General features: G+C 43.7%; 45 protein-coding genes and 1 pseudogene (1 of these 46 only partly in view). 25 read left to right on the top strand and 21 right to left on the bottom strand.

Annotated features, from left to right (window positions below; translation table 11 throughout):
* Positions 1–1,209, top strand: partial view of a TonB family protein gene (locus tag AC1DU2_RS17030; protein ID WP_477385425.1) — the 3' portion only. 801 nt of this gene lie to the left of the window's left edge; only the last 1,209 of its 2,010 coding nucleotides appear in the window; the start codon falls outside the window, past its left edge; the stop codon is at positions 1,207–1,209.
* Between the two features lie 148 nt (positions 1,210–1,357).
* Here the strand turns inward: AC1DU2_RS17030 and AC1DU2_RS17035 are convergent, their stop codons facing one another.
* A complete protein-coding gene (locus AC1DU2_RS17035) occupies positions 1,358–2,761 on the bottom strand; it encodes a tetratricopeptide repeat protein (protein ID WP_090638257.1) in 1,404 nt (467 codons plus the stop codon).
* Positions 2,762–2,995: 234 nt separating this feature from the next.
* Here AC1DU2_RS17035 and amaB point away from each other — a divergent pair, with 234 nt between their 5' ends.
* From amaB to AC1DU2_RS17050, 3 genes are read left to right on the top strand one after another with little or no spacing between them, the layout of a single operon-like run.
* Positions 2,996–4,537 (top strand): L-piperidine-6-carboxylate dehydrogenase, encoded by a 1,542-nt coding sequence (amaB, locus tag AC1DU2_RS17040; RefSeq protein ID WP_477385477.1) that lies wholly within the window; start codon positions 2,996–2,998, stop codon positions 4,535–4,537.
* 25 nt (positions 4,538–4,562) lie between these two features.
* The gene (locus AC1DU2_RS17045) at positions 4,563–6,203 is read left to right on the top strand and encodes a S8 family serine peptidase (protein ID WP_477385426.1); all 1,641 of its coding nucleotides are present in this window, start codon (positions 4,563–4,565) and stop codon (positions 6,201–6,203) included.
* A gap of 18 nt (positions 6,204–6,221) precedes the next feature.
* Entirely contained in the window at positions 6,222–6,740 is a 519-nt protein-coding gene (locus AC1DU2_RS17050) for an Imm42 family immunity protein (protein ID WP_477385427.1), read from the top strand.
* Positions 6,741–7,015: 275 nt separating this feature from the next.
* Here the strand turns inward: AC1DU2_RS17050 and AC1DU2_RS17055 are convergent, their stop codons facing one another.
* The gene (locus AC1DU2_RS17055; RefSeq protein WP_262713510.1) at positions 7,016–7,147 is read right to left on the bottom strand and encodes a hypothetical protein; all 132 of its coding nucleotides are present in this window, start codon (positions 7,145–7,147) and stop codon (positions 7,016–7,018) included.
* Between the two features lie 313 nt (positions 7,148–7,460).
* On the opposite strand from AC1DU2_RS17055, the gene AC1DU2_RS17060 reads away from it, so the two are divergent.
* Positions 7,461–7,868 carry an SPW repeat domain-containing protein gene (locus AC1DU2_RS17060; RefSeq protein ID WP_477385428.1) on the top strand — a complete coding sequence of 136 codons (408 nt, stop codon included), beginning with the start codon at positions 7,461–7,463 and terminating at the stop codon, positions 7,866–7,868.
* A 57-nt stretch (positions 7,869–7,925) separates the two neighbouring features.
* Here AC1DU2_RS17060 and AC1DU2_RS17065 read toward each other — a convergent pair whose 3' ends face one another.
* Positions 7,926–8,504 (bottom strand): PAS domain-containing protein, encoded by a 579-nt coding sequence (locus AC1DU2_RS17065; protein ID WP_477385429.1) that lies wholly within the window; start codon positions 8,502–8,504, stop codon positions 7,926–7,928.
* Positions 8,505–8,709: 205 nt separating this feature from the next.
* Positions 8,710–9,918, bottom strand: coding sequence for a BamA/TamA family outer membrane protein (locus tag AC1DU2_RS17070; protein WP_477385430.1), 1,209 nt, complete (start codon positions 9,916–9,918; stop codon positions 8,710–8,712).
* A gap of 340 nt (positions 9,919–10,258) precedes the next feature.
* On the opposite strand from AC1DU2_RS17070, the gene AC1DU2_RS17075 reads away from it, so the two are divergent.
* From AC1DU2_RS17075 to AC1DU2_RS17095, 5 genes are all read left to right on the top strand, one after another.
* Positions 10,259–11,293: an SAM-dependent methyltransferase gene (locus tag AC1DU2_RS17075; RefSeq protein ID WP_477385431.1), complete on the top strand. Its 1,035-nt coding sequence runs from the start codon at positions 10,259–10,261 to the stop codon at positions 11,291–11,293.
* Positions 11,290–12,423 carry an alpha/beta hydrolase fold domain-containing protein gene (locus tag AC1DU2_RS17080; RefSeq protein ID WP_477385432.1) on the top strand — a complete coding sequence of 378 codons (1,134 nt, stop codon included), beginning with the start codon at positions 11,290–11,292 and terminating at the stop codon, positions 12,421–12,423. Before AC1DU2_RS17075 ends, AC1DU2_RS17080 begins: the two co-directional genes overlap by 4 nt.
* A 1-nt stretch (position 12,424) precedes the next feature.
* Positions 12,425–13,717, top strand: a complete 1,293-nt coding sequence (locus AC1DU2_RS17085) for an NAD(P)/FAD-dependent oxidoreductase (protein ID WP_477385434.1) — start codon at positions 12,425–12,427, stop codon at positions 13,715–13,717.
* Between the two features lie 281 nt (positions 13,718–13,998).
* A complete protein-coding gene (locus AC1DU2_RS17090) occupies positions 13,999–14,844 on the top strand; it encodes a DUF1365 domain-containing protein (RefSeq protein ID WP_477385436.1) in 846 nt (281 codons plus the stop codon).
* Positions 14,845–15,064: 220 nt separating this feature from the next.
* Positions 15,065–16,303 carry a class I SAM-dependent methyltransferase gene (locus AC1DU2_RS17095; RefSeq protein WP_477385438.1) on the top strand — a complete coding sequence of 413 codons (1,239 nt, stop codon included), beginning with the start codon at positions 15,065–15,067 and terminating at the stop codon, positions 16,301–16,303.
* Between the two features lie 165 nt (positions 16,304–16,468).
* Here the strand turns inward: AC1DU2_RS17095 and AC1DU2_RS17100 are convergent, their stop codons facing one another.
* The 4 genes from AC1DU2_RS17100 to AC1DU2_RS17115 form a co-directional block, all read right to left on the bottom strand.
* A complete protein-coding gene (locus tag AC1DU2_RS17100; RefSeq protein ID WP_477355077.1) occupies positions 16,469–17,815 on the bottom strand; it encodes an MFS transporter in 1,347 nt (448 codons plus the stop codon).
* A 247-nt stretch (positions 17,816–18,062) separates the two neighbouring features.
* On the bottom strand, positions 18,063–18,857 hold the full coding sequence (locus AC1DU2_RS17105; protein ID WP_477385439.1) for a molybdopterin-dependent oxidoreductase: 795 nt from the start codon (positions 18,855–18,857) through the stop codon (positions 18,063–18,065).
* Complete coding sequence (locus tag AC1DU2_RS17110) at positions 18,838–19,551, bottom strand: cytochrome b/b6 domain-containing protein (RefSeq protein WP_477385441.1); 714 nt, start codon at positions 19,549–19,551, stop codon at positions 18,838–18,840. The genes AC1DU2_RS17105 and AC1DU2_RS17110 overlap by 20 nt, the downstream gene beginning before the upstream one ends.
* A 271-nt stretch (positions 19,552–19,822) precedes the next feature.
* Positions 19,823–20,617, bottom strand: a complete 795-nt coding sequence (locus AC1DU2_RS17115) for a DUF1223 domain-containing protein (protein WP_477385443.1) — start codon at positions 20,615–20,617, stop codon at positions 19,823–19,825.
* Positions 20,618–20,871: 254 nt separating this feature from the next.
* On the opposite strand from AC1DU2_RS17115, the gene AC1DU2_RS17120 reads away from it, so the two are divergent.
* From AC1DU2_RS17120 to AC1DU2_RS17145, 6 genes are all read left to right on the top strand, one after another.
* Complete coding sequence (locus AC1DU2_RS17120) at positions 20,872–21,444, top strand: sigma-70 family RNA polymerase sigma factor (RefSeq protein WP_477385445.1); 573 nt, start codon at positions 20,872–20,874, stop codon at positions 21,442–21,444.
* Between the two features lie 11 nt (positions 21,445–21,455).
* The gene (locus AC1DU2_RS17125) at positions 21,456–21,734 is read left to right on the top strand and encodes a hypothetical protein (RefSeq protein WP_477355060.1); all 279 of its coding nucleotides are present in this window, start codon (positions 21,456–21,458) and stop codon (positions 21,732–21,734) included.
* 82 nt (positions 21,735–21,816) lie between these two features.
* The gene (locus AC1DU2_RS17130) at positions 21,817–22,056 is read left to right on the top strand and encodes a hypothetical protein (RefSeq protein ID WP_147054586.1); all 240 of its coding nucleotides are present in this window, start codon (positions 21,817–21,819) and stop codon (positions 22,054–22,056) included.
* Between the two features lie 117 nt (positions 22,057–22,173).
* Entirely contained in the window at positions 22,174–22,722 is a 549-nt protein-coding gene (locus AC1DU2_RS17135) for a peroxiredoxin-like family protein (protein WP_477385447.1), read from the top strand.
* Positions 22,723–23,045: 323 nt separating this feature from the next.
* On the top strand, positions 23,046–23,555 hold the full coding sequence (locus AC1DU2_RS17140; protein ID WP_477385449.1) for a molybdopterin-binding protein: 510 nt from the start codon (positions 23,046–23,048) through the stop codon (positions 23,553–23,555).
* 5 nt (positions 23,556–23,560) lie between these two features.
* Positions 23,561–24,208, top strand: coding sequence for a DNA-3-methyladenine glycosylase family protein (locus AC1DU2_RS17145; RefSeq protein WP_477385451.1), 648 nt, complete (start codon positions 23,561–23,563; stop codon positions 24,206–24,208).
* A 52-nt stretch (positions 24,209–24,260) separates the two neighbouring features.
* Here AC1DU2_RS17145 and AC1DU2_RS17150 read toward each other — a convergent pair whose 3' ends face one another.
* The 3 genes from AC1DU2_RS17150 to AC1DU2_RS17160 form a co-directional block, all read right to left on the bottom strand.
* Positions 24,261–25,028 (bottom strand): exodeoxyribonuclease III, encoded by a 768-nt coding sequence (locus AC1DU2_RS17150; RefSeq protein WP_477385453.1) that lies wholly within the window; start codon positions 25,026–25,028, stop codon positions 24,261–24,263.
* Positions 25,029–25,160: 132 nt separating this feature from the next.
* A complete protein-coding gene (locus tag AC1DU2_RS17155; RefSeq protein ID WP_477355048.1) occupies positions 25,161–25,871 on the bottom strand; it encodes a peptidylprolyl isomerase in 711 nt (236 codons plus the stop codon).
* A gap of 217 nt (positions 25,872–26,088) precedes the next feature.
* Entirely contained in the window at positions 26,089–26,436 is a 348-nt protein-coding gene (locus tag AC1DU2_RS17160) for a hypothetical protein (RefSeq protein WP_477355045.1), read from the bottom strand.
* A gap of 207 nt (positions 26,437–26,643) precedes the next feature.
* Between AC1DU2_RS17160 and AC1DU2_RS17165 the strand changes: the two genes are divergently transcribed.
* On the top strand, positions 26,644–27,009 hold the full coding sequence (locus AC1DU2_RS17165) for a hypothetical protein (protein WP_477385455.1): 366 nt from the start codon (positions 26,644–26,646) through the stop codon (positions 27,007–27,009).
* 79 nt (positions 27,010–27,088) lie between these two features.
* Positions 27,089–29,602 (top strand): TonB-dependent receptor, encoded by a 2,514-nt coding sequence (locus AC1DU2_RS17170; protein ID WP_477385457.1) that lies wholly within the window; start codon positions 27,089–27,091, stop codon positions 29,600–29,602.
* Between the two features lie 233 nt (positions 29,603–29,835).
* On the opposite strand, the pseudogene AC1DU2_RS17175 reads toward AC1DU2_RS17170, so the two are convergent.
* From AC1DU2_RS17175 to AC1DU2_RS17210, 8 genes and pseudogenes are all read right to left on the bottom strand, one after another.
* Positions 29,836–30,060, bottom strand: a pseudogene (locus AC1DU2_RS17175) (four-helix bundle copper-binding protein); the annotation flags it as partial.
* 166 nt (positions 30,061–30,226) lie between these two features.
* The gene (locus AC1DU2_RS17180) at positions 30,227–31,348 is read right to left on the bottom strand and encodes a DUF6515 family protein (RefSeq protein ID WP_477355033.1); all 1,122 of its coding nucleotides are present in this window, start codon (positions 31,346–31,348) and stop codon (positions 30,227–30,229) included.
* A 182-nt stretch (positions 31,349–31,530) separates the two neighbouring features.
* Complete coding sequence (locus tag AC1DU2_RS17185; RefSeq protein ID WP_477355030.1) at positions 31,531–32,106, bottom strand: thiamine diphosphokinase; 576 nt, start codon at positions 32,104–32,106, stop codon at positions 31,531–31,533.
* Positions 32,107–32,203: 97 nt separating this feature from the next.
* Entirely contained in the window at positions 32,204–32,725 is a 522-nt protein-coding gene (gene msrB / locus AC1DU2_RS17190) for a peptide-methionine (R)-S-oxide reductase MsrB (protein WP_477385459.1), read from the bottom strand.
* A complete protein-coding gene (msrA, locus tag AC1DU2_RS17195) occupies positions 32,722–33,351 on the bottom strand; it encodes a peptide-methionine (S)-S-oxide reductase MsrA (RefSeq protein ID WP_477355023.1) in 630 nt (209 codons plus the stop codon). The genes msrB and msrA overlap by 4 nt, the downstream gene beginning before the upstream one ends.
* Positions 33,352–33,670: 319 nt before the next feature.
* Complete coding sequence (locus tag AC1DU2_RS17200; RefSeq protein WP_477355020.1) at positions 33,671–34,987, bottom strand: leucine-rich repeat-containing protein kinase family protein; 1,317 nt, start codon at positions 34,985–34,987, stop codon at positions 33,671–33,673.
* Positions 34,988–34,999: 12 nt separating this feature from the next.
* On the bottom strand, positions 35,000–35,962 hold the full coding sequence (locus AC1DU2_RS17205; RefSeq protein WP_274211130.1) for an AAA family ATPase: 963 nt from the start codon (positions 35,960–35,962) through the stop codon (positions 35,000–35,002).
* A gap of 10 nt (positions 35,963–35,972) precedes the next feature.
* Complete coding sequence (locus AC1DU2_RS17210) at positions 35,973–37,409, bottom strand: peptidylprolyl isomerase (RefSeq protein WP_477355014.1); 1,437 nt, start codon at positions 37,407–37,409, stop codon at positions 35,973–35,975.
* Between the two features lie 273 nt (positions 37,410–37,682).
* Here AC1DU2_RS17210 and AC1DU2_RS17215 point away from each other — a divergent pair, with 273 nt between their 5' ends.
* The 4 genes from AC1DU2_RS17215 to AC1DU2_RS17230 all read left to right on the top strand — a co-directional run bounded on the left by AC1DU2_RS17215 (position 37,683) and on the right by AC1DU2_RS17230 (position 39,713).
* Positions 37,683–38,279 (top strand): hypothetical protein, encoded by a 597-nt coding sequence (locus AC1DU2_RS17215; RefSeq protein ID WP_477385462.1) that lies wholly within the window; start codon positions 37,683–37,685, stop codon positions 38,277–38,279.
* A gap of 83 nt (positions 38,280–38,362) precedes the next feature.
* Positions 38,363–38,941, top strand: a complete 579-nt coding sequence (locus tag AC1DU2_RS17220; protein ID WP_477385464.1) for a non-canonical purine NTP diphosphatase — start codon at positions 38,363–38,365, stop codon at positions 38,939–38,941.
* 75 nt (positions 38,942–39,016) lie between these two features.
* Positions 39,017–39,187, top strand: coding sequence for a hypothetical protein (locus AC1DU2_RS17225; protein WP_477385466.1), 171 nt, complete (start codon positions 39,017–39,019; stop codon positions 39,185–39,187).
* A gap of 46 nt (positions 39,188–39,233) precedes the next feature.
* Positions 39,234–39,713, top strand: a complete 480-nt coding sequence (locus tag AC1DU2_RS17230; protein ID WP_477385468.1) for a hypothetical protein — start codon at positions 39,234–39,236, stop codon at positions 39,711–39,713.
* A 150-nt stretch (positions 39,714–39,863) separates the two neighbouring features.
* On the opposite strand, the gene AC1DU2_RS17235 is transcribed toward AC1DU2_RS17230, so the two are convergent.
* Positions 39,864–40,994, bottom strand: a complete 1,131-nt coding sequence (locus AC1DU2_RS17235) for a lactonase family protein (protein WP_477355003.1) — start codon at positions 40,992–40,994, stop codon at positions 39,864–39,866.
* An 81-nt stretch (positions 40,995–41,075) separates the two neighbouring features.
* Positions 41,076–42,605: a pseudouridine synthase gene (locus AC1DU2_RS17240; protein ID WP_477385470.1), complete on the bottom strand. Its 1,530-nt coding sequence runs from the start codon at positions 42,603–42,605 to the stop codon at positions 41,076–41,078.
* Positions 42,606–42,835: 230 nt separating this feature from the next.
* On the opposite strand from AC1DU2_RS17240, the gene AC1DU2_RS17245 reads away from it, so the two are divergent.
* The 3 genes from AC1DU2_RS17245 (at position 42,836) to AC1DU2_RS17255 (ending at position 47,668) form a co-directional block, all read left to right on the top strand.
* On the top strand, positions 42,836–43,618 hold the full coding sequence (locus AC1DU2_RS17245; RefSeq protein ID WP_477385472.1) for a lytic transglycosylase domain-containing protein: 783 nt from the start codon (positions 42,836–42,838) through the stop codon (positions 43,616–43,618).
* A gap of 431 nt (positions 43,619–44,049) precedes the next feature.
* Positions 44,050–46,896 (top strand): excinuclease ABC subunit UvrA, encoded by a 2,847-nt coding sequence (gene uvrA / locus AC1DU2_RS17250; RefSeq protein ID WP_477385473.1) that lies wholly within the window; start codon positions 44,050–44,052, stop codon positions 46,894–46,896.
* Positions 46,897–46,936: 40 nt separating this feature from the next.
* Positions 46,937–47,668: a phosphodiester glycosidase family protein gene (locus AC1DU2_RS17255; protein WP_477385475.1), complete on the top strand. Its 732-nt coding sequence runs from the start codon at positions 46,937–46,939 to the stop codon at positions 47,666–47,668.
* Positions 47,669–47,972 lie beyond the last annotated feature (304 nt).

The following is a 47,972-nucleotide window of genomic DNA, read 5'->3' on the forward strand; positions in this document are numbered from 1 at the left end:
TCTGCTACCATCAATAATAGCCAGGCCGTTACGGCTATTAACAGTAAAGCACAGGAAATTTTTATTACCCCGGCCGCACAGGTTGATCTATCAACCGTGATTAGCGAAAGCGAACCGATAAAAGGCGCAGAAATCAAAAACCTGGCCGATACTACAGGTGATGCTGTGTTTTCATCGGTAGAAACATTACCCGAGTTTCCGGGAGGTATTGGGGCTTTTGGTAAATTTATAGCATCAACTATCCGGTATCCTGCAACAGCCAGGGAGCAGCACATCCAGGGAAGAGCAATTTGTACCTTTATTGTCGAAAAAGACGGTAGTCTGTCAAACATCAGGGTGCAGCGCAACGTAAGCCCCGAAATTGATGAGGAGGCGATAAGGGTTTTAAAGCTTTCGCCAACCTGGAAAGCGGGAATTCAAAATCACCATAAAGTACGTACACGATTTTCTGTACCTATAGCTTTTACGTTAGATAAGGGCGATAAAACAGCAGACGCAGGCCAGCAAGGCGATCCGCCACCTGTAGTTGAGCAATTACCGCCAAATTCAACCAATAGCGTGTTTGCTTCTGTTGAGCACTTGCCCGAATTTCCTGGTGGGGTTGAGGCATTTGTCAAATTCCTGGGATCAAATATACGTTACCCTAAAGATGCCCGCGAAAAAGGAATACAAGGCCGGGTGATAATTACATTTGTGGTTGAAAAAGACGGCTCGCTGTCGGGCAACAAAATTGTCAGGGGAGTAAGCCGAGATATTGATGCTGAAGCACTCAGAGTGCTGGCAATGTCGCCCAATTGGTCGCCTGGTACGCAAAAGGGTAAAGCTGTGCGCGTGCAATACTCCGTCCCTATTAGCTTTAAACTGGCTGATGATAGCAAGCCTGCCAAAGCCACAGAAAACAAAACAGGGAAAGTAACACCATCAAAAGATAATACCCCATCCTACACAGGGGTTGTAACCCAACAAGATACATTTAAAGGACGTGTTGCAGGCAATGCTGACCAAAAGGGTTATTTCACGATGAGAAGAGATAGCAAGACCAACGAGCCGCTTTATTTGCTTGATGGTAAAGAGATAGCCGCTGCCGGTGTAAAAAACATCGCTGTAAACTGCATTCAAAGTATTGATGTACTAAAAGACCGATCCGCCATCGACATATATGGCGAGAAAGGCATCAATGGCGTTGTAAAAATTACTACGAAGAAGTAGATGTTTTTCGATGTGCAGATGTGCAGATGATAAAAGGGGATGATGATTTGATCAGCAAATCATCATCCCTTTTTCTTATTTATAGTAACATACCCCGTTCAATCAATCATCTGCACATCTGAAATTTGCATATCTGCACATTTGAGATCTACTTCGTATACCTGTTAATAATATCCACAATCACTTTATTTTTTTGTAATTGAGGCAGGTAATCAAATAAAATATAGTGCTTTTCCGGATCGCTTGTGAGGGCCATTTCCAGGTGGTTTAGTGCTTCGTTGTATTCGCCTTTGGCAAACAGATAGGCAACCATCCTGTAGTACAGCTCTGCTGCTTCGGGGTTGTTTTTTATGGCTTGTGATATAATTTCAATAGCGCCAACCAAACGTTGCTGCTCATACAATATAGACGAGTAATCCAGCCAGGCATCAATATCCAGCGGGTTTAGCTCAACCACCTTTTCATAAGCCTGTTCGGCCTCGGTCATGTGGCCCAGTTTGTACTCGGCATCGGCAATAGCAAACCAGTAGTCGGCATTGGCAATATCCAAATCAAGGGCTTTTTTGTAAAAATGAAGCGCCTCAAAATAGCGTTCCTCAAAATCAAGTGTAACCCCGATACCAAACCAGGCATCTGCCAGTTTTGGATCCATTTTTACCGATTTTTTATAGAATGCACGGGCGTCATCCATCTGCTCCAGCTTTTCGTAGCATTCGCCTATGGCGCAATAAGTATCGGCATTGGGCTGCTCGTACTCAAAGGTGTGGCGGTACACTTCAATAGCTTCGGCATATTTTTCCAGGTTAACCAGGGCATTACCCTTGTTAAAGTAGGCCGATGCAAAGCTATCCTTAATCAGGATGGCATAGTCATACGCATCAATAGCTTTTTCAAACAAGCTCAATTTGGTATAGGCATTGCCCAGGTTGTACCATGCGGCGTAGCTATAAGGCTCGTTATCGATGTATTGCTGGTAAAACTGTACGCTTTCCTGCTGGTTGTCCATTACATCGTAGCAAAAAGCCAGTTCGTAAAGGGCATCCTGATTTTCCATATTTTGCTTAAGGCACAGCTTAAGATAACTTATGGCGGTATCATAATCGCCCATGTTTTGGTAAACGTAAGCTATATGCAGCAGTATTTCGTCGGTTTCCTCGGCCAGGCCAAGTGCTTTTTCGTAATTTTCCAGGGCCTCGCTAAAACGCTCCATACTCTCGTACAGGTTGCCGCGAATGATGTAAATATCGGCATCTGAGGCCTCCAGCATGGCTGCTTTTTCAAGCGCTGCAAAAGCTTCGGGTACCTTATTGCCTACTACCAGTAACTGGGCCTGTTTAATTAAAAATACCGCTGCAAATGGGTGCTGATTGCGCGCATACTCTGCTACCTGTAGCGCCCTGGCCGGATCATTCTTTTCGATGTAATAGTCGATAATGTTCTCAAACGCCTGGGCATCAAAAAAGTACTGGTCTTGATTTCGAATCATTTCCTCGTACCGCTCTACCGAAAATTTGGGATCTTCAGTAAAACCAAATTCAAATTCTTCTTCCATTCAATTTTGTTTGCAGAACATCCGCTTTAGGTTAACAATTGTAATTGTCTTGTAAAGACTTATTGAAAGTCAAAATACAAATAAGTAAGCAACCAATTTGCAAATAAGTTTTCAACATTCAAACATTGTTAACAACCGTTAATTACAAAGTATTGATAATTAACAGTAATCATTAAAAACCCGCAATTCAAAAAATTGCTTCAAAGATTTCTACCTTTGGCAAAAGTAACAATTATGGGCCTTGATATAACAGACATTCTAAAACGTTTACATATAAACGATGTAAATGATGCTTTTAGTACAGGCAGCAACTGGGGCAGCAGCGCCGGTGCAGCAATAAAAAATATTACATCGCCGGTTGACGGCCAAAAAATAGCGTCGGTTAAATTTGCTACCGAAGCCGATTATAATCAGGTAGTTGAGCAGGCCGCTGCGGCGTTTAAAACCTGGCGTACAACGCCGGCCCCTAAACGAGGCGAGATTGTACGCCAGATAGGTGAGGCCCTGCGTGCCAATAAACAAGACCTTGGTGCCCTGGTATCCTATGAGATGGGTAAAAGCCTGCAGGAGGGCCTGGGCGAAGTGCAGGAAATGATTGACATTGCCGATTTTGCAGTTGGCCTGAGCCGCCAGCTGTACGGACTAACCATGCACAGCGAAAGGCCAGAACACCGCATGTATGAGCAATACCACCCGCTGGGTATTGTAGGTATTATATCGGCCTTTAATTTCCCGGTAGCCGTTTGGAGCTGGAACTCGTTGTTGGCCATGGTTTGTGGCGATGTAAGCATTTGGAAACCATCCGAAAAAACACCTTTAACGGCCATTGCCTGCCAGCACATAGCGCAGGAGGTTTTAAAGAGGAATAACATAGCCGACGGTGTATTGAATTTAATTAACGGCGACCGTAACATTGGCGAACTGATGGCCAATGATACCCGGATACCGCTGGTATCGGCCACGGGATCAACCCGTATGGGTAAGGCTGTTGGCGCGGCTGTTGGCGCACGACTGGGCAAAAGCCTGCTGGAACTTGGCGGTAACAACTCCATCATTATCTCCGAAAATGCCGACCTGGATATGTCGTTAATTGGCGCCGTATTTGGCGCGGTGGGCACAGCCGGGCAGCGTTGTACCAGTACACGCCGACTCATTATTCACGAAAGTGTTTACGATACCTTTAAACAAAAACTGGTAAGCGCCTATGGCCAGATACGTATAGGCAACCCGTTAGATGAGCATAACCACATGGGGCCGCTTATTGATACCGACGCTGTTACCCTTTATCTTAATTCGATTGAGAAATGCAAAGCCGAAGGCGGAAACTTTGTGGTAGAAGGCGGCAAGCTGGAGGGCGATGCCTATGCTTCGGGCTGTTACGTAAAACCTTGTATTGCCGAGGTAGAAAATCACTACAAAATTGTACAGCACGAAACCTTCGCCCCAATACTATACCTGATTAAATATTCAACCATCGAAGAGGCTGTTGAGCTGCAAAATGGGGTGCCACAGGGCTTATCATCGGCCATTATGACCAATAATTTACGCGAGGCAGAACAATTTTTATCCTATGCTGGTTCTGACTGTGGAATTGCCAACGTAAACATTGGTACATCGGGGGCCGAAATAGGCGGTGCCTTTGGCGGCGAAAAAGAAACCGGCGGCGGCCGCGAATCGGGATCTGATGCATGGAAAGTTTACATGAGGAGGCAAACCAATACTATTAATTATTCAAAAACGTTGCCTTTAGCCCAGGGGATCAAATTCGACCTCTAATTTTTTTATTTTCTAATACTTGTACATGTTCAATTTTCGTCCATTTATTTTAAGCAGCCTTTTATTTTCGTCACTAACAATAACCGTATCGGCCCAGGAGGCCGTGAAAAAGCCCGAGCCCGAACCACCAAAGTTCTGGCACCTGATGGATCTTAAAACTGAGGGTTACTTTGGCATCAGCTTAAAACAAGCTTACCTTTTTGTAAAAGGCAAGCAAAGTAAAACAGTAGTGGTAGCCACATTGGATAGTGGTATTGACACCTTGCAGAAAGACCTGAAAAGTATTTTATGGGTAAATAAAAAGGAAATTCCGGGCAATGGCATTGATGACGACCATAATGGTTATGTGGATGATATACATGGCTGGAATTTTTTGGGCGGCGCCGGAGGCAAAGCCGATTTTAACGAAACTACCGAGGAGGTGCGCGAGTATAATAAGCTGAAAGGAAAGTACGCAAATGTTACCGATAGCACCGCTACCAACAAAAAAGAATTTGCTTATTGGCAGCGCGTTAAAACTATTTATGATACAACACTGAACAAGGCAACTACCGAAACCACGCAACTGCAGCCTATCATGAACGCGCTGATGGCAACCAGCGGGTATATTAAACAAGCGCTTAAAATAGGGGCAAGCGGCACTTTTAGGGAAACGGATTTAGTGAACCTGAAAACCGCCAACGATACGTTGAGCCAGAGTAAATATGTTTGGACAACCATATTTTCACAGGAAGGCGGCAATAAAACCAATGCCGAAATTATTAAAGATTTGAGCGAATACCTTGCCAAACTGAACAATGACCTAGCGCCCGATCTGGAAGCCCGTAAAAGAATTATTGGCGACAATGTAGATACCATGGACCATAAGCCTTACGGTAATAACCTGTTAAAATTTGCCGATGCATCGCACGGTACGGGCGTGGCCGGGCTTATTGGCGCGGTACGTAATAACGGTTACGGAATTAATGGCGTAGCCGACAATGTGCGCATTATGGCCGTTAAAACCGTGCCTAATGGCGACGAGTATGATAAAGATGTTGCCAACGCCATCCGCTACGCGGTTGATAATGGGGCCAAAATCATTAACATGAGCTTTGGAAAGAAATTATCACCTCATAAGCAATGGGTTGATGACGCGTTTAAGTATGCCGCTTCAAAAGAAGTGCTGTTGGTACTGGCTGCCGGAAATGATAACGACGATATGGATAAGAATCCCGATTATCCGAATGATTTATTTGCCGATGGATCATCAACAGATGCAGATAACCTGATCAACGTAGGCGCTTCATCAGCAAAATTGGGCGATCACCTGGCCGGCGACTTTAGCAACTACGGCAAAAAGATGGTGGATGTTTTTGCCCCGGGGGTAAAGGTTACCACTGTTGATACCGATGCGGAGTTTAACACCGAGGATGGCACCAGCTTTTCGGCACCTATAACATCAGGTATAGCGGCTCTTTTATTAGAGTATTATCCCAATCTGAGCGCCAAACAGCTAAAACAGGTGATCCTGGCATCGGCCACGCCGCTTACCGGTACTATGGTTTATAAGCCCGGTAGCAAAACAGATAAGGTTGATTTTACAACTCTAAGCAAAACCGGCGGCATTGTAAACGCCTATAAAGCATTGCAAATAGCAGCAACTTTGCAGGGCGAGAGGAAATAGTGATTTGTTAAAGGTGCAATGAAAATTATAGGCGATAAAAGTTTATTTGCATACCAATGGGAACTTGTAGATCATGGCAAAAACGATTATTGGGGAAATTTTTGTTTTTGGATAGGGGACGTTCAAGTTGGTATTTATGAAGAATTTACGACACTGTCTATTTCTTTATCCTATCTGAAAGATTTTCTAAAGGAATCGGGAAACCGTATCTATTTCAGATCTGAAATAATACCAAAGGATGAGCTATTTTATGACGTATATGAAAAGTATTTCGACGATGATTATAAAGGAAATACGAGTGCGTCTTACGGTTATTTTAGAGATGTATTTTGGTTGGATAAAGTCGGGGAAGACAGCATAAGGGATAAGATAGGACTCATACTACTCAATGAACCTATTGAAAACCGCCAACGATTTATATGGAAAAGTTATAAAACAAATCAAATTGAAGAGGCTTTTATACCTACGAATTATTTTGAATTCGTTTCCCGGCAATTTATAGAGGCACTGTCTGTTGAAATTGATTCTATGGAGTAATCTACCTATCGAATATGTCTCCACAGGCGATGAGTCGATAGAAAAGTTGGCTATGGTGCCGACACATCCAATGAATACAGAAATGACAAAATAAACTATGTCATCGCGAGGTACGAAGCAATCGCGAACTATGTAAATCCGCTATGCATACGACGAGATTGCCACGCTATCGCTCGCAATGACATAATATTCTTGTCGCGGCTGGTTTCTACCGAGACACTCCACGCTATTTACTTTCGGAGATCCCTCGTCCGAAAATCTTCGCCCGCTAAAAACTACTTTTTCTTATCGGCATTAATGGGTTTTACCACATTGGCTTTGCCCGATTGATAATCAGATGGCGCTTTTTTACCGCCCTCGGCGGCAGGTTTCTTTTTTTCTTTTACGGCTTGTCTGTCCTTGCTCATGATGATTCTGTTTTATAGATGTTAATATTAGGCCAGCAAACTTGGCAGCCTGGTTTAATTTGTATTGGAAATGGTACTTAGCCGGGAGTTTCTTTTGCCCCGCCATTAAAGGAAGAAAAGGAATTGCTTTATTTTTTAAAACGCTTATCTTTGAATCGAATTACTAAAGCAATTAATTAAAGGTACTTGTTTTAAGTAATATAAAACGTTACAGCAGATTTTAAATATCAAAAAACTGTATAAATGTTTAACTTTGAAACGGTTTTTAACATACGTACGATAATATAATTATAACACAACAATAGCTACAACAATGAAAAGCTTCATTCCTACAACTACTTATGCAGTTTTAAATTATGTAATTGCCCTTTTACTAATTTCGACACTGTGGACATTTGATACCTTGCACATTGGTGGCGCGGCTTTATTTTTACCATTAATTATAGGATGGTTGCAATTGATCATGGCTATTTTTGCCAATAACAAACTGGGCTTTTTAAAAGTATTCCCGATGAGCATGCATAATGTAAACGATGTAATTATGGGTTCGTTTTTAATGTGCTCGCCTTGGGTGTATGATTTTCATTCAACTATCTGGATTCCGCAGGTACTTTTTGGTGGCGCGTTATTTATCATGGGCATCTTTACCCAAGGTTCGCCATTGATTAATAAAGAACATACATTGCAACAAGGAGGTATCACTTCAACCGATTCATTGTAATTTCGGGCTGCATAGATTATGAAATAATAAAAAAGGGGCGCAATTTGCGCCCCTTTTTTATTCAGGAGCTTTTTGTTCCTGTGCTTGTTCCCTTTCGCGCAGGTTGCGCATAATCTTGGTATATCCGCGATGCCGGTTCTGATCGTCATGCAGCGGAAATACCAGCCCGCTGCCCCAAAAACGGGTGCCATCTTTACGCATATGATAGCGTTCGTCGATAGCGCGGCCTTCTTTCAGGGCAGTTTTTAACTCCTGCTCCGGCACACCGGCTGCAACATCTTCAGGCGTAAAAAACACATCGGCACATTTGCCTAAAATCTCATGCTCTTTATAACCCAACACCTTTTCGGCGCCGGTATTCCAGCTGTTGATGTCGCCATTGGTATCGGTAGTAATTACCGCGTAATCTTCCAGGCTTTCCAATACCTGCCTGAAAAAATCTTCGCTCATCCTGAAATAGCGGTCGTCAAATAATTCGTCCTGGGTGATGGTATCATCAATAGTATGATATTCAATAAAAATATTGCTGCTATCTACACCGCAGGCCAATTGCATCGGTTCGCGTGTAATTTTATAAAAGGTTTCGTAACCATCTGGCAGGTTGCTTAACGCCGGTTTTTGTTTTACCGGCATCATGGTAATGGTAACGGCTTCGTCGGTAGCTGGCTGTTAATATTTACTAAAAGATAACTGTATCCTTTTTCTATCAGGTTGCCAAGCAGCTCAGGGGTTAATGGAACGCGCATTTTTGTTAAGGTTAAAACTGTTCGCTTTCCCTCGCAAAAATGAAACCATTTGTGATTTATAGGCGACAGAAGTGTTTTATATGTAAATAAAGTATTTAAAACACTTCGTTAAGCCCTAAAAAAAAGCCATTGGAACCATAGCTGCCGCGGGCGTAATCAAAACACATGTTTGATCGGGTGTATTTATTAAACAGCAACCTTAATCCAAAACCTGCGCCGGGCTCCCAATACCTGAATAATTTGATATCCCGCTGGTTATTGGCCGATTCGATATTTACAAAAGTAACACCGCTTAAAAGCTTATTTTTAGTTAGCGGGAACCGGTATTCGGCTTCGTTATAAACAAAGGAGGGCCCCTTAAACCGCCCTATTATGAAAGCCCGGCCAATGCGGCCATAAGCATCGCTTGCGGTGCCGGGTAATTCAAGGTAAGGTAGCGATCCGCTCAGGAGGTAGTTGGCCCAGTGCCAAAAGGCCAGCACGTTTTCGGGGTCGGTATCGCTCAGGCTCCAGTATTTCCTGAATTCGGCTTTTAGCTGCACTGCGTTATGGTTGCTGCCCAGCCAGCCCTGGTTTGTACGCAAAATCACATCGGCGTAAATACCTTTAAATGCCCGGTTGGGCTGGTCGCGGCTGTTGTACTGAAAATTTAGCAGGATGCCGTTTGCATTGTATCTAAAAGGATAATAGCCCTTGCGGATACTATACCTGTAGTTGTGTGTTTCTTCAACCGGGATGTTTTTGCGGTTGTCGTCAATGTTGTTATAAAAATTAAAGCTAAGGCCGGCACCCACATAAATATGGTCGGTTATTTTCCGGTAAATACGTTCGTTTATTTTTAAGTAAGTATACCTGATAGGAAACTCGTCGGGGTTATCGTCAAAGTGCTGATCGCCCATATGAAAGGGTCCGTCGCCAACACTACGCCGCCCGGTGCCCAGGCCATTATCTTTGGCTATGGTTTTGCCTACCTGTAGGATGCCCTGCAGGTTCCAGATATTTTTTGAAGTAAAAGCGTTGTGTTTAAATTCAAGTGTGGATAGGCCGTTTGTGGATATGTAAGCCCCGGCGTTCATAACCGATAATATGGTATTGCGCCTGTCTCCAAAGTATTTGCCCGCGGCCGATGTTGCGCCTACGGCAAAGCCCACACTTGGATTGTAGGCTGCGGAAGGTAATACCGCCCAAAAAAAGTTTTTTTCCTGGCGGCTGGTATCTGCGGTTGCCGGTTTTTTACTGCTGAAAAAGGAATTTAAAAGACCATTGGCGTCACTCTGGGTTTTTAGCGAATCCTCTAAACTCATCCTGGTTTGCGCACGAATGGCAGTTGCGGTTGAGATAAGAAAAAGTAGCGCAAGAGCAAACCTGCAAATTAGTGAAATCAATTTAGGGCATTAATTAGTGATTGCTAATATAAACTTATCATTTTGAAAGTGCGCATGTTAAGCGGGATTTTGTTTGATTTTTAGAGAGGTATTTGTGCCGTTAAAAATTAAACAACACTTCCGCGGTAAGGTGAAAAGTCGAGATAAATAATAAAAATAGCTGCGGCGAAATCCAAGTTATAACGTACAACGTATACCTCTAAAAATCAACTCAACAAAAAAACGTATAACTTAACACGTTAAACGTACAACCTAAAATATGTGGTACGATAAACTAATTGAACAAAACAAAGTTCCGGACCTGCTTTTAAGGCAGGGGATTCGTAAATTATTAAAGCAACGCCTTGCCGATGAAAATAAAGGGGATGTAGAGGCTCAGCAGGAACATTTAATGTCGTTGATTGCCCAGCTAAAGTCATCGCCTATAGCTGTTAATACCGCTGATGCCAATGAACAGCATTACGAAGTACCAACCCAATTTTACCAGTACTGCCTGGGCAAAAATTTAAAATACTCAAGCGGTTACTGGAAGCGTGGGGTTACCGATATTGATACATCTGAAGATGATATGCTGGAACTTACCTGCCAGCGTGCCGAACTAGCCGACGGCATGAATGTTTTGGAACTGGGTTGTGGCTGGGGTTCATTATCCTTGTACATGGCAGCTAAATTTCCGCAAAGCAATTTCACGGTGGTGTCCAATTCCCGTACCCAAAAAGCCCATATTGATGAGCAGGCCGATAGGCGGGGAATAAGCAACCTTACTGTGCTTACCGCCGATATGAACACTTTTACGATAGCCGATAAATTCGACAGAGTGGTATCGGTGGAGATGTTTGAGCATATGCGTAATTACCAGTTGCTGATGGCCAAAGTAGCGTCGTTTTTAAAGCTGGATGGCAAGCTGTTCATTCATATATTTACCCACAAGGAATACGCTTACCTGTTTGAGGTAATTGACCAAACCGACTGGATGAGCAAATACTTTTTTACCGGCGGCATTATGCCCAGCGACGACCTGATGTTTTATTTTAACGACGACCTGTTGGTTGAAAAGCACTGGCACGTAAGCGGCAGCCATTACGGCAAAACATCCGAGGCCTGGCTAAGCAATATGGATAAACACAAAGCCGAAATTATGCCATTGTTTGAGCAAACCTACGGGAAAGACCAGGCCGTGAAATGGTGGGTGTACTGGCGTATATTTTACATGGCCTGCGCCGAGCTTTGGAGCTATAATAACGGTAACGAATGGATTGTAAGTCACTATTTATTTCATAAAAAAGCAGCATGATCCGTTTTATAATCTGCATTATATTATTGCTGATATCCTTACTCTCAATTTTTAAAGCCTTTGAATACACCATGTGGATGGTATCCATCATCGCCACAGAGTTTTGCTGGGTGTTTATGCTGTTTAGTTTAGCCGCGCTTTTGTCGGGATTTTTTTCGGCAAAATACCAGCTGGCCGGAACTATTACGGGTGTTTTGGCCCTTATTTTATTTACCACACCAATAATTAGGGCCTATAATGTAGCCGCAAATCTTAAGCAGAATTTTACCGCAGCGTTTGGCCCGGGCAGCACTATTATTGATGGTGCCAATACACAGCCACCGTATAGTTTTTTTAATATGTTCAGGGGAAACAAGGAGGTTGCATTTAAAACCTATATCTACAATAAGTACTCGGATTTAAACCTTACGATGGATTATTTCCCATCGCAAAAAGTGGGTAACCGGCCCTGCGTAGTAGTTGTACATGGCGGTTCATGGAATAAGGGCGATAATAAACAACTGCCCGAATTAAACAGCTACCTGGCAAGCAGGGGTTATAATGTGGCTGCCATAACTTATCACCTGGCGCCCAAATACCAAACGCCTGCGCCGGTGGAGGATGTGCATTCCGCTTTTGCTTACCTGCGTAAACATGCGGACGAGCTAAATATCGATACCAACAATTTTATTTTGCTGGGCCGGTCGGCCGGGGCGCAGATAGCTTTGCTGGCTGCTTACACCTTGCATGAGCCTGGTTTAAAAGCAGTAATTGATTATTATGGCCCGGCAGATATGGTTTGGGGATATTCCATACCATCAAGCCGGTTGATCATGGATTCGCGTAAAGTGATGCGCGATTACATCGGGGGCACCTATCAGCAGGTACCGCAAAAGTTTGCGGCTTGCTCGCCACTGGAGTTTGTGGGTAAGCAAGCCTTGCCTACATTGATCATCCACGGCGAAAACGATGTATTGGTATCGCCCGAGCACAGCCGCAGGTTAAACCTGAAGCTAAAACAAAACGGCATCAAGCATTTTTACTTAAAACTGCCCTGGGCCACCCACGGCTTTGATTTTAATTTAAACGGGCCTGGCGGGCAGCTGGCTACCTATACTGTTGAACGCTTTTTAAATACGGTAACAAAATAACATGTTAAAAACGGCTATTATAGGCACCGGTATTGCCGGTATGGGCTGCGGCCATTTCCTGCACCCCAACAGCGACCTTACTTTTTACGAGCAAAATAACTATGTTGGCGGCCATACCAATACTGTAACGGTAGACGAAGAGGGTAAGCCCGTATATGTAGATACCGGCTTTATGGTTTTTAACTATCATACTTACCCCAACTTGTGCCGACTGTTTGCCGAGATTGGCGCGCCGGTTAAAAAAACCGATATGTCGTTTAGTGTGCAACATGTGCCTACCGGGCTGGAGTATTCGGGTTCGAGTGTAAACCACTTGTTTGCACAGCGCAAGAACATTTTCAATATTAAATACATTAAGATGCTGATGCAGATTGGCAGGTTTAATAAAGAGAGCGTTAAAATTGTTGACGACCCGAAGTATGCCAGTTATTCGATAGGCCGGTATGTAAAAGAGTTTGGTTTTGGAGAAGAAATGCTGTGGAAATACCTGGTGCCCATGAGCTCGGCCGTATGGTCAACCCCGATGGAGCAAATGCTGGATTTTCCGGCGGTAACGCTTATCCGATTTTTTCAGAACCATGGCTTTTTAGGGCTGGATACCCAGCACCAGTGGTATACGTTGGAGAAAGGCAGTCAATCATACCGGGAAATCCTGATCAAGCCGTTTAAAGACCGTATTCATATAAACCGCAAAGCCACCAAGGTTGTGCGTACCCCTGATGGAAAAGTAACGGTATATGCAGCCGATGGCTCGCAGGAAACATTCGACAGGGTGATTATAGCCACACACGGCGACCAGGCCCTTGCCTTGCTGGATACGCCTACGCCGCGCGAGCACAGCCTGCTATCCTGCTTTAAATACCAGTACAACAAAGCCACCCTGCATACTGATGAAAGCATTATGCCCAAAACCAAACTGGCCTGGGCCAGCTGGAATTACCGCATCCAAAATGAAAAGGGCAAACTTAACCCCAGCACCATTTACTGGATGAACATGCTGCAGGGCGTATCAGATAAAAAGAACTATTTTGTATCTATCAACCCGCACGATAACATCGACCCTAAAAAGATCATCCGCGAGATTGATTATCACCACCCTTTGTTTGATGTGCCCGCCATAAACGCGCAGGAGCAGTTGTATAAGCTAAACCTTGATGGGCCGGTTTATTTCTGTGGCAGTTATTTTAAATACGGCTTCCACGAGGATGCTTTTACCAGCGCCGTTAAACTTTGCTCGCAATTGCTGGGTAGGCCGGTGTATGATGAAAGTGTGGCGATCCAGCCGGCGGTGTAGGCATCTTAAGCACTTTCCCGGAAAATAGGTAGCCCCGAGGGGGCAAAAAGATCTTTGTTTTTTGTGCTACAAACGGGTAGCCTCTACGAGGCATACCAGCATTGCACTTTTGCCTCGTAGAGGCTACCCGTTTGTAGAAGATATTGTCTCTCCCTTTTTTGCCTCGTAGAGGCTGCCTGATCCTTTTGACGCTCGTAATTTCCGGAATTTAAAACACCTAATTTTTCGGTAAGCTACCGGCCTTGCTAAACCAGTTGGCCATTTATTCCGTATATTCATACATGGCAATCACCGCTATCAATTCCTGCTTATACAAGGCAAAAGTGATGCACCACCGGCTTGCGCCAAAGGTGCATAGCTTTCACTACGAGGTGTTTATGTTTTACCTCGACCTGGACGAGATTGATAGCCTGAGCAAAAGCCTGAAGCTGATGAGCCGTAACCGGTTCAACCTGTTCAATTTCAGGGATAAAGACCATTTGCAACTGCCGCGCGAAAATCCGGATGCCTCCAAAAACATCCGCGAGCATATCACCGCTTATCTGCAACAAAACGGCGTGGATATTGGTGCCGGCCGTATCATGGTGCTTACCAACCTGTGCACCATGGGCTACCAGTTTAACCCGGTATCGTTTTATTTTTGCTATCACGAAAACGGGCAAATTGCCTGTTCAATAGTGGAGGTTTGCAATACCTTTCTGGAGATGAAGCCGTACTTTTTAAGCGCTGCTACTATGCAAGGCGATCAGTTTAAACTGAACACCAAAAAATACTTTTATGTATCGCCGTTCATCGATATGGATACCAATTTTGATTTCGACCTGCACATCCCCGGCGAAAAACTGGAAGTGAGAATTGATGATTATGATAAACAAGGCAACCGTTTTTTTATCAGTACGTTAAAAGGAGTAAGAAAACCCCTTACCGATGCCAACCTGCTGCTTTATTTTATCAGCTTCCCGCTCATCACCCTAAAAGTAATTACGCTTATACATTGGCAGGCTTTGAAGCTTTGGCTAAAAAAAATCCCCTTTCATAAAAAAGAAGATCAAAAAGAACTGCAAAAAGAAGTGTTCAGACCTTTTGGAAGAGAACCAAGAGGCAAGAATCAAGAGTTAAGACAATAAAAAGTGCTCGAATATAAAAGCTATCAGTTTAGTGGCTTTTTCCTGATCGAAATTAAATATAAAAATTGATCATTGTTTTTGTCTTTCTTGATTCTTGAATCTAATTTCTTGACTCTTTCATTTGCCTTATTGCAATTTTTTGTAATTGTATAAAACCTTGCACCAATTAAATTACGTAACTATTACAAATAACCATACCAGCATAATAGTTTTCTGAACCATGGCCAGCACGCTTACAATCACAAAAAACAATAGCTTTTACCAGGATATCGTTTTGAATATCCTATCAAAAATGGATAAGGGAACCCTTTACCTTACTTTGCCCGATGGCGGGCAAATGGTTCTGGGCAATAGCACGGGTAATGTTACTGCAAGCGTTACCATAAACCACAGCGAATTTTATAAACGCCTTATTTTATTCGGCGATATTGGCTTTGGCGAGGCTTATGTTGATGGGCTTTGGGATACCGATAACATTACTAATGTAATTAAATGGTTCCTGCTGAATATTGAAAATACACCGGGCCTTTCGGGCAGCAAAGTTCAAACGTTGTCGCTTAACATCATGAAGTGGTTTAATAAAATATATCATTTTAAAAGGGCCAATACGGTTGAAGGCTCGCGAAGGAACATCTCGGAGCACTACGATCTGAATAACGATTTCTTTGCCAGTTTTCTTGATCCTACCATGACTTACTCGGCTGCTTACTTTTATAAAGATGGCTTAAGCCTGGAAGAAGCACAGATAGCCAAATATGACAGGCTGTGCCGCCAGCTACATTTAAAACCAACCGATCATGTGCTTGAAATTGGCAGCGGCTGGGGCGGCAATGCCATTTACATGGCCCAAAAATATGGCTGTAAAGTAACTTCATTAACGATATCTGAAGAGCAGCACAAATTGGCCGTTGAGCGTGTTGAGGCAGCCGGTTTAAGCGATAGGGTAAGCATACTGGTAAAAGATTACCGCCAGATGCATGGTACTTTTGATAAGATAGTATCTGTTGAAATGCTGGAAGCCGTAGGCTTTAACTATATGGATGTTTACTTCCAAAAATGCCATGAGCTGTTAAAGAGAGATGGCATCCTGGCTATCCAGGTAATAACTTCGCCCGATTCACGCTACAAAGCCCTGCGTAAGGGGGTTGATTGGATTCAGAAGCATATTTTTCCCGGTTCGCTGCTGCCATCGGTAGGCGCCATCAACCAATCTATTAACCGCACCGGCGATATGACGATGGTTGATTTGAAAGATATCGGGCTGGATTATGCCCAAACATTAAAATTATGGCACGATGCCTTTAACGCCCACCTGCCTAAAGTAAGATCATTGGGCTTCGACGATAAATTTATCCGCAAATGGAATTATTACCTGTGCTATTGCGAAGCCGCCTTTGAAATGCGCAACATCAACGTGATGCATTTGGTTTATACACGGCCTAATAATATTGGGAGGTAGTGTTTGGGTGAATGTTGATTGAGTTGATTGGGTGAGTGGTTTTTCAAATCTCCTCAAGAGCGCATGCGCCGCAACAGTGACGCGGCGCGAGGGCGTTATTCCGGCGATAAGAAATCAATGCCTACGCTTCATTACATTTTCAAATCCTCAAATTTTCAAATTCCCTCATCCACTCACCTTCTGCTCCCTGAACCGGCTAAAAAATACAATAGCCAGCAGGCAAAGCACCGCACCGCAAATACCGTTAAGGCGCAGGCCGTAATCATGGCCCGGATCTTTACCATATACGGTTAAAAAAGCAAACAGGGCTATACCCAGTGTTTGGCCTAATTTTACAAACAGGTATTTAACAGCAAAAAACATCCCTTCGCGGTTTTCGCCCGTACGCAGGGCCTCGCTTTGGGCAATCTCGGCAAGTATTGCATTCGGGAGGATGCCTAATGATGCCAGCGGAAAAGACGCGCTTAAAACCAGGATATAAATTTGTACCTGCGGCGCAAACGGGAATTTACCCAGGAAAAATATCGCTACAAAAATGAGGCTCAACAGGCCAAAAGAAAAAAGCACGATTATTTTTTTACCGATTTTTTTAGACAGGAAATTAACAATGGGATAAAACACCAGCGAAAACAACACCATCGATCCCATTAAAACCCCGCCCATTGATTCGGGCAGGTTAAGCAGTACGGTTAAAAAATATAACAAGCCGCTTGATATGATACTGAGCGACATGTAGTACGAAAAATCGGATATGAGGTAGTACTTGAAATTTCGGTTTTCAAATGTTTTTCTGATGGCCGGAATCAGCCGTAAATGGGTTGGCTTGCTGCTGGAGTATTTTTTTTCATCGATACTTAAAACGGGCACCAGCATGATTAACCCGGCAAAGCCGCACAAGCCCCAGATGGTATACTGTACAGCCGAATTGCGGTCGAAAATGTGGAAGCTATGCTGCACCAGGTCGGCAAAATTATTTACCATGGCCGATATGATAATGCCGATAACAAAACCCACCTGTTGAAACGAGGAGAGCTTTACTTTTTCGGCTGCGGTATCGGCCATCTCTGGCAATAGCGCGTTATAAGGGATAATGTAGCTGGTGGCAGCCATAAAAAAGCAAACAAGGGTAAACGTGATCCAGGCCGCATTTTTCATGCTTTCCAATCGGGTTACCGGGTGAAAAGTAAGCGCGCAAAAAACAACCGCCGGCAAAATAGCCCATTTCATGAAAGGGATACGCCGCCCTCGCGGGTTTTCGCTTTTGTCGCTCAATGAACCTATAAAGGGATCAAAAACAGCATCAACAAACCTGCCTGAGGCTACGATGATTGACATGATATTGAGCACGCCAAACACCAGCAGCTGCGGCACCAGCGGAATTAAGCCCGAGTTGGATGGCGGCAGGTAAAAGTAGGGCAGCATCACGATAATGATATTAGTCATCACGCTCCAGCCTATCATCCCGCAGGCATAAGCAAGTTGTTTTGAAAGTGGAAGTTTAGCTGCCGGCATGTATTGCAATATGCAAATATTAACTCAATGCCGCAAAGGTGAGAGGCGAAAGGTAAAAGGCGAAAGGTAGCTTCGGCGGCGGCGGGGCAGGTAAAAGGTAAAAGGCGAGAGGTAAAAGGTAGCTGCGGCTGACGGGGATAAGCTACCGGAGAAAGGTTATTTGAGGGGTAAAGGCGAATCATTCACCCTTTCTCCTTTTACCTTTCCCCTTTCCCCTTTTACCTTTCTCCTTTTACCTTTCCCCTTTTTAAAGTCCCGAGTAATAATCATAGCCTTGCTCGGCCCAGTAATCGGGCGGGCGGTTATCGCTAAAAGTCATGGTGCCTATGCGTTTCAGGTTTTTGATGCCGTATTTAACCGGGATAATGAGCCTTAAGGGCGCGCCGTGTTTTGGCGGCAGCGGCTGTTCATTTACCTCGTAAGCCAGCAAGGTTTGCGGGTGCATGGCGCTTGGCATATCAATACCTACATAATACACTTTATCGGGCGTTGCCAGGCCTACGTATTGTAATTTTACCTGGTCGTCTAATTTAAAATGGCTTATAAAATCGCTGAATTTTACGCCGCCCCAATGCGATATCTGGTCCCAGCCTTCCACGCATTTAAAATCATAAACAATATCTGTTTTTGGAAGGGCTTTAATGTCATCAATAGAGATGCTCAGCACCTCGCCCGAGTGTTTTTTTACCTGCAACCGCCAGGCAGCCGCCTCTATTTTTCCTTCGTTGCCAATGTCTTCATTATGGCGTACATTTTTTGCAGCCATTTCTTTAGGGTAAGTTTTAACCAGGTTATTATTGCTGAATACCCTGCGGAAGGCAAGCTCGGTTTTGTTTAAAGCCCGGCGCAAAGGGGCCCGTGCCCCGGCGGTTACGGTTGCCGTTTCCTCGGGCGAATTATAAAGCCATTTCCAGCCACCATAGGCAGCCCCGGCAGCTATAAAAAAGGTGCCAAATGATATAAAATTGCGGCGGCTGATCTTTTGCTCAACCGTAAGGGTTTTTTTAGGGCCTTTATTTTTTTTATTGAACGGGGTTTTCATCGGTAGTGGGGGTTGGGGTTTCGGTAATAGGTTCAGGATCTTTTACGGTGATAACTTCAAATCCGGATATCACCGAACGGAAATTATTCCAGCCGGCAAGTATCACCTGTACAATATGGATCAGGAAGAAAAACACATAGCCAATGGTTAAAGCAAAGTGAAGGATGCGCGCAAAATGATATCCGCCACAAAACCAGGTTAAATAATAAAACTGCACCGGTTTGTAAATAGCCAGCCCGGTTATCAGCGAGCCAAAACCCATTACAATAATTGCGGTGTAGGCAATGCGCTGGGCCGCGTTGTATTTATTTTGAGGCGGAGCCATTTTGCGGATGTGCAAATCATGCAGCAACACCAGCCAGGCTTCTTTAAACGATTTTTTTTGCGGTACCAGTTCGCGCCATTCGCCCGATATGATGGTGTACAATACGTAAACCAGGCCGTTAATTGCAAAAGCCCACATAAACAGGAAATGGAAAGCCATCCCCTCAGATAGCCGGTGGGTTATGTTAAAGGCATGGTAAAACCCCTGGGGAAAAAAACTAAAAAAGGTATGCCCAAACAGCGTGATGCTGTACTCATCATTGGCCCAGTAAATAAGCATCCCGCTCCAGATCATAATTGTAAGGATGGGGAAATTCACCCAATGCGTCCACCGCATGGCCAGCGGGTGTTTTTCTTTTATTATTTTCATTTAGTGTTGGTTTGGTGTTTGACTTGGAAAATTAAAGCGTTGAATGTTCAAAAGAGCGCCGGCTTGTGCGATTCCTTCCTTGGGGAAGGAGGAGGTAGGGGTTAAATCAGGCATTCAAGCACCATTCAGCTTGTCGCTCGTATAACCCCTCCCTGCCTTTGCGCTCTTTGTCAGCCGCACCCCTCCCATTGGGAGGGAATTAAAAAAACTTTCTGAAATTCCTTGTTTGTAATCCACAACCCGTTTGTGAACAACAAAGCTTTCTCTTTTATTATTTACTTACACCGGTATCAAAGCCCGATTTTGCCGCGGCCAATATGGCGCCAGTGCCGTTGTTTTGTACAAAGCCAATAACCTCATAACCCGCGGCGTTAAAACCATTGGGCAAAGCAATATTTGCTGCGCCGGTGCCAGCTGTGTTTAATGCCACGCTTTGTAGGTTACGTACTATTTGCACATGCGATAGTGTGCGGCCGCCGTTTTCGCCGCGCTGCACTTTGGTTTGCCCGTTTTTTTGCACCAGGGTCAATAGTAATGTGGTGTTCTTGCCTGCACCTTCGGCCTTGTACTGCACGGCAATATGGCCTGCGGTATTCTGCGCGTTAAGAGTTAGCCCACCCGCCGGGGCGGCGCGTAAGCCGGCGGTAATAGCATTACGCAAAGTACCCTCTTCTGATCCTACAAATTCCTTATGCCCGTTAACTACTACCTGTGGCGTATAAACCGATTGCAGGTTTAGCCAGTTAGCATATTGGTTTTGGCGTTTCGAATAATCAGCACTGCTAAAAGGGTCTTTCCAGCCCAGGCGGTTCCAGTAATCAACATGGAAAGCCAGAATGTAAACCGGTTTGTCAACGTCTTCTTTCTGTACCCGAGCCACCAGCTCATCGGCCGGCGGGCAGCTGGAGCAACCCTCGGATGTAAAAAGCTCAATTACCGCAAATCCGTTGCCTGTAATTTTGGGATAACTTTTTTTTGCCCCGCTACTATGGATAGTAAATGCTGTTGTTGCCAAAACTGCTATTGAAAGGCCGGCAGCAACGGCCAATATTTTAAATCGTTTCATAATTTTTATCAGTTTGATATACGTTTTTATGGCTTAGTCGGCTTGTTTGGGATATCCTTACAAAAAATAATTTTTTATTCGGCAGGCCCGGTAACAGGCAAATAAATGCGTAATTAAAATATAATCAACAGGATATAAGTAAATTTAAGCAATTATAAACCGGTTTTGGGCAAGTAAAAAAAGCAATATTTTATTGTAAGGATTGGACGGCATAAACGACTAACAGAATAAAGGTTTTATGAAAATACTATTTAATGGCTGCTGATAACCAACTTTTAAACCCCAGGCTTTGGGTTGAAACTCATGCCGATTATTTGTATGGCTATACGCTGTCGCGATTGAACGATGAAGAAATGGCTAAAGACCTGGTGCAGGAAACTTTTTTGGCGGCTTTACAAAGGGCCGATAAGTTTGAAGGCAAAAGCTCCGAACGTACCTGGCTAACAGCTATCCTTAAAAATAAGATCATTGATGTTTACCGGAAAAAATCATCGGGCTTAAAAAACACCGATGTTAAACAGGCCGAAGAGGAGCAGCAGGATTTTTTTGACGAAGACAACGGGCATTGGAACAAGGCCTACCAGCCAAAGCCTTTTGGCATTGAAGACCATGACCCGCTGGCAGGCAAGGAGTTTAACAGCATATTACAAAAGTGCATGCAAAAACTACCCGCTCTTTGGATGGCTGTTTTTACCATGAAACATATTGATGATGCCACTACAGATATTATTTGCAGCGAGCTTAAAGTTACACAGGCCAACTTTTGGGTAATTATTCACAGGGCCAAGCTTAACCTGAGGGCTTGCCTGCAAAAAAACTGGGTTTAAAAAAGAGCAACATGAGTCCACTAAAACATATTATATACAATTGCAGGCAGGCTACATTTTTGATTGAAAAAAAGCAATACAAAAAATTAAGCTTCCGCGAATTTATCGAACTGCGCATCCACCTGGCGGGATGCTCGGTTTGTACATTGTATAACAAGCAAAGCCGTGTTATTAACCAAATGGTGCAGCAACTTTTTCATGACTCGATGAAAACCGAAGGCGCGCATCTTGACGATGGTTTTAAAAAAGAGCTGCAACACCGCATTGATGAGGAATTAAATAAAAATTAAAATATTTTGTAAGGTATCATTAAGCCGCCCGACTAAGGTTGAAATGTTAGTATAAAGCAACATGAAAACTAAAAATCAAAGTATGAAAACAATTATTTCAGGCGCATTGGCAGCAACAGTAGTTGCACTATGTTTAACCCTTAACGTGCAGGCTAAATCATTAACGCCGGCAAATTTAAAAGTATCGGTTACCGCAGTAAGCGATACCGGAAAAATGGCCAAGGGCAAAATGAAAATGGCTAAAATGGAAAAGAAAAAAATGGCCAAAATGGAAAAAGGGAAGATGGATAAAATGAAAAAAGACACAGCAGGTAAAATGTAACCTGGTTTTTGGTTTGTTGATCGTTTAGAGGGAGGTGATGCTCCCTCTTCTTTTTTAATCCTATTTTATAATGCTTAATTAATTCAATGATGAAAAAATACATTTTAATTTTAGTGCTTGCTTTTACAGGCTTACAGCTTTGCGCGCAAACAGGGCTTAGCAAAGGGGACAGTGCCCGTTTTTAGTACTACCGATAATGCAGGTAAGTCCGTTGATTTGAAGACATTATTAAGGGCGCATAAATCTGTGGTGTTGTTTTTTTACCGTGGCGAATGGTGCCCTTATTGCAATAAGCACATCGCCCAATTGCAGGACTCTTTACAACTGCTGAGTGCAAAGGGAGCCTATGTAATTGCGGTAACCCCCGAAACTAAGGAAGGCATCGATAAAACCATCCAAAAAACACACGCCTCATTTTCGATAGTGCAGGATAAGGGGTATACCATTATGAAAGATTATAAGGTAGACTATGTACTTGATGATGCTACTGTAGCTAAATACAAGGGCTTTGGCCTTGACCTGAATGCAAGCAATGGCAATACCGACCATGTACTGCCGGTGCCGGCCACTTATGTAATTAATCAATCAGGGAAAATTACTTTTGTACATTTTAATAAGGATTATACCAGGCGGGCATCAATAAGCGATATTATGCGGGCTTTGTAATGGCAACGCATTGGATTGTCCGGTCATGTCGTCGGGAAGCTAAAAGCATCAAACGAAACCTTGTTTTATTGGCTGCCCCAGGTAAATGATCCAGGTACCGAAGGAACTTTATTGGCCAACAGGCGCAAATACTTGGATGCACCTGAATTACGCGCTCAGTTTAGTGTTAACCATGATAAAATATAAAATATTGATTATCAAATATTTGCGAAAGTTTGATATAAAATGTGTTAAGTTATGTTAACCATGTTTTGGCGTGTGTTCAGGTATAATCGGGGAGTCTTGTTTAAATTTTCAATAAGGCTCCCTATATTTACCAAACCATGAAAAAACTACTACTAATTGCATTACTATATAGCACGGCTGCCTTTGCCCAGGAAAAGCTTAACCCAACACAAAAGTTTAGCATTACCGGGCTGGTTGTAAAAGAATCGGTTATTACCCTTGATTCCATTATGCAGTACAAAGTTCAGGATATTGGCGAAATGAATGTGACCAACCACTTAGGGGAGTTTAAACACAAGGACGACCAGTTGAAAGGGGTTTTACTGAAAGATATTTTAAGCCACACGGCATTTAAAACCAGCAGCCCCAAGCTGCTAAGTACTTTTTATTTTATTTGCCAGGGTAACGATGGCTACAAAGTGGTTTACTCCTGGAACGAGCTATACAATACCGAGGTAGGTAACCATGTTTTTATACTGACAGAAAAAAATGGTATAAAAGCCGATAAAATGCCCGAAAGCCTGCAAATGAGCTCGGCTGCTGATTTTAAAACCGGCCGGAGGTATTTGCACAACCTGGATAAGATCATTGTAAAACAAGCCGAATAACGCCCATGTTTGGCCGGATAAATCACACCAACTATCACCAGATTTGTGATGAACTTGCTTTAGCCGATCTTGATCTGGCTGATATCATTAGCGCATACGGCTATCCGCCGCTTTGGTCGCGGCCCAACACGTTCGAAACCCTGGTGCACATTATCCTGGAGCAACAGGTTTCGCTGGCCTCGGCGCTATCCGCATTGAACAAAATACGTGAGCGGGTACAGGAAATTACCCCAGCGAGGGTCCTGTTACTTACCGACGAGGAATTTAAAAGCTGTTACTTTAGCCGGCAAAAAACCAGCTATACCAAATACCTGGCCGAAGCTATCATCAGCGGCCAGATGGATTTAGCAGCCCTTGAACAATTGCCAGACGATGTTATCCGCGCTAAACTCACCGCCTTGAAAGGCATCGGCAACTGGACAGCCGATGTATACCTGATGTTTGTACTGCAGCACGCCAATATATTCCCCATTGGCGACCTGGCCGCTGTGAATGCCTTAAAGCGGGTGAAAAAATTACCAAAAGATACCAGCAGGGAAGAAGTGCTTGCCGTAGCAGAGCAGTGGGCGCCCTATAAAACCGTGGCGAGTATGTTGTTGTGGCATTATTATTTGTCGGCAGCCCCCCGGCTCCCTAAAGGGGGAGTTTTTTGAAAGCTATAAAGGGCTTTATGCAAATGAGTTCCCCCTTTAGGGGGTTAGGGGGTTAAAACTCCAGCTCCAGTAACACTGGGCAATGATCTGAGTGTTTGGCTTCGGGTAAAATAGCAGCCCGTTTGATGTTGGCTTCCAGTTCTGTACTGGCCATGGCGTAATCAATGCGCCAGCCTAAGTTTTTGCCGCGTGCACCGGCCCTGAAACTCCACCATGTATAGTTATGGGGCTCTTTATTCACATGGCGAAAGGTATCTATAAAACCTCCTTCTATAAATTTCTCCATCCATTCGCGCTCTTCGGGTAAAAAGCCGGATGAGTTGGCGTTTGATTTTGGGTTGTGGATATCAATGGGGCGATGGCAAATGTTATAATCGCCGCAAACTACCAGGTTAGGGATTTGTGATTTTAAGAGCGTCAAATACCGGCCAAATTCATCCAGGAAACGGTATTTAAAAACCTGCCGTTCATCGCCGCTTGAGCCGGAAGGAAAGTAAGCGCTCATGACCGATACCTCGTCAAAATCAACCCGGATACAACGGCCCTCGCGGTCAAAATCGGGGATGCCGCAGCCATATTCAACATGCTTGGGCAGTTGTTTGGTAAATATTGCAGTACCACTGTACCCTTTTTTTTCGGCCGGGAACCAGTAGTGTTGATAGCCCATCTGGTCAACCAGCCCCAGATCAGTTAGTACATCGGGCGTAGCCTTAATTTCCTGCAGGCAAACTACATCGGCATCGGTAGCCTGTAGCCAGGCCAGCCAGTTTTTGCTTATTGCCGACCGGATACCGTTAACGTTATAAGTGATTATTTTCATGCCCCCTAACCCCCTGAAGGGGGAATTTTTGATTTAAATGATTGGAAAATACTTTTTGCAATATTAGTTATATCCGCAATGTTTTGATACCATTTATCAAATATTGTAAGATACTATTTAATCACTCCCCCTTCAGGGGGCCGGGGGGCTCAGCAGTTTATCCAGTTGTTTACACTCTTTTTTACTTAGTACATCTACTTTCATTGGGATATCGGTAAGCGGGCGGTCCCTTTCATCTTTTTTTACCGCGGCAATATGGTCAACCATATCAAAACCGCTTACAACCTCGCCGTAAACGGTATAACTATGATCAAGCTGGGCTGTACCGCCAACTGTTTTATAATATTCGCGCTGCCAGGCAGGTATTTTATAACCTTTTAGCCGTCCGTTTTCCAGCGAATCCATTTTGGCATCGCTAAGGCGTTTGCCTTCCACAATATAAAACTGGCAACCGCTTGATGCTTTCTTGGGGTTGTCATCGCGGGCGGCGGCCAGTACCCCGCGTTTGTGAAACAGGCTGTCCCTGAATTCGGCCGGGATAGTGTAGCCAACATCGCCATTGCCCAATTCGGCACCGGGTTTGGCTTTGGCCGGGTCTTTCGAATCGGGGTCGCCGCCCTGGATCATAAAATTCTGTATCACCCGGTGAAACAATATGCCATTGTAAAAACCTTTTTTGGCCAGTTTGATAAAATTATCGCGGTGCAAAGGGGTCTCGTTATACAGTCGGATAATCACGCTCCCGTAGGTGGTGCTGATGCGCACGTACTGGTTTTTGGGAGGCTTTGCAAAGGCAATGGCAGTGATGAATAAGAGTAAAGTTAGGGTAAGGATTTTTTTCATATATCGTCTGAAATCAGAATTTTTTGCATGTTGTTTTTTGGTGGCGCTCAAGAGTGCTACGCAGTTTTCCGAATTTAAGAATTAGCAGAATATCTGAAAAGCCAGAATTTTTCACTTGGTGTTTGTTTTCAAATGTGTTCAAAAGGGCTGCGCCGTTCGTCGAATTTAGGAATTTTCAGAATAATAATCTCGCTCTCCAAATCAACCATTCACCACCCTATATCACCCCAAGCTCTTCAAAATAAGTGATGATTAATGATTTTATGAGCATTTCCTGCTCCAGCATGGTATAATTAGGAATAACTTTAACAAGTTTCCAGTGTGGCCAGCCATCCTGGTCAAGGCCTTCCAGCTCGTAAAAACCCATCATGCTCATGAGTTTGCAGTTGGCAATATGCATCAGTTCTTCTTTTTGGCGTTTGCTGAATTTGCGCGGCCCCTGGCCAAGTTCCTGAACGCCAATTAAAAACAATAGTACTTTTATATCGGGTTTCTCGTTATCAAAATCTTCGGCAATACGGTTTTGCAACGCACTCCACTTAATATTAATTTCTGCCGGTTTCATATTGGCAAAGGTACGTTCATTTTTCGTTCATTGGTTCACTGGTTCATTTGTTCATTGGTCTCTTCTGGCTGAATTGCGTTGATGCGCCGGTTTATTTGTCTTTTCTGATAATCGTATGACTTAATTTTAGGCAATTAGTCAACCATAGACCAATGAACCAGTGAACTAACGATATTGTTACAATGTTGCATTAAATTGCCCGTTTAAATGCTTACTTTTGCTTTATCCTGCAAAAAGGGTGTTGACGTGAAGAAAAACAAGGTAAATATTATTTACTCGTGGTTGTTACTGGTTTGCTTTATTGCAGGGCAGTACATGGTTTATACACACCAGCACCATGTATTAAAGGGTTTTTCAAAATCGGTATCTATATCCAATACCCATCCACAACAAACGGTTAAAGAAAAATGCGATATGTGTGATGCTATGCACCACAATTGCGCGGTAATTGACAATGCTTTATATGCAACGCACCAAACAGCGGTGATGCATGTTTTTAAGGCCTGCAACTATGATTTTGTAAGTTTTTCGCTGGTACTGGCTGCCGGTCGTGCTCCGCCGGGGCTTTCGTAACAATTCCACCCTGTTATCATTTTTTATTAAGAACGCCGTTTTATAAGCGGTATTTATTGATTTACACCCCATTCTTGTTATGAAATTAAAGCTGATTAGCTTCTATATATTATTATTTGTAGGTTTTGGCGCGCAGGCGCATATTGCTTCACTTGTTCTTAAGAGCCCGCCCCCCGAAGATGTCATAGGAACATTATCCGGCACTATTACCGATAAGGCCGATGGCAAACCCATTATTGGCGCCACTATTACCATCCCCGATTTACGTAAAGGGGCCGTTACCGATGCCGACGGTAAGTATACGTTTAACAATATCCCAAAAGGTATTTACCTTGTGCAGGTAAGCTATATTGGTTACCTCACCATTAACCAACGCGTTGATTTTTCGAAAACCAAGGTGTATGATGTAAAAATGCAAACATCATCTGTTGAGGCCGGCGAGGTTGTTATCACCGGCGTGAGCAAGGCTACCGAAATAAAGCGCAGCCCAGTGCCTATGCTGGCTGTTGGCAAGGCTTATTTAGAGCAGCGTGCGGCATCGGGCAATATTATTGACCAGATAGCCACACTGCCAGGTGTAAGTGCCGTTACAACGGGGCCAAACGTATCCAAACCCTTTATTCATGGCCTGGGCTATAACCGGGTAATTACGCTGATGGACGGCATACGCCAGGAAGGCCAGCAATGGGGAGATGAACACGGAATTGAGGTTGACCAAAACTCGGTTGACCGGGTGGAGGTAATAAAAGGCCCGGCCAGTTTAACTTATGGCTCGGATGCCATTGGCGGGGTGGTGAATTTGATTTCGCCGCCACCCGTTCCAGAAGGCACTATTGCAGGTTCGGTACAGGGAATTTATGGTACCAATCAGGGTTTGTTGAACGGGTCGTTCCGCTTGCAGGGCAATCAAAACGGCTTGGTGTGGGGAACTGTTGTATCGGCCAAAGAGGGCAAAAATTACCAAAATCAGCATGATGGCCGGGTTTATGGTACCAACTATAAAGAAAAGGACGCCCGTGTAATGGTGGGTTTAAATAAATCATGGGGTACATCGTACCTGAACGCCTCGGTATTTGACGACGAGCAATCCATCCCCGACGGCAGCCGCGATTCATTAACCCGCCAGTTTACCCGCCAGATAACCGAGGATGATGCCTTCCGGCCTATTGTTCCCCAATCTGTGCTAAACAGTTATGCAATTCCTACCCTGCACCAGCATGTGCAGCTTTATCGCATTTACAACAACAGCAACTTTAGGCTGGGCGATGGTAACCTGATTGTAAACCTGGGCTACCAATACAGCCACAGGCGCGAGTATACCCACCCCGAGGCCGGTGATATTGCCGGGCTTAACCTGCATTTAACTACTTATACCTATGATGTTAAATACAACTTTAACCTGGGTAACGATTATGAAACTACGTTGGGCATCAACGGGCAATATCAAAACAATACCATCGGCGATGCCACCGATTTTCCTATCCCTGCATATCACCAGTTTGATATAGGGCCTTTCTTTGTAGTAAAGAAAAGCTACGGCAAGCTTGATCTGTCGGCAGGAGCAAGGTTTGATAACCGGGCATTCAGCAGCAGCGCCGCTTATGTGGATACTTTGGGGGCAAATGGTTTTCCGCAGTTATATACCGGTGCAAATCCAACATCCACGCCAAATGTAACTACACAGTTTGACGCTTTTAGCAAAACGTTCCGGGGTTTTTCGGGCAGTTTTGGCGCTACTTACAATGTGTCTGATGCGTTTTTGGTAAAGGCTAATATTTCACGTGGTTTCCGGGCACCAAGTATTGCGGAAATATCGGCCAACGGACCAGATCCGGGCTCACAGATTTACCATATCGGCGATAAAAACTTTAAACCGGAGTTTAGCTTACAGGAAGATATAGGCACCTTTTTAACACTGCCCAATGTAACGGCCAGTATTGAATTGTTTAATAACGATATCTCCAATTACATTTACCAGCAACAGCTATTAAACCCGGATGGCAGCCCGGTTTATACCCAGGGTTATACTACTTTTACCTATGTACAAAGCAAGGCCCGTATTTATGGCGGCGAGGTAAATGTAGATTTGCACCCTATTTCGTGGCTTCACTTTGAAAATGCCATGAGCCTGACTTATGGCGAAAACAAAGGCAATGGAGGCTCCGTTGCTGATAGTTTGAAATACCTGCCATTTATCCCGCCGCTGCATACCCACACTGAACTGCGCGGCACCTTCAACGGCGGTTTTGGCGATTTCAAGAATCTATATGTATTTGTTGGTTTCGACCACTATAGTGCCCAAAACCGTTTCTTTTCGGCTTATGGAACAGAAACCTATACGCCTGGTTACAACTTGCTAAGCGCCGGTTTTGGTGGCAATATTGTGAACAAAGCGGGCCAACCAGTAATTAAATTATTTATTGAGGGCACCAACCTGGCCAATGTTAATTATCAATCAAACATGAGCAGGCTAAAGTATTTTGATAATCCAACCGTACCGGCAGGCGTCCGCCCGGGTATTTTTAATATGGGACGTAACATCAGCTTTAAAGTGGTTGTTCCGTTTGGGTTTAATACTGGGAAGAAATCGTAAGGTAGTTTTAAACCCGTAAGGCATTTATAAAACAAAGGCGAACTATGCGGGTAAACCCGAGGTAGTTCGCCTTTATTGATTAAGCCTGCTGCAGGCCTCGTGGCAGCAGCAAGCTTAATCCTGCGTAACCGGCTGATGGTGTTCATGACAAGCTTCGGCACAAACCAGGCAGGCTGGGCACATCGTTTACAATGATCGTGTTTATGTTTACCACATTCGGCTGCGCAACGGCGGCAAATCTCTTCGCATAGCACCAGGTACTGATGAGCTATTAACAAGTCCCGCTGTAATAGGCGCGCACCCCGGGCGCAAATATCGGCACAGTCACGGTCGAGCCGGATTCAATCTGCCATCATTTGCACATCGTCTTCACTTAAACGCGCTGTTGCACAGTTTTCGCATGCTGCCACGCAATTCAACAACCGTTGAATAATTGCGCTGTGATCATGATTTTCCATATCGGTATTTGTTATGGTCCTTAATAACAATCCCTATAGTTGGTAAATGTTTTGAAGCATTTAAAATGCCCCGGAAAAGCCACGCAAAGCTTAGCCGATGAGCCCTAAAACAAAACAGGCTCCCTCGTTACCGAAGCAGCCTGTTTTTATAGGGTTTGAATTTTTATTATTGTTGATCTGGCTCGTCAGATGGAGTGCCAACAATTTTGTAAATGGTATCGCCATTGTTGTTTTTGCTTTCCTGGTAGTAAAAACCATCGGGAGAAACAAACAACTTTTCGCCATTAATCTTGATCTTGCGGCAGTCATCTGGCAACTGTGTTACAATATCGCCAATTTGCGGGCCTTGCTGTACATCGCCGTTGCCACCATTATCGGTATTTAACTCACCGTCTTTACCGGCAATCACATAAACCTGGGTGCCGTCATCTTTTGTGTAAGGCTGATAGTACACGCCGTTTGATTCATAATATTGCTCGCCGTTAATCATGATAGATTTTGCATCTGACGGCAGGTTTTTAACCTCGGCGCCAACAGGAGGCTCAACTACAGTATACTGATCATTATATTGACGGTAGTATAAACCATCGCTATAATAGTACTGGTAATCGCCATACCAGAACGGATAGTATCCGTAAGGCAGGAAGCCTATGCTAAAGCCGATACGTGGATAATAATATGAATTATAGTAGTTGTGGTATGGGTAATAAACATGGCTGCCAAAATAACCACCGCGGCCGCCGTAACGATATCCACCTGTGTAAACTCTTTGGCCATAACCGGCACCGCCGCCATAGTAATTACCACGGCCGCCATTGTAGGCGCGCCTGTCAAGGCTGTTATAGCTGCGTGTGCCGCTGTATACACGTTGACCTGCGCCGTTAACGCTGCTGCGTTGAGGAGCAATGGCCACGTTATTTGATCTGTTGCCGTAACCATAGTTGCCGCGTTGCGGTGCAATTGCCTGGCTGCCACGGTTAACACTGCCGTTTCCGCTAAAGCCACGTGAAGGCTGTGCTACAGAAACGCCCTGATTGCCACCACCGCCATTATACGATGGGCGCGCAACTCCTATGCTACCACCACCACCAGAAGGACGTGAAACGCTAACGCTGCTACCGCCACCACCGCCGGATGAACGGGAACCGCCGCCTCCGCCACCACCGCCGGATGATCTTTGGCCGCCGCCACCGCCGCCACCACGTTGGGCGTTGGCAGTAAATGCTAAAGACAAGCTTAACAAGCCAACTAAAGCGAATGAAAATAAATTTTTATATGTCCTTTTCATGATTGAAAGATTTTTAACTGTTCGGCAGATTTCTCTGCCTTGTATAAATATATAGACTAAAAAATGTTTAAACGGTTTAATTGATGTTTAATATTATTTTATATAACAATGCAAAAAACGCACCAATAAAAAAATTACCTACACAACAACCTCAAAATCGCCTTTTTATTGCTTTGTGCTTACTAATTTAAAGCCTCGGCAATCACTAAAAATGGCTCTTCAAATTGTAGGCTGAAAAACCCATCTGCAATAGTTTGATAGTAGTTTTCGCCATTGTCCTTCAAGCCATTATATCTAAGCGCTTTTGTTTTCGACAATAATTCAATTTGCTCGCCTGCTGGTTTCCACTTGCTGAATCCCGACGTTACCGGATAAATTTTTTGCCGGGCATTAAAAATAACCAGGTTGATTTTATCGGCATAAGGCAAAAAATCGTTCAGTTCCAGGTCGTCGGCTATCACATTAACCGCGGGATAATTATTAACCGTAAGGAACTTTAGCGCTGCCTGTGTTATATTGTTGTTTCCGGCAGCAATCAACTTTACATCAGACTGGGCCGTAGCCGCTCCGTCATCATCGGTAATAATCCAATCTATTTTAATGCCAAAACTGTTCAGCTTTTCGGCGGTGTCGGGTGTTGTTATCACCGTCGGACTCCATTCCAATAATTGGCCCAGCAGTTCCTCCTCAAAATTATCTATCCCCAATACAAGTAAAGCAGGCTCCTGTTTCTCGCGAACGATATGATGCGACGACATTTGATAAAGTTAAGGCGAATAAATGAATATTGGATGAAAAGAAACCGGCCCGAAATGTTAAATTATTTGATTTAACATTTCGGGCCGGTTAAAAAGGTTATTTGACCAGGTTATCGGGTTGGAAATCCAGCGATATCGAGTTCATGCAAAAGCGTTTGCCGGTAGGCGGTGGCCCGTCATCAAAAATATGGCCCAGGTGCGAATCGCAACGGGCGCAAATCACTTCGGTACGCTGCATACCTACGGAATTGTCTTCTTTATAAATTACGCTGTTTTTACGCACGGCCTGGTAAAAACTGGGCCAGCCACAATTACTGGCAAACTTGGCATCCGACCGGAAAAGCTCATTACCGCAAACGGCGCAATAGTAAGTACCCCTGGCGTTTTTGTCCCAGTATTGACCCGTAAAGGGCCTCTCTGTAGCCTGTTCACGCGCCGTGGCATATAACGCAGGCGACAGGATCTTTTTCCACTCCGCATCGCTTACTGCTAAATGTTTGGTATCGGTATTGGAGTAATAGGGGTTATTCTCGTGTCCTTTGTTTGATTTTAGATGCTGGGCGTTAGCGCCACATGCTGTGCCGGTTAAAATGGCTAATACTATTAATGCTAATCTCATTTTTTTAATTTTCCTTTAAATACACTCCTGAATTTTTCCAGCTCGGGCTGTATCACATATTTGCAATAAGGCTGTTCGCCATTTTGGTTAAAATAGTTTTGATGATAATCTTCGGCTTTGTAAAATACCGTATAGGGATTTACCTGGGTAACTATTTTATTGGGATAAACCTTTTCGGCATTCAGCTTATTGATATAATACTCGGCCTTTTGCTTTTGGGCCGCATTGTGATAAAATATAGCCGACCGGTATTGTGTACCTACATCATTACCCTGCCGGTTAAGCTGTGTTGGGTCATGTGCTACAAAAAACGCGGCTAACAATGCATCATAAGTTACTTTAGCCGGATCATAAATGATGTTACAGGTTTCGGCATGGCCGGTTGTGCCGGTGCAAACCAGTTTATAGCTGGGGTTGGCTACGTGGCCGCCAGCAAACCCGGATACAACTTTTACAACCCCCTCAATCTGCTGAAACTTGGCCTCGGTACACCAGAAACAACCGGTGGCAAAAGTGGCGGTATCAAGTTTTGGAGCGTTTGAATTATTGGGATTGATGACCGGTTTGGCAAACGCAGATGCCCCGGTAATGATGAATAGCAGTACTTGAAATGTTATTTTTTTCATGTTTTAATCGATCGGTGCAGCTTTTGTTTTTGCTGCTAATGTTACTAACGTAAAAAACAGATGTTTGGTAACCATGTAGTCGGGATTTCGGGGATATCCTTACAGATTTTTACTCAAAGGTGATAATTTGTTAGCAAAGCCAGATGCATATACAAATTTACAATAACGAAATAATGACACCTTAATTTATCAGATTTCAATTGATACGCCCTTATTTATTATGTAAGAGAAGGCAATTCATTTGCAACCACTATTTTTAGTAAATGCACTTCCTGGTCTACTTATGAAGGAGTGCATAATTTTAATCCAGGATCCATAATTATCGCGGATTGGTCAATTGTAACTTTAGCAACTCGTCATTTAAATAGCGAAAATCCGGCCTCAATAAAACATCCTGCACCATACATGCATCCCTGATAATGCCGAGTTTTGCCTGGGTATCGTTGCTTTGTTCGCTGCTCAAATTAAGTAAGTCGTCCAGTAAACAACCAAAAGCCCTTACCTCAAGCCGTTCAAGTGCTGGGGCTAAGTCGCTGTTGTTTTTGTTATAAAAACAAGCAGCTCCAAAATCGCCAAACAGGGTGTTTGCATCATCATCAACCAGGGTGTTATGGGCGTACATATCGCTGTGCATTATGCCCCTGTCATGTAGCTGGAGCGCAACGGATGCAATTGTAGCGGCAATTTTGACTATTTGTAGGGTTGTGAGCGACAGGCCTTCTTTAAAAACATCCCGGGTGCAGCTTTGTAAGCTGGGGGGTAGGCCAAGGTTATAAAAAGAGGGGGGAATTAAGCCCATTACAAGGCCTTTTTTATCTTCGGGATGTGCTGTTATTTGCCCGATGAGCTGTACCAACCCGGGGTGAGCACCGGCGGCAACACAAGTATTCATTTCATCCTCTGGCGAACCATCGCTCGTAACAGCGCCTTTAAATATTTTTATGGCTACTTCCGGCGTTTCTGTCACATTGCGCCAGGTGGCTTTGTGTATAACACCTGACGCACCCTCGCCAAGGTGCTCATTCAAATCCAGGTCGTCCCAATGGATAAGATCAAGTGATTGTGCCGAAGGGATTGCGCAAAAAGGGTTTCCCGAAAATGCCAGCCAGGAAAGCCTGGGCATATGTAACAGCCACAGCGGCAATTCGCTTAGCCTATTGGCTGAAATTCGCAGCAGCTCCAGGTTGCTGCAATTGCTAAGCTCCTGCGGTAACGTGGTCAATTGGTTACCGGCAAGCATCAGTTTTTGCATCTTTTTGCAGTTGCCAATCGTGGCGGGTAAATCCGCAATCCTGTTGTTGGTAAGTATTAGCCAGCGCAGGTTGGGATTAAGCGATTTTGAAGGAACAGTAGCAATTTGGTTTGCTTTAAAGCCAGCAATATCAAGCAATGGACAGTCGGCCAGAACTTCGGGTAAAACGGTAAACGGATTTTCTGAACAAAAAAAGATTTTCAGCTTTTTCAGTCTGCCAAAGTCTGTAGGTAGTGCGCTGAGGTTGTTATAGGATAGGTCAAGCCTTTCTAAAGTATCTGCCAGTTCAAATATTTCTTCCGGGAAATGTGAGAGTCCCTCGGCAAGCGTAAGCGAAGTAGCGCCTTTTAGTTCGCCGTTTTGTAATTGTACTAAAGTTTGCATGACAGGGTTTCCTTAAAACAGCCCCTCAATGATATTGGCGGCAGATAAACCCTCCGCTTCGGCGTGGTAACTACGTACAATACGGTGGGTTAAAATGGGTTTGGCAACGGCTTGTACGTCCTCAATATCGGGCGAATATTTTCCGTTGATAACAGCATGGCATTTTGCTCCGAGTATCAAAAATTGTGATGCCCGCGGGCCGGCCCCCCATGTTAATAACCGGTTTACCTGCGGCGTGGCAAACTGGGTATTAGGGCGTGTTTTTGATACCAGCTTTACCGCATATTCCATCACATTATCGGTAACCGGAATGTTGCGTACCAGTTGCTGAAAATAAATGATTTGCTCTGCGTTCAGTATTTTTTTAACATCAGCCTTTAAGGTGCTGGTGGTGTTTTTAACAACCTGCAATTCCTCTTGAAACGAGGGGTAGTTTAAAGTTACGTTGAACATAAACCTGTCCAGTTGTGCTTCGGGCAGGGGGTAGGTACCTTCTTGTTCAATAGGGTTTTGGGTGGCTAACACAAAAAACGGCTGGGCCAGTTTATGGGTAATCCCGGCGGCCGTAACCGCTTTTTCCTGCATAGCCTCTAATAAGGCGGCCTGCGTTTTTGGCGGGGTACGGTTTATCTCATCGGCCAGGATAATGTTGCTGAAAACAGGGCCGGGTATAAATTTAAAATTACGGTCCTCGCCTAAAATTTCAGACCCTATGATGTCAGATGGCATCAAATCGGGTGTAAATTGGATGCGTTTAAAATCGAGGTCTAATACCTGCGATACGGTTTGCACCAATAGTGTTTTGGCCAAACCGGGTACGCCTACCAGTAAACAATGGCCGTTGCTGAAAATAGATATCAGCACAAACTTAACAACCTCATCCTGCCCGATTATTACTTTGCCAATTTCGGCACGTATTTGCTGGTAGGCCAGCTTTAAAGCATCTGCGGCTTCAACATCAGAGCGGTGTGGCATAGGTTGTATATTATTTAGCTTGGGCAGTTGTTGTTACGGGCGGTGTTAACCACTTCTTTAATATGTCGCAAGTTTGGTATTCAGGGTCAATTTTGATGAACGTTTGTTTACGGCGTTTATCAAACCATTGGTTTACTACCCTTGTGTTTTTATCCTGGTAAGCAAAATCTTTCAGCTTAGGAAAATCCTGCGCCAGGTTGGCCTTGTGGGCATCGGTTGCCGATTTAAGGAATAGTATTTTATAACTCTTTTTACCATCGGCACCGGTGAATACATCGGGTTTAGATATGCTGCCAACTTTCATGGTATCAACAACCAGGGCAACTTTAGGGTCAAGCTTATCGGTAGGGATAAAGGTTGTACGGGTTTGTACGTTTTCGGCGTTCAGCATCATACCTCCGTTAAATTTGGTTTCTTTATCGTCTGAGTAAAAATTCGCGGCGGCAGAAAAATCAAGGTCTTTTTTATGCGCAATCATAAGCGTATAAATACTATCGGCTTTTGCCTTGGCCCTATCCAAACTGGCCTGGGTTGTAGCCGGCGCTATCAGGATATGCCTTACGTGTACCTGCTCGCCACGGCGCTCAATAACCTGTAAAAAGTGAAAACCAAAGTCTGTTTCAAATACAGGCGAAATCTCCCCGGCTTTAAGCTTAAAGGCATTGGCTGTAAATTCTTTTACAAATGTGGTACGATCGGCAAAGCCAAGATCGCCACCTTCAACTGCCGATTGCGGATCTTGTGAGTACAAACGTGCTAAAGTTCCAAAGTCCTCGCCCTTTTTTACGCGGGCAAGCAGTTCTTCGGCTTTTTCTTTATATAGCTGTTTTTCTTCTTTACTTAGTTTGGGCTGAAAAACAATTTCGCCAACCTCAACCTCTTTATTGAATGAAGGCAAGCTATCCTTAGGCATTTTGTTAAAATAATCTTTAACATCCTGCGGGGTAACATTTAGCTTTTCAGTTATTTTTTGCTGCATTCTTTGAGCAATCATCTGCTCTTTCATGTCCGGGCGAATCTCGTCCTTATATTGAATTATCGACCGGCCTAAAAAGGCTTCCAGTTTGTCCTGACCACCTGCACGCTGCATCATTTCGCGCATACGGCGGTCAACACTGGCGTCAATGTCATCATCCTTTACATCAATACTATCAATAATCGCCTGTTGTGCCAATAGTTTTTGTGTTAATAACGATTGCAGTATCTGGCATTTTACAGACGGATTTGGCTGCATACCCTCAACCAGGTAACGGGCGTATGATAGTTCAATATCCGACAATAAAATAGGGCTGTTACCAACAATTGCGGCAATTTTATCTAATGTTTTTCCTGGTGTTCTGGCAGTGTTGGTATCTGGTTTGGCTGCTGTGGCGTCTAAAGTAACTTGTGCCTTTGCAACTGATATTATGGAGATAAACCCTAAAACTAATAACCCTAACTTTCTCATGTAATGCTTTATGTACTAAATAAAACGGAAATAACAATTCCGTTAAAACTTCAAATTTCGGTAAAATTTATTAATTATAGCTGCACAATTAAATTGAATAAAAAACAGAGTATTAAGCCGGTAGTCGTCAGTTTAAAGTCAGAGGTCGAAACGCGTCTTTTTTTGACTTAAAACTTAGTACTTCGGGCTTCAGACTAAGTACATGCTATAATTGTGCTAATATGGTTATAATGCGTCAAACGGTTTAACTACTTTTGGTTAAAATTTGTTAAAGTGAAAGTTGAAAACCCGGTTGCCCTGCGCTTTATTTTACAGGATGAGCTTTATTTGCTCAAAGCAGATAAGGCGATGTACGAAAACCTTGCAATAGCCCAGCCCGAAATTGAAAATATTACGCCCGCTGTAACCGTAGTTGTCTCGCCCCCGCCAATTACCAAACAACCGGAACCAACGGCCCAACCTCCCGCACTAGAAGTTAAAACGCCTGAAGTAAGTTTTAATTATTTAGGTAAAAACTTAAAACGCTTTTTGGTACTGGTATACTATCCCGAAATGGAATTTATTGACGACGCCCACTTGGCCGCACTTACCAATATTATTAAGCGGAAGGATTTAAGTATAGACGATGTTGCCATTTTAAACATTGCCCGGCATGCCGGCGTACAATATAATGAACTGGCTAGTTTTTTTAAACCCACCAGGCTGTTGGTGCTGGGTAAAAATGCAATGCCACAAGGCATCGCAACCCTGGCGTTAAATGCCCCCAAGGCTTTAGGAGATATTACAGGCTTATACAGTTTTGCATTCGGCGAAATGATGGATAACGTAGAACACAAGAAAGCTTTTTGGGAACAAATGAAAACACTATAATTTGAGGATTTGAAAATGGGGACATCCTGATAAAAATATCATCTTCAAATTTTCAAACCCTCAAATTTTCAAATAGATTCAATATGACGGAATTAGTATTCGCCACAAATAATCGCCACAAGCTCGAAGAAGTAGAAGCAAAACTTCAGGGTAAAATTAAACTGCTTACCCTTAACGATATTGGCTGCTATGATGATATTGAAGAAACCGGCACTACTTTTAAAGCAAATGCTTCAATTAAAAGCCAATACATATATAATAGGTATAAACTGAATTGTTTTGGCGATGATAGCGGCCTTGAAATAGATGCCCTGAATGGCGAACCGGGCGTTTATTCGGCCAGGTACGCCGGCGAGCACGGTAACCATGCCGCCAATATTAAACAGGTACTGGATAAATTAAAGGACGAAACTAACCGTAAAGCGCGGTTTCGTACCGTGATATCATTAATATGGAACGGCGAAGAATGTTTTTTTGAAGGAACAGTTGAAGGAACTATCCGCACGACACCAAGCGGAACAGACGGCTTTGGATACGACCCAATATTTGAACCCCTTGGTTATGCTATAACGTTTGCCGAAATGACCATGGACGAAAAAAACCAGATAAGCCACCGGGCAAAAGCCATGGAAAAACTCATTGCTTTTTTAAGCAATGCTTAAAAAGAACAATCTCAGTTAATTTTCGTAACCTTAATGGAACACTATGCGTAAAATAGTGCTATAAGGAATATACCTATGAATCTTATTAATAAAATCAGCAGCTCGTTATTTTCAAAGGATACCGACCATCGTTTTGCCAAAAGCCTTAAAAACGTTAAAGAAGCCGACCTGGTTGTAGCATCTATTAACCGTCGGTTATTCGAACTTGAAAGGGAATTAAAATCAGAAGTGGTTAAATACAGTTAAGTTTTTGGCAGGGTTTGTGCTTACTATGCATTAAATAACTTCTGTCATGAAAAACTTATTAAAAACCCCGGTAGCAATACTATCCCTTATCTTTTTATTTGCGGCCTGTTCAACTCCGCAAAATGCAACTACAACTAACGTATCCCGCGGTAAATTCACCGGCACCTGGACATTGAATAATGTAAGTTACCAGGGCCTTGTGCAAGGCGCCGTTCAAAATGTGTTTGACCAGGCAGCCCCCGAAGCATTTGTTGGCAGCACCTGGAAATTAACCAATAGCGGCAATGGCATTTACACATTAAGCAATGGCACAGCTCAAACTATTTTCTGGTCGGTTTATAACGGCGGTACAACTGGGACCCAATTCCAGTTTAAGAAAATTTACCAGGGAGATAAACCTAAAAACGTAGCCGAAGGCTATCGTTTAGATATTGCCAGCAACGATGGCAACACTATGGTACTTAAATCGCCTGTTGATGTAGGTGGTAGTACCGGATATATTATTTATTCATTCACTAAAAATTAGGCGAAAGGGTAAAGGAGAAAGGTAAAAGGTTTTCCTTTTACATCAAGAGAAAAGGGTAAGCACAATTTGTAGTCGTGCTTACCCTTTTTTGTTTTTACCAATGGGCTCCTTTCGCCTTTTACCTTTCGCCCTTATCCTTTCACCTCAAAACTATTCCGCTGCTGTAAATTTCAAACAAACCGGATTGCCAATTTCTATCTTAATGCCTGTTTGGGTTAGCTTACCTGTATTTTGGTCTATTTTAAATACAAACATGCTGTCACTGCCCTGGTTGGCAACCACCAGGTAGTTACCCGATGGGTCGATGGCAAAATCGCGCGGGTTTTTACCATAGGTTGATTGGCGCGATACAAACGTAAGTCCGCCAGTTTCCTGGTTAACCGCGTAACAAATAATTTCGTTGGTCTCTAAACGGTTTGACACATACAGAAAACGGCCATCTGGCGATAAGTGGATAGCTGCGGCAGCTGTTTTCCCTGTAAAGCCGTCAGGTAGTAACGTTATCACCTGTTTCTGTTTAAACTTGCCATTATCGTAATCAAACACAAATACATTCGATCCCATTTCGGTTGCCAGGTAAACATGCTTTTTATCCAAAGAATATTCCAGGTGGCGCGGACCTTCGCCGGGAGTAACACTTACAAAAGTAGGATCGGTTAATGGTGATGCCTTACCCGCGCGATAACGATAGATGTTTATCCTGTCGGTACCCAAATCATTATAAAACAGGTATTTTTCATCGGGCGATAAAATGCTCATGTGCGCATGCGGGCCCTCCTGACGTTCCTTGTTAGGGCCTTTGCCTTCTTCGTTGCGTACAGTTTCAATGCCATTGCCTAATGAACCGTCCTTATTAACCGGCAGTACAGCAACCTGGCCGCTTGAATAGTTGGCTACAAACACATTTTTTTGTGCTTTGTCTACGGCAATATAGCATGGGTCGGCACCTAAAGACGATTGTTTGTTGATGAAATCTATTTTGCCGGTTTTGGCATCAAATGAAAATGCGCTTACCTCGCCTTTAGTAACTTCGTTTACGGCGTAAATAAATTTATTGTTTTTGCTGATAGTAAGGTACGATGGGTTGGTAACGCCATCTATCTGGCTTAAATAAGCCAGTTTGCCGCTCTGGGTATAAAAGCGGTAAACCATAATCCCCTTACTGGTACCTGTTGTATACGTACCTACAACCAGGTCAAATGATTTTGGAATTGGCTTTTTATCCTGGGCGTAATTAAACAAAGGCGATAGCATCGCTATGATCAAAAGAACTTTTTTCATGTGGGTACAAATTGATTATGGAGCGCAAGTTAACAAAATAGACAAAAAAAACGCCCCGATGTTTAACGGGGCGTTTTATAATTATTTTATCAGGTGTTTAAGCTGGATGATCTCGCTTTCTTCCAAATGGCGGTAACGACCGCGGGGAAGGTCTTTTTTGGTGAGGTTGGCGTAAACCACCCTATCAAGCTTCACAACTTCATAACCAAGGCTTTCAAAAATACGGCGTACTACACGGTTTTTACCACTGTGAATCTGGATGCCCACTTCTCTTTTTGATGCACCAGCAACGTACGATACCGAATCGGGTTTAATTAAACCATCTTCCAGCTCAATACCATAAGTTATCTTGTTCAGATCGCCTTGTGATAAAGCTTTACTTAATTCAACCTGGTATAGTTTGCTGATGTTGCTGCGTGGGTGCGATAATTTATCGGCAAGGTCGCCATCGTTGGTCATTAATAATAACCCGGTGGTGTTCCTGTCTAAACGGCCAATTGGATAAATGCGCTCTTTGGTTGCTTTTTCAACCAGGTGCATTACAGTACGGCGTTCTTGTGGGTCTTCGGTAGTAGTAATGTAATCCTTTGGTTTATTTAATAATACATAAACCATTTTTTCGCGGCGCAGGGTTTCGCCGTTATATTTGATCTCATCCTTACGGGGATCAATTTTGGCACCCAGTTCATCAACCACTACGCCATTTACCGATACCACACCGGCAATGATCAGTTCATCGGCCTTACGGCGAGAACAGATGCCTGCATTTGATATATAACGGTTAAGGCGGATAAGGCCATCGTCCTTAGTTTTGGTTTCGGCTGGTTTTTTACGGCCACGCATCGTCCTTTCGGGCGCGCTGGTATCTTTTGTTATTTTATCGTAAGTAGGCTTACGGTGGGGCTTGTCGGCATTGTAAGCCGGTTTATCTTTTGAAAAACTACCTTCGCGTTTCTTAAATCCGCCTTCGGGTCTTTCTCCAAATTTTTTATCTGTTGATCTTTCTGTGCCTGCGCCAAAACTTCTTTTGGGCTTATCGCCAAAATCGGTATTGGATGTACGGGTGCGTGGAGAAGAGTATGGTTTCTTTTCGCCGGCACTGCTGCCGCCAAAGTTTCTTTTGGGTCTTTCTTCACCTTCACCCGAAGTTGGACGGCCGGAGTAGGGTTTTCTTTCGCCGCTTGCTGATGAGCCTGCACCGAAGCTTCTTTTTGGCCTGTCTTCAAAATCGCCGCCTGTTGGCCTGCCGGAGTATGGCTTGCTGCGCGGCGAAAAGCTTTTTTTATCGCCAGATGATGCACCGTCTCTAAAGTTGCTTTTAGGCTTGTCGTCACCTGCAGATGGTCTGCCGGAATATGGCTTTGACCTGCCCGACGATTTTTTGTCGCCAGATGATGCGCTGTCCCTAAAATTGCTTTTGGGCTTATCGTCACTGAACCTGTTGCTTTGGAATGGTTTATCCGGTCTGGATAATTTTTTCTTTTCTCCGTCCGGAGTGGCTTTACCTTTTGCGGTTGCCGGTCTTTTTGGCTTGTCGTCGCCTCTTGAGCTTCTGCCAGTTGATTTTCCTGGCCTGTCATCGCGACTACCTGTTGGTCTCTTAAATACCATATTTTTTTGTTTAGCGCTTTCGCAGCGTGAGGGTCAAAGTTACGCTTTTTTGGCACAGTTTAATCAAAAAAAATAAAAAAATGTCGGCAAACAAAATCACGGTTTAAACGGTTTTAAACACGGTTTTTGAACCGAAAACCCATGCTAAAAAAGTTGGCAAAATCCTAAGTATTTGATTATGTGATTTGTATGACATACCTTTGCAGCACATTTTACCTAATGTATAGTTAATGATAAAAAAAGAAATGATTAAAAAACACTTACTTACGTGCTCCGTAATCCTGGTGCTGGCCCTCATTTCAAAGCTTAATATCTACGGCACAACAATTGCCGAAACGGTTGCAAAACCGGCCAAATTAAGCCATCGGACCTCGAAATTTATTTTTATTAAAAGCACTACGGCTGCCTATAATTTTGCCGACGAAGCTTTACCTGTTAACGATGCCAGGGTTACCAAAAAACTCAACAAATCGCTTAGCCAACATTCTTTTAAAAGTGTTCAGTCAACCTTGCTGCACCGCAAGGCCGAAGTGCTGTTCCCTATTATTGAGCCAATTTTAAAGTTTTACGGTATTCCGGATGATTTTAAATACATCCCGTTGGTTGAATCGGGCCTTAAAAGCGGCACTTCATCAAAAGGGGCATCTGGCTTATGGCAGTTTATGGCAGGCACTGCGCGTACCTATGGCTTAAAGGTTGGCCATGGTGTTGATGAGCGTCAAAATGTGCGCAAATCGACGATCGCTGCCTGCAAGTATATCAAAGAACTATACGCCGAGTTTAACAGCTGGACGCTGGCTGCAGCAGCTTATAACAATGGCTCCATTAAAATGGAACGCGCCATTAATAAGCAAAACGAGGATAATTATTTTCGCATGAGCCTGAACCGCGAAACCGGTTCATACATCTACAAGCTTATTGCGATGAAAGCAATTATCGAACAGCCTAAAAAGTTTGGGTATAAGGATTACATTGTTATCCCACCTACAACACAACTGTTAGCCTTTAATTGATATCAATTATTGAATTATTGAATTATTGAATTATTGAATTATTGAATTATTGAATTATTGAATTATTGAATTATTGAATTATTTCTTTTCACTAATTCACTAATTAAAATTTTACGGAGCACTTGAAAGCCGATCTTCCTGGATGGAAGGCCGGCTTTTTTTATGTCTTGCTATTCAACAATGTACTTGCTCAATATCATGGTAAATTGATCATTGAGCCTTCTGTTTTAGGCTTTCTGCCTTAAGCTCTCTATTAAAACAAGTTAAAAAAACAGCGGTTACATTAGGGCTGTTATTTTTAAGTCAAATAACGTTTCGGGCCGTTGCATATCTTATAAAGCATCAGCTTTTTACATATATTTGCGAAAAATATTAGTATAGTTGGCCGGCCTTTTTTAACCGGCTAAACTGTATTATTTTTAAAAATACATATGATTGAAAAAACCATCGACCTGGGCGAACAAAGCGAAGTTGAAGTTTACGGGGCCAGGGTACATAATTTAAAAAATATTGATGTTTCTTTTCCGCGCAACCAGCTGGTGGTAATTACCGGCTTAAGTGGCAGCGGCAAATCATCATTAGCATTTGATACCATTTATGCCGAGGGGCAGCGCCGATATATGGAAACATTTTCGGCCTACTCGCGCCAGTTTATGGGCGGTATGGAGCGGCCGGATGTGGATAAAGTGTCGGGCTTAAGCCCGGTTATTGCTATTGAGCAAAAAACAACCAGCAAAAATCCACGATCAACAGTTGGTACCATTACCGAGATTTACGATTTTATGCGTTTGCTTTTCGCCCGTACGGGGGATGCCTATTCTTACACAACCGGCGAGAAAATGGAGCGCATGAGCGAGGATCAGATCCTGAAAACCATTACCGAAAAATTCGACGGTCAGCCAGTGAACATCCTGGCCCCCGTTGTAAAAGCCCGCAAAGGCCATTACCGCGAGCTTTTTGAATCTATCCGTAAACAAGGCTACCTTAAAGTATGGATTGATGGCGCCATGGCCGATGTGGAGCCAAAAATGCAGGTAGACAGATACAAGATCCATGATATTGATATTGTGGTTGACAGGCTCGTGGTAACCGAAAAAGACAGTAAGCGGTTATATACCTCAGTACAAACGGCGCTTAAAATTGCCAAAGGGATCATCCGCGTGGGTGATAAGGATGGTAACGTAGCTTATTATAGTAAGTATTTGATGGATCCGGTTTCGGGTATCTCGTACGATGAACCACAGCCCAATACATTCTCGTTCAATTCTCCTTACGGGGCCTGCGAAAAATGTAATGGCTTGGGGTATATTTTTGAGGTTGATGAAGCATCGGTTATCCCTAATCCTAAGTTGACTATCATGAATGGCGGCCTGGCCCCGATAGGGGAGTACCGGGAAACCTGGATTTTCCAGGTGCTGAAGGCGCTGGCTAAAAAGTATGAGTTTTCATTAACTACACCGATAGAAAAGTTAAGCCGCGATCATTTAGATATTATCCTTAACGGAGCGCCAGATACTATCAGTGTTTCTGTTGAGTACAATAAATGGAATGTTCAAAGTTATACCATCACTTTTGATGGTATTGTGCGTATGCTGGAAGAGCAGCAGGAGCGCCGAAACGATGAGGGTATGGACGATATGGAAAACTATCGTGTACTTAAAACCTGCCCGGTTTGTGATGGCGCAAGGCTGAAAAAAGAATCGCTGCATTTTAAGGTAGATAACAAAAATATATTTGAGTTGGCCTGCATGGATATCAATCACCTGCAGGAATGGTTTAACGGTTTGGAAGACAGGCTGAGCGAACGCCAGAATGTTATTGCCAAAGAGATACTGAAAGAGATCCGCGCACGTATCGTGTTCCTGCTGGATGTGGGCTTGAGTTATTTAACGCTTGATCGTACGGCCAAAACCCTATCAGGCGGCGAGGCGCAGCGAATCCGTTTGGCTACGCAGATAGGCTCGCAGTTGATGAACGTAATGTACATTTTAGATGAGCCGAGCATCGGCCTGCACCAACGCGATAATGAGCGTCTGATAAACGCCCTCAAAAACCTCCGCGACCTGGGTAATACCGTTTTAGTGGTTGAGCATGATAAGGATATGATACTGGAAGCCGACCATGTTATTGACATGGGCCCGGCAGCCGGCGTACACGGCGGGCAGATTGTTGCGCAGGGAACACCTGCACAGCTGATGAAAGAACATACGCTCACTACATCGTATATCAACGGCGAGCGTTCTATCGCTATACCCGAGAAACGGAGGGACGGCAACGGAAAAACACTAAGCCTTAAAAAGGCAACCGGCCATAATTTAAAAAAGGTCTCTGTTGATTTTCCGTTGGGTAAGTTAATAGGGGTTACAGGGGTATCCGGCAGCGGTAAATCAAGCTTAATTACCGAAACGTTATATCCTATATTAAACCATCATTTTTTCAGGGCCAAAAAGCATCCGCTGCCATATGAAAAAATTGAGGGTTTGGAGAACATCGATAAAGTGATCGAGATAGATCAAACGCCCATCGGCCGTACACCGCGATCAAACCCGGCTACTTATACCGGCGTGTTTTCGGATATCCGTAACCTGTATGTTGCACTGCCCGAGTCAAGGATCAGGGGATACAAGCCCGGCCGTTTCTCATTCAACGTAAAAGGAGGCCGCTGCGAAACCTGCCAGGGCGCTGGCATGAAAGTTATCGAGATGAACTTTTTACCTGATGTGCAAGTGCCATGCGAAGAATGTGGTGGCCGCCGGTATAACCGCGAAACGCTGGAGGTGCGCTACCGCGGCAAATCTATCAGCGATGTGCTGGATATGAGTATTGAAGATGCTACGCCATTTTTCGAGCATATCCCATCTATATACCGCAAGGTAAAAACCTTAAATGATGTTGGTTTGGGTTACATTACTTTAGGACAGGCATCAACTACACTATCGGGTGGCGAGGCGCAACGTGTTAAACTGGCTACCGAGCTATCTAAAAAAGATACAGGTAATACCTTTTACATTTTAGATGAGCCTACTACCGGTTTGCATTTTGAGGATATTAACGTGCTGTTAGGCGTGCTTTATCAACTGGTTGATAAAGGCAATACGGTTTTGGTAATTGAGCATAACCTGGATGTAATTAAAGTGGTTGATCATGTGATAGACCTTGGCCCGGAAGGGGGTTCTGGTGGCGGTAAAATTCTTTTTAGCGGTACACCCGAAGGGTTATGTAAAGTGAAAGAAAGCTTTACCGGCCAGTTTTTGAAAAAGGAAATGGGCATCAAATAAAATATCGATATATTGTGGATAGAAACTAATGCCGATTGAAATGAAAAAGAGCAGGGGCTTTCTATTCACAGTATTTGTCCTGCTTGTTGCGGTGGCAGTACTGGCTTTTGCATGGAAACATCAGGATGAAGACCGTTTTCTTAGCTACCAGGTAACCCCCAAAAAACACGAACTGAAACTTTATTGGAAGGACGATAGAAATTTGAATTTTGGAAGTATCCAAAACCTGAAGCTTTGGCTTGAAGGCAATAAGCGTAAGTTGGTATTTGCCATGAACGCGGGGATGTACAAACAGGATGGATCGCCGCAAGGGCTGTACATCGAAAATAAAAAGACATTATCGCCATTAGATACGTCATCTGGTAATGGCAATTTTTACCTGAAGCCTAACGGCGTTTTCTATCTTACGATAACCAATACCGCGGTCGTTTGCAACACAGCCTTGTTTAAAGATAGTGGTGATATCAAATACGCCACCCAATCAGGGCCGATGCTGGTGATAGGCGGTCAAATTCATCCATCATTTAAAGCAGAGTCAACAAACCTGAATATCAGGAATGGCGTTGGCATTTTACCCACCGGCGAAGTTGTTTTCGTAATATCTAAAGTGCCCGTAAACTTTTATGATTTTGCAGCTTACTTTAAAAATATGGGCTGTAAAAATGCCTTGTATCTTGATGGTTTTGTTTCCCGGGCTTATTTACCCGAAAAGAATTGGGTGCAAACGGACGGGAACTTTGGGGTGATAGTTGGGGTAATCGAATCTAAATAATGTTTTACAGGCAGACCAAAGCGGGAGATTAAGGTAATGTCAGGTTTTCAAACACGAGGCTGTATCATAAATCATGATCAGCCTCTTTTTTATTATTAATGGTTTATTGCTATAAAATCAATTAGTTATCTATGGTTTTATTTGTTTTAACAATCTGATTTTCATATATTTAAAGTATAGATATATGAGATATGGCAATCAGACAACCTGTTTTCAAACACTATGATCAGCAGCAAATATTAGCTATTCCGCCAACCCTGGAGGAGCTAATCCCGCAATCCCATCCGGTTAGAGTTGTCAATGA

This window comes from Mucilaginibacter sp. P4_C11, assembly GCF_056402115.1.

What these genes read in the sequence shown, in the direction of transcription:
- AC1DU2_RS17035 (WP_090638257.1), bottom strand. Translation starts at nt 2,761, where the DNA reads ATGGAAGAAGAATTTGAATTTGGTTTTACTGAAGATCCCAAATTTTCG.
- amaB (WP_477385477.1), top strand. Translation starts at nt 2,996, where the DNA reads ATGGGCCTTGATATAACAGACATTCTAAAACGTTTACATATAAACGAT.
- AC1DU2_RS17045 (WP_477385426.1), top strand. Translation starts at nt 4,563, where the DNA reads ATGTTCAATTTTCGTCCATTTATTTTAAGCAGCCTTTTATTTTCGTCA.
- AC1DU2_RS17050 (WP_477385427.1), top strand. Translation starts at nt 6,222, where the DNA reads ATGAAAATTATAGGCGATAAAAGTTTATTTGCATACCAATGGGAACTT.
- AC1DU2_RS17055 (WP_262713510.1), bottom strand. Translation starts at nt 7,147, where the DNA reads ATGAGCAAGGACAGACAAGCCGTAAAAGAAAAAAAGAAACCTGCCGCC.
- AC1DU2_RS17060 (WP_477385428.1), top strand. Translation starts at nt 7,461, where the DNA reads ATGAAAAGCTTCATTCCTACAACTACTTATGCAGTTTTAAATTATGTA.
- AC1DU2_RS17065 (WP_477385429.1), bottom strand. Translation starts at nt 8,504, where the DNA reads ATGATGCCGGTAAAACAAAAACCGGCGTTAAGCAACCTGCCAGATGGT.
- AC1DU2_RS17070 (WP_477385430.1), bottom strand. Translation starts at nt 9,918, where the DNA reads ATGAGTTTAGAGGATTCGCTAAAAACCCAGAGTGACGCCAATGGTCTT.
- AC1DU2_RS17075 (WP_477385431.1), top strand. Translation starts at nt 10,259, where the DNA reads ATGTGGTACGATAAACTAATTGAACAAAACAAAGTTCCGGACCTGCTT.
- AC1DU2_RS17080 (WP_477385432.1), top strand. Translation starts at nt 11,290, where the DNA reads ATGATCCGTTTTATAATCTGCATTATATTATTGCTGATATCCTTACTC.
- AC1DU2_RS17085 (WP_477385434.1), top strand. Translation starts at nt 12,425, where the DNA reads ATGTTAAAAACGGCTATTATAGGCACCGGTATTGCCGGTATGGGCTGC.
- AC1DU2_RS17090 (WP_477385436.1), top strand. Translation starts at nt 13,999, where the DNA reads ATGGCAATCACCGCTATCAATTCCTGCTTATACAAGGCAAAAGTGATG.
- AC1DU2_RS17095 (WP_477385438.1), top strand. Translation starts at nt 15,065, where the DNA reads ATGGCCAGCACGCTTACAATCACAAAAAACAATAGCTTTTACCAGGAT.
- AC1DU2_RS17100 (WP_477355077.1), bottom strand. Translation starts at nt 17,815, where the DNA reads ATGCCGGCAGCTAAACTTCCACTTTCAAAACAACTTGCTTATGCCTGC.
- AC1DU2_RS17105 (WP_477385439.1), bottom strand. Translation starts at nt 18,857, where the DNA reads ATGAAAACCCCGTTCAATAAAAAAAATAAAGGCCCTAAAAAAACCCTT.
- AC1DU2_RS17110 (WP_477385441.1), bottom strand. Translation starts at nt 19,551, where the DNA reads ATGAAAATAATAAAAGAAAAACACCCGCTGGCCATGCGGTGGACGCAT.
- AC1DU2_RS17115 (WP_477385443.1), bottom strand. Translation starts at nt 20,617, where the DNA reads ATGAAACGATTTAAAATATTGGCCGTTGCTGCCGGCCTTTCAATAGCA.
- AC1DU2_RS17120 (WP_477385445.1), top strand. Translation starts at nt 20,872, where the DNA reads ATGGCTGCTGATAACCAACTTTTAAACCCCAGGCTTTGGGTTGAAACT.
- AC1DU2_RS17125 (WP_477355060.1), top strand. Translation starts at nt 21,456, where the DNA reads ATGAGTCCACTAAAACATATTATATACAATTGCAGGCAGGCTACATTT.
- AC1DU2_RS17130 (WP_147054586.1), top strand. Translation starts at nt 21,817, where the DNA reads ATGAAAACAATTATTTCAGGCGCATTGGCAGCAACAGTAGTTGCACTA.
- AC1DU2_RS17140 (WP_477385449.1), top strand. Translation starts at nt 23,046, where the DNA reads ATGAAAAAACTACTACTAATTGCATTACTATATAGCACGGCTGCCTTT.
- AC1DU2_RS17145 (WP_477385451.1), top strand. Translation starts at nt 23,561, where the DNA reads ATGTTTGGCCGGATAAATCACACCAACTATCACCAGATTTGTGATGAA.
- AC1DU2_RS17150 (WP_477385453.1), bottom strand. Translation starts at nt 25,028, where the DNA reads ATGAAAATAATCACTTATAACGTTAACGGTATCCGGTCGGCAATAAGC.
- AC1DU2_RS17155 (WP_477355048.1), bottom strand. Translation starts at nt 25,871, where the DNA reads ATGAAAAAAATCCTTACCCTAACTTTACTCTTATTCATCACTGCCATT.
- AC1DU2_RS17160 (WP_477355045.1), bottom strand. Translation starts at nt 26,436, where the DNA reads ATGAAACCGGCAGAAATTAATATTAAGTGGAGTGCGTTGCAAAACCGT.
- AC1DU2_RS17165 (WP_477385455.1), top strand. Translation starts at nt 26,644, where the DNA reads ATGCTTACTTTTGCTTTATCCTGCAAAAAGGGTGTTGACGTGAAGAAA.
- AC1DU2_RS17170 (WP_477385457.1), top strand. Translation starts at nt 27,089, where the DNA reads ATGAAATTAAAGCTGATTAGCTTCTATATATTATTATTTGTAGGTTTT.
- AC1DU2_RS17180 (WP_477355033.1), bottom strand. Translation starts at nt 31,348, where the DNA reads ATGAAAAGGACATATAAAAATTTATTTTCATTCGCTTTAGTTGGCTTG.
- AC1DU2_RS17185 (WP_477355030.1), bottom strand. Translation starts at nt 32,106, where the DNA reads ATGTCGTCGCATCATATCGTTCGCGAGAAACAGGAGCCTGCTTTACTT.
- msrB (WP_477385459.1), bottom strand. Translation starts at nt 32,725, where the DNA reads ATGAGATTAGCATTAATAGTATTAGCCATTTTAACCGGCACAGCATGT.
- msrA (WP_477355023.1), bottom strand. Translation starts at nt 33,351, where the DNA reads ATGAAAAAAATAACATTTCAAGTACTGCTATTCATCATTACCGGGGCA.
- AC1DU2_RS17200 (WP_477355020.1), bottom strand. Translation starts at nt 34,987, where the DNA reads ATGCAAACTTTAGTACAATTACAAAACGGCGAACTAAAAGGCGCTACT.
- AC1DU2_RS17205 (WP_274211130.1), bottom strand. Translation starts at nt 35,962, where the DNA reads ATGCCACACCGCTCTGATGTTGAAGCCGCAGATGCTTTAAAGCTGGCC.
- AC1DU2_RS17210 (WP_477355014.1), bottom strand. Translation starts at nt 37,409, where the DNA reads ATGAGAAAGTTAGGGTTATTAGTTTTAGGGTTTATCTCCATAATATCA.
- AC1DU2_RS17220 (WP_477385464.1), top strand. Translation starts at nt 38,363, where the DNA reads ATGACGGAATTAGTATTCGCCACAAATAATCGCCACAAGCTCGAAGAA.
- AC1DU2_RS17225 (WP_477385466.1), top strand. Translation starts at nt 39,017, where the DNA reads ATGAATCTTATTAATAAAATCAGCAGCTCGTTATTTTCAAAGGATACC.
- AC1DU2_RS17230 (WP_477385468.1), top strand. Translation starts at nt 39,234, where the DNA reads ATGAAAAACTTATTAAAAACCCCGGTAGCAATACTATCCCTTATCTTT.
- AC1DU2_RS17235 (WP_477355003.1), bottom strand. Translation starts at nt 40,994, where the DNA reads ATGAAAAAAGTTCTTTTGATCATAGCGATGCTATCGCCTTTGTTTAAT.
- AC1DU2_RS17240 (WP_477385470.1), bottom strand. Translation starts at nt 42,605, where the DNA reads ATGGTATTTAAGAGACCAACAGGTAGTCGCGATGACAGGCCAGGAAAA.
- AC1DU2_RS17245 (WP_477385472.1), top strand. Translation starts at nt 42,836, where the DNA reads ATGATAAAAAAAGAAATGATTAAAAAACACTTACTTACGTGCTCCGTA.
- uvrA (WP_477385473.1), top strand. Translation starts at nt 44,050, where the DNA reads ATGATTGAAAAAACCATCGACCTGGGCGAACAAAGCGAAGTTGAAGTT.
- AC1DU2_RS17255 (WP_477385475.1), top strand. Translation starts at nt 46,937, where the DNA reads ATGAAAAAGAGCAGGGGCTTTCTATTCACAGTATTTGTCCTGCTTGTT.